This window comes from Streptomyces sp. NPDC001515 (assembly GCF_053597115.1).
On sequence record NZ_JBSFHN010000022.1, the window covers coordinates 1 to 54,728 of the forward strand.

55 protein-coding genes, 1 tRNA gene and 1 pseudogene (1 of these 57 running past the window's edge) are annotated in these 54,728 nt (G+C 72.4%); 25 read left to right on the forward strand and 32 right to left on the reverse strand.

Translation table 11 applies throughout. The features are described from left to right. Positions 1-212: 212 nt before the first annotated feature. Positions 213-719 (forward strand): flavin reductase family protein, encoded by a 507-nt coding sequence (locus ACWCXC_RS22985; RefSeq protein ID WP_383648364.1) that lies wholly within the window; start codon positions 213-215, stop codon positions 717-719. A 128-nt stretch (positions 720-847) separates the two neighbouring features. Here the strand turns inward: ACWCXC_RS22985 and arfB are convergent, their stop codons facing one another. Further along, the gene (gene arfB, locus ACWCXC_RS22990) at positions 848-1,273 is read right to left on the reverse strand and encodes an alternative ribosome rescue aminoacyl-tRNA hydrolase ArfB (RefSeq protein WP_450682189.1); all 426 of its coding nucleotides are present in this window, start codon (positions 1,271-1,273) and stop codon (positions 848-850) included. Positions 1,274-1,507: 234 nt separating this feature from the next. On the opposite strand from arfB, the gene ACWCXC_RS22995 reads away from it, so the two are divergent. Together ACWCXC_RS22995 and ACWCXC_RS23000 are read left to right on the forward strand one after the other, a co-directional pair. Beyond that, the gene (locus ACWCXC_RS22995; protein ID WP_450682188.1) at positions 1,508-2,083 is read left to right on the forward strand and encodes a TerD family protein; all 576 of its coding nucleotides are present in this window, start codon (positions 1,508-1,510) and stop codon (positions 2,081-2,083) included. 392 nt (positions 2,084-2,475) lie between these two features. Beyond that, complete coding sequence (locus tag ACWCXC_RS23000) at positions 2,476-4,062, forward strand: M4 family metallopeptidase (protein ID WP_450890402.1); 1,587 nt, start codon at positions 2,476-2,478, stop codon at positions 4,060-4,062. 38 nt (positions 4,063-4,100) lie between these two features. On the opposite strand, the gene ACWCXC_RS23005 is transcribed toward ACWCXC_RS23000, so the two are convergent. The 4 genes from ACWCXC_RS23005 to ACWCXC_RS23020 form a co-directional block, all read right to left on the reverse strand. Beyond that, entirely contained in the window at positions 4,101-5,534 is a 1,434-nt protein-coding gene (locus tag ACWCXC_RS23005) for a M1 family metallopeptidase (RefSeq protein WP_450890403.1), read from the reverse strand. A 137-nt stretch (positions 5,535-5,671) separates the two neighbouring features. Continuing rightward, the gene (locus ACWCXC_RS23010; RefSeq protein ID WP_450890404.1) at positions 5,672-6,832 is read right to left on the reverse strand and encodes a YncE family protein; all 1,161 of its coding nucleotides are present in this window, start codon (positions 6,830-6,832) and stop codon (positions 5,672-5,674) included. 50 nt (positions 6,833-6,882) lie between these two features. Continuing rightward, entirely contained in the window at positions 6,883-7,512 is a 630-nt protein-coding gene (locus ACWCXC_RS23015; RefSeq protein WP_450682183.1) for an ankyrin repeat domain-containing protein, read from the reverse strand. A 25-nt stretch (positions 7,513-7,537) separates the two neighbouring features. After that, entirely contained in the window at positions 7,538-8,095 is a 558-nt protein-coding gene (locus ACWCXC_RS23020) for a GlcG/HbpS family heme-binding protein (RefSeq protein ID WP_450682182.1), read from the reverse strand. A gap of 427 nt (positions 8,096-8,522) precedes the next feature. Here ACWCXC_RS23020 and ACWCXC_RS23025 point away from each other — a divergent pair, with 427 nt between their 5' ends. From ACWCXC_RS23025 to ACWCXC_RS23035, 3 genes are all read left to right on the forward strand, one after another. Beyond that, a complete protein-coding gene (locus tag ACWCXC_RS23025) occupies positions 8,523-9,830 on the forward strand; it encodes a sensor histidine kinase (protein WP_450890405.1) in 1,308 nt (435 codons plus the stop codon). After that, on the forward strand, positions 9,827-10,465 hold the full coding sequence (locus tag ACWCXC_RS23030) for a response regulator (RefSeq protein WP_450682180.1): 639 nt from the start codon (positions 9,827-9,829) through the stop codon (positions 10,463-10,465). Before ACWCXC_RS23025 ends, ACWCXC_RS23030 begins: the two co-directional genes overlap by 4 nt. Positions 10,466-10,543: 78 nt before the next feature. Next, a complete protein-coding gene (locus tag ACWCXC_RS23035) occupies positions 10,544-11,041 on the forward strand; it encodes a hypothetical protein (protein WP_450682179.1) in 498 nt (165 codons plus the stop codon). Between the two features lie 37 nt (positions 11,042-11,078). Here the strand turns inward: ACWCXC_RS23035 and ACWCXC_RS23040 are convergent, their stop codons facing one another. From ACWCXC_RS23040 to ACWCXC_RS23050, 3 genes are all read right to left on the reverse strand, one after another. Then, a complete protein-coding gene (locus ACWCXC_RS23040) occupies positions 11,079-11,780 on the reverse strand; it encodes a pentapeptide repeat-containing protein (RefSeq protein ID WP_450682178.1) in 702 nt (233 codons plus the stop codon). A gap of 115 nt (positions 11,781-11,895) precedes the next feature. Further along, positions 11,896-12,384, reverse strand: a complete 489-nt coding sequence (locus tag ACWCXC_RS23045; RefSeq protein ID WP_450682177.1) for an N-acetyltransferase family protein — start codon at positions 12,382-12,384, stop codon at positions 11,896-11,898. Between the two features lie 119 nt (positions 12,385-12,503). Next, a complete protein-coding gene (locus ACWCXC_RS23050) occupies positions 12,504-13,454 on the reverse strand; it encodes an aminoglycoside phosphotransferase family protein (RefSeq protein ID WP_450890474.1) in 951 nt (316 codons plus the stop codon). A gap of 24 nt (positions 13,455-13,478) precedes the next feature. On the opposite strand from ACWCXC_RS23050, the gene ACWCXC_RS23055 reads away from it, so the two are divergent. After that, positions 13,479-14,153, forward strand: a complete 675-nt coding sequence (locus ACWCXC_RS23055; protein ID WP_450890475.1) for a rhomboid-like protein — start codon at positions 13,479-13,481, stop codon at positions 14,151-14,153. 103 nt (positions 14,154-14,256) lie between these two features. Beyond that, positions 14,257-15,648: an NAD(P)/FAD-dependent oxidoreductase gene (locus ACWCXC_RS23060; protein WP_450682176.1), complete on the forward strand. Its 1,392-nt coding sequence runs from the start codon at positions 14,257-14,259 to the stop codon at positions 15,646-15,648. Positions 15,649-15,702: 54 nt separating this feature from the next. Here the strand turns inward: ACWCXC_RS23060 and ACWCXC_RS23065 are convergent. Next, positions 15,703-15,775 (reverse strand) — tRNA-Thr (locus ACWCXC_RS23065). 161 nt (positions 15,776-15,936) lie between these two features. On the opposite strand from ACWCXC_RS23065, the gene ACWCXC_RS23070 reads away from it, so the two are divergent. The 4 genes from ACWCXC_RS23070 to ACWCXC_RS23085 all read left to right on the forward strand — a co-directional run bounded on the left by ACWCXC_RS23070 (position 15,937) and on the right by ACWCXC_RS23085 (position 20,258). Further along, positions 15,937-17,346 (forward strand): RNA-guided endonuclease InsQ/TnpB family protein, encoded by a 1,410-nt coding sequence (locus ACWCXC_RS23070; RefSeq protein WP_450890406.1) that lies wholly within the window; start codon positions 15,937-15,939, stop codon positions 17,344-17,346. A gap of 382 nt (positions 17,347-17,728) precedes the next feature. Continuing rightward, the gene (locus ACWCXC_RS23075; protein ID WP_450682174.1) at positions 17,729-18,865 is read left to right on the forward strand and encodes an ABC transporter ATP-binding protein; all 1,137 of its coding nucleotides are present in this window, start codon (positions 17,729-17,731) and stop codon (positions 18,863-18,865) included. Positions 18,866-19,098: 233 nt separating this feature from the next. Then, on the forward strand, positions 19,099-19,512 hold the full coding sequence (locus ACWCXC_RS23080; RefSeq protein WP_450682173.1) for a hypothetical protein: 414 nt from the start codon (positions 19,099-19,101) through the stop codon (positions 19,510-19,512). A gap of 35 nt (positions 19,513-19,547) precedes the next feature. Beyond that, a complete protein-coding gene (locus ACWCXC_RS23085) occupies positions 19,548-20,258 on the forward strand; it encodes a nucleotidyltransferase family protein (protein ID WP_450682172.1) in 711 nt (236 codons plus the stop codon). An 87-nt stretch (positions 20,259-20,345) separates the two neighbouring features. On the opposite strand, the gene ACWCXC_RS23090 is transcribed toward ACWCXC_RS23085, so the two are convergent. From ACWCXC_RS23090 to ACWCXC_RS23135, 10 genes are all read right to left on the reverse strand, one after another. Further along, complete coding sequence (locus ACWCXC_RS23090) at positions 20,346-22,019, reverse strand: DoxX family membrane protein (protein ID WP_450890407.1); 1,674 nt, start codon at positions 22,017-22,019, stop codon at positions 20,346-20,348. Positions 22,020-22,256: 237 nt separating this feature from the next. Further along, positions 22,257-23,213, reverse strand: a complete 957-nt coding sequence (gene rlmB, locus ACWCXC_RS23095; protein WP_450682170.1) for a 23S rRNA (guanosine(2251)-2'-O)-methyltransferase RlmB — start codon at positions 23,211-23,213, stop codon at positions 22,257-22,259. An 81-nt stretch (positions 23,214-23,294) separates the two neighbouring features. Further along, positions 23,295-24,698 carry a cysteine--tRNA ligase gene (gene cysS / locus ACWCXC_RS23100; RefSeq protein ID WP_450890408.1) on the reverse strand — a complete coding sequence of 468 codons (1,404 nt, stop codon included), beginning with the start codon at positions 24,696-24,698 and terminating at the stop codon, positions 23,295-23,297. Positions 24,699-24,778: 80 nt separating this feature from the next. After that, positions 24,779-25,183, reverse strand: a complete 405-nt coding sequence (locus tag ACWCXC_RS23105; protein ID WP_450682168.1) for a PPOX class F420-dependent oxidoreductase — start codon at positions 25,181-25,183, stop codon at positions 24,779-24,781. A 283-nt stretch (positions 25,184-25,466) separates the two neighbouring features. Next, positions 25,467-27,191, reverse strand: coding sequence for an ABC transporter permease subunit (locus tag ACWCXC_RS23110; protein ID WP_450890409.1), 1,725 nt, complete (start codon positions 27,189-27,191; stop codon positions 25,467-25,469). A gap of 4 nt (positions 27,192-27,195) precedes the next feature. Then, positions 27,196-28,710 carry an ABC transporter substrate-binding protein gene (locus ACWCXC_RS23115; protein ID WP_450890410.1) on the reverse strand — a complete coding sequence of 505 codons (1,515 nt, stop codon included), beginning with the start codon at positions 28,708-28,710 and terminating at the stop codon, positions 27,196-27,198. Between the two features lie 27 nt (positions 28,711-28,737). Then, positions 28,738-29,337: a GNAT family N-acetyltransferase gene (locus ACWCXC_RS23120; protein WP_450682165.1), complete on the reverse strand. Its 600-nt coding sequence runs from the start codon at positions 29,335-29,337 to the stop codon at positions 28,738-28,740. A gap of 182 nt (positions 29,338-29,519) precedes the next feature. Continuing rightward, entirely contained in the window at positions 29,520-30,023 is a 504-nt protein-coding gene (gene ispF, locus ACWCXC_RS23125) for a 2-C-methyl-D-erythritol 2,4-cyclodiphosphate synthase (protein WP_450682164.1), read from the reverse strand. Next, positions 30,013-30,759 (reverse strand): 2-C-methyl-D-erythritol 4-phosphate cytidylyltransferase, encoded by a 747-nt coding sequence (ispD, locus tag ACWCXC_RS23130; RefSeq protein WP_450682163.1) that lies wholly within the window; start codon positions 30,757-30,759, stop codon positions 30,013-30,015. The genes ispF and ispD overlap by 11 nt, the downstream gene beginning before the upstream one ends. A gap of 377 nt (positions 30,760-31,136) precedes the next feature. Beyond that, positions 31,137-31,619 (reverse strand): CarD family transcriptional regulator, encoded by a 483-nt coding sequence (locus ACWCXC_RS23135; protein WP_006380568.1) that lies wholly within the window; start codon positions 31,617-31,619, stop codon positions 31,137-31,139. Between the two features lie 639 nt (positions 31,620-32,258). Here ACWCXC_RS23135 and ACWCXC_RS23140 point away from each other — a divergent pair. Further along, a complete protein-coding gene (locus ACWCXC_RS23140; RefSeq protein WP_450682162.1) occupies positions 32,259-32,894 on the forward strand; it encodes a DUF461 domain-containing protein in 636 nt (211 codons plus the stop codon). A gap of 86 nt (positions 32,895-32,980) precedes the next feature. Here ACWCXC_RS23140 and ACWCXC_RS23145 read toward each other — a convergent pair whose 3' ends face one another. Then, positions 32,981-33,661 carry a response regulator gene (locus tag ACWCXC_RS23145; RefSeq protein WP_383648289.1) on the reverse strand — a complete coding sequence of 227 codons (681 nt, stop codon included), beginning with the start codon at positions 33,659-33,661 and terminating at the stop codon, positions 32,981-32,983. Next, positions 33,658-34,932, reverse strand: coding sequence for a sensor histidine kinase (locus ACWCXC_RS23150; protein ID WP_450890411.1), 1,275 nt, complete (start codon positions 34,930-34,932; stop codon positions 33,658-33,660). The genes ACWCXC_RS23145 and ACWCXC_RS23150 overlap by 4 nt, the downstream gene beginning before the upstream one ends. A 210-nt stretch (positions 34,933-35,142) precedes the next feature. Here ACWCXC_RS23150 and phoU point away from each other — a divergent pair, with 210 nt between their 5' ends. Then, positions 35,143-35,820, forward strand: a complete 678-nt coding sequence (gene phoU, locus ACWCXC_RS23155) for a phosphate signaling complex protein PhoU (protein ID WP_450682160.1) — start codon at positions 35,143-35,145, stop codon at positions 35,818-35,820. Between the two features lie 193 nt (positions 35,821-36,013). Next, positions 36,014-36,163, forward strand: a complete 150-nt coding sequence (locus ACWCXC_RS23160; RefSeq protein WP_450682159.1) for a hypothetical protein — start codon at positions 36,014-36,016, stop codon at positions 36,161-36,163. An 81-nt stretch (positions 36,164-36,244) separates the two neighbouring features. On the opposite strand, the gene ACWCXC_RS23165 is transcribed toward ACWCXC_RS23160, so the two are convergent. Then, the gene (locus ACWCXC_RS23165; RefSeq protein WP_450890412.1) at positions 36,245-37,537 is read right to left on the reverse strand and encodes an MDR family MFS transporter; all 1,293 of its coding nucleotides are present in this window, start codon (positions 37,535-37,537) and stop codon (positions 36,245-36,247) included. Between the two features lie 249 nt (positions 37,538-37,786). Here ACWCXC_RS23165 and ACWCXC_RS23170 point away from each other — a divergent pair, with 249 nt between their 5' ends. Then, positions 37,787-38,545 carry a phosphoglyceromutase gene (locus ACWCXC_RS23170; RefSeq protein WP_383648276.1) on the forward strand — a complete coding sequence of 253 codons (759 nt, stop codon included), beginning with the start codon at positions 37,787-37,789 and terminating at the stop codon, positions 38,543-38,545. A gap of 95 nt (positions 38,546-38,640) precedes the next feature. Here the strand turns inward: ACWCXC_RS23170 and ACWCXC_RS23175 are convergent, their stop codons facing one another. Beyond that, entirely contained in the window at positions 38,641-39,117 is a 477-nt protein-coding gene (locus tag ACWCXC_RS23175; RefSeq protein ID WP_450683979.1) for a hypothetical protein, read from the reverse strand. Between the two features lie 223 nt (positions 39,118-39,340). Between ACWCXC_RS23175 and ACWCXC_RS23180 the strand changes: the two genes are divergently transcribed. Both ACWCXC_RS23180 and ACWCXC_RS23185 read left to right on the forward strand, forming a co-directional pair. Further along, positions 39,341-39,589: a hypothetical protein gene (locus ACWCXC_RS23180; protein WP_383648274.1), complete on the forward strand. Its 249-nt coding sequence runs from the start codon at positions 39,341-39,343 to the stop codon at positions 39,587-39,589. Next, the gene (locus tag ACWCXC_RS23185; RefSeq protein ID WP_450683980.1) at positions 39,586-39,828 is read left to right on the forward strand and encodes a hypothetical protein; all 243 of its coding nucleotides are present in this window, start codon (positions 39,586-39,588) and stop codon (positions 39,826-39,828) included. The genes ACWCXC_RS23180 and ACWCXC_RS23185 overlap by 4 nt, the downstream gene beginning before the upstream one ends. Before the next feature lie 34 nt (positions 39,829-39,862). Here ACWCXC_RS23185 and ACWCXC_RS23190 read toward each other — a convergent pair whose 3' ends face one another. The 3 genes from ACWCXC_RS23190 to mshA form a co-directional block, all read right to left on the reverse strand. Further along, a complete protein-coding gene (locus tag ACWCXC_RS23190; protein ID WP_450890413.1) occupies positions 39,863-40,657 on the reverse strand; it encodes a hypothetical protein in 795 nt (264 codons plus the stop codon). 242 nt (positions 40,658-40,899) lie between these two features. After that, positions 40,900-41,454 (reverse strand): YbjN domain-containing protein, encoded by a 555-nt coding sequence (locus ACWCXC_RS23195; protein WP_450683982.1) that lies wholly within the window; start codon positions 41,452-41,454, stop codon positions 40,900-40,902. Between the two features lie 78 nt (positions 41,455-41,532). Next, positions 41,533-42,897, reverse strand: coding sequence for a D-inositol-3-phosphate glycosyltransferase (gene mshA, locus ACWCXC_RS23200; protein WP_450683983.1), 1,365 nt, complete (start codon positions 42,895-42,897; stop codon positions 41,533-41,535). Positions 42,898-43,168: 271 nt separating this feature from the next. Between mshA and ACWCXC_RS23205 the strand changes: the two genes are divergently transcribed. The 3 genes from ACWCXC_RS23205 to ACWCXC_RS23215 all read left to right on the forward strand — a co-directional run bounded on the left by ACWCXC_RS23205 (position 43,169) and on the right by ACWCXC_RS23215 (position 47,029). After that, the gene (locus tag ACWCXC_RS23205; protein ID WP_450683984.1) at positions 43,169-43,945 is read left to right on the forward strand and encodes a class I SAM-dependent methyltransferase; all 777 of its coding nucleotides are present in this window, start codon (positions 43,169-43,171) and stop codon (positions 43,943-43,945) included. 214 nt (positions 43,946-44,159) lie between these two features. Beyond that, complete coding sequence (locus tag ACWCXC_RS23210) at positions 44,160-45,245, forward strand: NlpC/P60 family protein (RefSeq protein WP_450890414.1); 1,086 nt, start codon at positions 44,160-44,162, stop codon at positions 45,243-45,245. Positions 45,246-45,652: 407 nt separating this feature from the next. Then, positions 45,653-47,029 carry a PP2C family protein-serine/threonine phosphatase gene (locus tag ACWCXC_RS23215; protein ID WP_450890415.1) on the forward strand — a complete coding sequence of 459 codons (1,377 nt, stop codon included), beginning with the start codon at positions 45,653-45,655 and terminating at the stop codon, positions 47,027-47,029. Between the two features lie 109 nt (positions 47,030-47,138). On the opposite strand, the gene ACWCXC_RS23220 is transcribed toward ACWCXC_RS23215, so the two are convergent. From ACWCXC_RS23220 to ACWCXC_RS23230, 3 genes are all read right to left on the reverse strand, one after another. Continuing rightward, on the reverse strand, positions 47,139-47,489 hold the full coding sequence (locus ACWCXC_RS23220) for a DUF2516 family protein (protein WP_450683987.1): 351 nt from the start codon (positions 47,487-47,489) through the stop codon (positions 47,139-47,141). A gap of 133 nt (positions 47,490-47,622) precedes the next feature. Continuing rightward, positions 47,623-48,336, reverse strand: coding sequence for a hypothetical protein (locus tag ACWCXC_RS23225; protein ID WP_450890416.1), 714 nt, complete (start codon positions 48,334-48,336; stop codon positions 47,623-47,625). A 47-nt stretch (positions 48,337-48,383) separates the two neighbouring features. Further along, complete coding sequence (locus ACWCXC_RS23230) at positions 48,384-48,881, reverse strand: helix-turn-helix domain-containing protein (protein ID WP_450890417.1); 498 nt, start codon at positions 48,879-48,881, stop codon at positions 48,384-48,386. Between the two features lie 210 nt (positions 48,882-49,091). On the opposite strand from ACWCXC_RS23230, the gene ACWCXC_RS23235 reads away from it, so the two are divergent. From ACWCXC_RS23235 to ACWCXC_RS23245, 3 genes and pseudogenes are all read left to right on the forward strand, one after another. Next, positions 49,092-49,562, forward strand: a complete 471-nt coding sequence (locus ACWCXC_RS23235; protein WP_450890418.1) for a DIP1984 family protein — start codon at positions 49,092-49,094, stop codon at positions 49,560-49,562. A gap of 289 nt (positions 49,563-49,851) precedes the next feature. Further along, positions 49,852-50,142, forward strand: a pseudogene (locus ACWCXC_RS23240) (DUF5958 family protein); the annotation flags it as partial. Between the two features lie 148 nt (positions 50,143-50,290). Next, a complete protein-coding gene (locus tag ACWCXC_RS23245; RefSeq protein ID WP_450890419.1) occupies positions 50,291-51,409 on the forward strand; it encodes a MerR family transcriptional regulator in 1,119 nt (372 codons plus the stop codon). 19 nt (positions 51,410-51,428) lie between these two features. Here ACWCXC_RS23245 and ACWCXC_RS23250 read toward each other — a convergent pair whose 3' ends face one another. From ACWCXC_RS23250 to ACWCXC_RS23260, 3 genes are all read right to left on the reverse strand, one after another. Continuing rightward, positions 51,429-52,319: a hypothetical protein gene (locus ACWCXC_RS23250; RefSeq protein WP_450890420.1), complete on the reverse strand. Its 891-nt coding sequence runs from the start codon at positions 52,317-52,319 to the stop codon at positions 51,429-51,431. 30 nt (positions 52,320-52,349) lie between these two features. Next, positions 52,350-53,447, reverse strand: a complete 1,098-nt coding sequence (locus ACWCXC_RS23255; RefSeq protein ID WP_450890421.1) for a helix-turn-helix domain-containing protein — start codon at positions 53,445-53,447, stop codon at positions 52,350-52,352. 297 nt (positions 53,448-53,744) lie between these two features. Beyond that, positions 53,745-54,170, reverse strand: a complete 426-nt coding sequence (locus ACWCXC_RS23260) for an ATP-binding protein (RefSeq protein WP_450683994.1) — start codon at positions 54,168-54,170, stop codon at positions 53,745-53,747. A gap of 166 nt (positions 54,171-54,336) precedes the next feature. Here ACWCXC_RS23260 and ACWCXC_RS23265 point away from each other — a divergent pair, with 166 nt between their 5' ends. Further along, positions 54,337-54,728 carry the 5' portion of a helix-turn-helix domain-containing protein gene (locus tag ACWCXC_RS23265; protein ID WP_450890422.1) on the forward strand. It continues 487 nt past the right edge of the window, so only the first 392 of its 879 coding nucleotides appear in the window; its start codon is at positions 54,337-54,339; its stop codon lies beyond the right edge, outside the window.

Consider the following 54,728-nt stretch of genomic DNA (forward strand, 5'->3'; position numbering starts at 1 on the left):
CACCCGCTACGACAAACGAGCCGCCCACTACCAAGCCATGGTCACCCTCGCCTGCCTCCAGCTCTGGCTCCCATGACTTTTCGGACACGCCCTAGGACCTGTCTGGTCCCTTGGCCCGATGTGGGGGCCCACCGTACGCGGTTAGCGTTCCGGATGTGTTGCAGACGAAGCCCCCCGCCCCGCGTACCGAGTCCGTCCCCCATGCTGAGGGGGTGAGCAATGACGAGTTCCGCGGCGCCCTCGCCCGGCTGGCGGCCGGAGTGGTCCTGATCACCGCCCAGGAGCCGCCGCTCGACGAGCACGGCAGGGGCGAGGACGTCGGCATGACCGCGACCGCCTTCATGTCCGTGTCGCTGGACCCGCCGCTGGTCATGGTCAGCCTCCGCGACGGCTCCCGGATGGACGACCTGCTCGCCGAGCAGCCCCTCTGGGCCGTCTCCGTCCTGGCGGAGAGCCAGCGCCACATCGCGGGCCGCTTCGCCATGAAGGGCCGCATCAGCGACCGTCTCCTCTTCGAGGACATCCCCTACGTACGCGGAGAGGTCAGCGGCGCCCCGCTGGTCGGAGGCGCGCTCGCCACCCTGGAGTGCCGCACCGAGCAGCGCGTGACGGCCGGCGACCACACCCTCGTCATCGGCCGCGTCCTGGGCGCGCACCTGCCCACCGGCGACGGCGGCCCGCTGACGTACTTCCGGGGCCGGTACCGGCAGCTGGGCTGAGAGCCTTCCCGGGACGGTATCGGCAGCTGGTCCGAGAGCCTTCCCAGGCCGGTATTGGCACTGGGCCGAGAGCTTTCCGGGGCCGGTATGGCAGCTGGGCCGAGAGCCTTCCGGGGACGGAACCGGCGCTACCAGTCCCGTCCCGAGCGGCCACGCTTGGTCTCGGCGCGCTGCTTCTTCTCCCGCAGCCGGCGCTCATTGATCCCGCGCGGGATCTTCTTCTTCAGCCGGGGCCGGGGCGGCGGCGCGGTGGCCTCCGCCAGCAGGGCGGCCAGCCGTACGGCGGCCGTCTCGCGGTTGCGCCACTGGGAGCGGTGCTCCGAGGCGCGGACCGAGACCACACCGTCGACCAGGCGTCCGGCCAGGCGCTCCAGGGCGCGCTCCTTCCACACCTCGGGGAGCGCGTCGGTGGCCGCGAGGTCGAAGCGCAGTTCGACCTGGGAGTCCGTGGTGTTGACGTGTTGGCCGCCGGGCCCGGAGGACCGCGAGAAACGCCACATGAGCTCGGCCTCCGGAAGGGAGACCGCTCCGCGGATGACATAGGGACCGGACATACCCCCATGGTCCCCGGCGGACGGGGGGTTCGTCACCCCGGTTTCCGCTCGGCTCCGCCTCGGTTTCCCCTCGGCTTCCCGCTGCCGGGCGCCTCGCCCGTACGGCGTAACTTCCTCGTTCGGTAAAGAAAGTAAAGCCGGATGGAACCTGGCGGTCCCCTGCCTGCGTTAGGAGGTGTGACGGTAGCTTCGTGATGGCACGAAGCCCGACTCGACAGATGAAAGGGACTTCCCATGGCAGTAAGCCTGTCCAAGGGCGGCAACGTCTCCCTCACCAAGGAGGCCCCCGGCCTCACCGCCGTCACGGTCGGCCTCGGCTGGGACGTCCGCACCACCACCGGCACGGACTTCGACCTCGACGCCTCGGCGATCGCGGTCAACGCCGCGGGCAAGGTCTTCTCCGACGCCCACTTCGTCTTCTTCAACAACAAGTCCACGCCGGACCAGTCCATCGTCCACACCGGTGACAACGTCACGGGCGAGGGCGAGGGCGACGACGAGCAGATCAACGTCAACCTGGCGGCCCTCCCGGCCGACATCGACAAGATCGTCTTCCCGGTCTCGATCTACGACGCCGAGACCCGCAGCCAGAACTTCGGCCAGGTCCGCAACGCGTACATCCGCATCCTGAACCAGGCCGGCGGCGCCGAGATCGCCCGCTACGACCTGAGCGAGGACGCCGCCACCGAGACCGCCATGGTCTTCGGCGAGCTCTACCGCAACGGCGCCGAGTGGAAGTTCCGCGCCGTCGGCCAGGGCTACGCCTCCGGCCTCCGCGGCATCGCCCAGGACTTCGGCGTCAGCATCTGACACCCGTCCCAGCACTCCCCGAAGCCCCCGGCCGAACGTCCTGCGGCCGGGGGCTTCGACGTGCCGTGCGGGCCGACCGCCCGAGCCGGTCGGCCGTGCCACGGCGACGCGGCTCACCCTCGACTACGCGTTCCCCGTGGCGGCCCTGCGCGCGGTGCCGCTCAAGGTGCTGGCGGCAGTGACGGAGCTTCTGGAAGGCGCCGGGCGGCGCACGGGGCACGGGTCCCTGACGCCCCGGCAGGACCCCGCCGGATAGCGGACAGAGACCGCCTCCAGTCGGACAAGAACTGGTCAAAGAATTGTGAGGCAATTGTTGGTACACCGTCAAAACTGGTCATTCGGTGGCACGCTCTCGGCTCGTAACCCCCCACGGAACGAGCAACGGAGCACGTATGTCCCCCCACAGGAACACCCGCCGCGCCGCGGCCCTGGCCGCCGTCGCCGCGATGACCGTCGTCGGACTCCAGAGCGGCACGGCCAGCGCAGGACAGCAGACGCCCGGCGGCTCCCCCTCCGCCTCCTCCCCCACCGCCCCGGCCTTCCGGAGTGCCGCCACACGCGCCACCGCCCTCAAGGCGGCACAGAGCGACGCTCCCGCGACCGCCGAGGCCCTGCGGCTGGGCGGGCAGGAGAAGCTGATCGCCCGTGATGTGATCAAGGACGCCGACGGAACGGTCCACACCCGCTACGAGCGCACCTACGCCGGACTGCCGGTGCTCGGCGGCGACCTGGTCACCCACGCCACCGCCGGCGGCACCCTCAAGAGCGTCACCAAGGCCACCGACGCCCGGATATCCGTGCCGTCCACCACCCCCGCGGTGAAGACGGCCGCAGGGGCCCGCACGGTGATCTGGGCCGGCGACGGCACCCCCGTCCTCGCCCTGGAGTCCGTCCGCACCGGCGTCAAGAAGGACGGCACCCCCAGCCGCGTCCGCGTCATCACCGACGCCACCACCGGCGCGACCCTGCGCAGCACCGAGGAGATCGAGACCGCCGGCGTCGGCAACAGCCAGTACAGCGGCACCGTCGACCTCTCCACCACCGCCTCCGGCTCAGGTTCCGGCTTCGAGCTGACCGACAACGACCGCGGCGGCCACACGACGTACGACCTGAACCAGGGCGAGAGCGGCACCGGCGACCTCGTCACGGACGATGACGACACCTGGGGCGACGGCACCGGCGACGACCGCCAGACCGCCGCCGTCGACGCCCACTACGGCGCCGCCCAGACCTGGGACTTCTACAAGTCCGCCTTCGGCCGCGACGGCATCGCGGGCGACGGCAAGGCCGCCTACTCCCGGGTCCACTACGGCGACGCGTACGTCAACGCCTTCTGGGACGACAGCTGCTTCTGCATGACGTACGGCGACGGAGCCGACAACAAGAGCGCCCTCACCGCGCTCGACGTCGCCGGCCACGAGATGAGCCACGGCCTGACCTCGTCCACCGCCAACCTGGAGTACAGCGGCGAGTCCGGCGGACTCAACGAGGCCACCAGCGACATCCTCGGCACCTCCGTGGAGTTCGCCGCCGACAACACCACCGACGTCGGTGACTACCTCATCGGCGAGAAGATCGACATCAACGGCGACGGCTCCCCGCTGCGCTACATGGACGAGCCCTCCAAGGACGGCGGCTCGGCCGACTACTGGGACAGCGGCGTCGGCGACCTCGACGTCCACTACTCCTCCGGCGTCGCCAACCACTTCTTCTACCTGCTGTCCGAGGGCAGCGGCGCGAAGACCATCAACGGCGTGGACTACGACTCCCCGACCGCCGACGGCTCCACCGTCACCGGCATCGGCCGGGACAAGGCCGTCCAGATCTGGTACAAGGCCCTCTCCGTCTACATGACCTCGACCACCGACTACGCGGACGCCCGCACCGCCACCGAGAAGGCCGCCACCGACCTCTACGGCGCCGACAGCGCCGAACTGGCCGCCGTCGACGCCGCCTGGAGCGCCGTCAACGTCGGCTGACGCCCCGTCCCCGTACTCACCCCCCACCCGGGAGCCGGTCAGCCGTCCGCGGCGGGCCGGCTCCTGCCGTACAGCCAGCGCTCCCACAGCTCCGACAGATCCTGCCCGGTCTCCTCCTCCACGTACGCGGTGAAGTCCTCCGTCGAGACGTTCCCGTGCCGGTGCGCCGTCGCCCAGCCCCGCAGCAGCGCGAAGAACTCCTCGTCGTCGTCGACCGCCTCCCGGATCTTGTGGATCACCATCGCGCCCCCCCCGTACACCGGGTCCGCCGAGATCTCCGCCGCCCCCGGCGGATCGGCCGGCGGGAACGCCCAGTTGGCCTCGGACTCGTACGCCTCGTCGAACGACTCCTGCGCCGGGGTGTCCGCCTTCTCCTCCTCCCACAGCCACTCCGCGTACGTGGCCAGCCCCTCGTTGAGCCACATGTCGCGCCAGCGCTTCGGCGTCACCGAGTTCCCGAACCACTGGTGCGCCATCTCGTGCACGAGGAGCCCGATGCTTGGCGGCCCGGGGAAGAAGGGACGATTCTGCGTCTCCAGCGCGTACCCCGCGTCGTCCTCGCGCTCGACGATCGCGCCCGTGGCGGAGAACGGGTACGGGCCGAAGTGCGCGGCCTCCCACTCCACCACCTCGGGCACCCGCGCCACGGTCCGCGCACTCGCCTTCGCCACCTCCGGATCGACGGCGGTGGTGACCGTCGTGCCGCCCGCCATGGTGAAGGTCTTCAGCCGGAAACGGCCCACGGCCAGCGTCGCCAGATAGCTCGCCATCGGCTCGGCGGTGTGCCAGTGGAAGGTGGTGCGGTCCCCCTCCGTCACCGGCGGCCCGGCGAGCACCCCGTTGGAGACCGCCGTCAGCCCCTTGGGGACGGTGACCGTGAGGTCGTACGCGGCCTTGTCGCTGGGATGGTTGTTGCCGGGGAACCACGTCATCGACCCGGCCGGCTCACCGAGCGCCACCGACCCGTCGTCCGTCTCCAGCCACCCCTCCTCGGAATCGTCCGCGTCGGTGAGGGTCTTCGGGGAGCCGGAGTAGCGGACCACCGTGCGGAAGGTCTCGCCCTTGCGCAGCCGGTCCTCCACCTTGGCGTCCGTACGCAGCGTCAACTCGTTCCCCGCCCGGTTGACGGCCGCCGGGCGGCCCTCCACGGTCGCGGAGTCCACGGTGAGCCCGGCGAGGTCGAGGTTGAAGGAGCTGAGGTCCTGGGTGGCGCGGGCGGTGATCTCGGCCGTGCCGCGCAAGGTCCCCTCGTCCGGGTCGACGTCGAGCGTCAGCGCGTAGTGCGTGACGTCGTAGCCGCCGTTGCCGAGCTTCGGGAAGAGCGGATCGCGCACCCCGGACGCGCCCGGTTTCCCCTCCACCCCGCCGGTGCCGCCCGAACAGGCGGGCACGGCGAGGACGAGCAGCAGCGCGGCGGCCCCGGCCCGTACCGGTCGCGATACGACGGCACGTCCCGGGTTTCGATGATCCATCCGACGGATCCTATGCCTGGAATGTCACGTTCCGCCGCCCGGGAGACCACCCAGGAGACCGCGCGGGGGACAACGTCGGAACACCACATCGGAACACGACATCAGCGGACCGTCCGGAGAACCGCCCGGAGAACCGCTCAGAGAACCGCGATGCCCAGCGGCCGTTCGCCCGCCGCCAGCCGTACCGGGGGCTTCTCCCCGGCCAGGTCCACGAGGGTGATCCCGTTCCAGTAGCCGTCACGGGTGAACCCGCCGGTGACGTACGCGGTACGGCCGTCCCGCGACACGGCGACGTCCTCGTGCGGCCCCTCCAGGGGCACGACCCGCTCGGAGCCGTCCGGCGAGCGGACCGTCAGCGAGGGCTCCTCGTCGTCGGAGGCGATCGGCCCCGTACCGACCACGAGCAGCGTGCCGTCGGGGGCCAGGGCCGCCCCGTGCTGATGGGTGTCGGCCGTCATCGGCTCGATGTCCACCCGGCCGGTACGCGGATCGAGAACGGCCAGCCGCTCGCCCTCGAACGGCAGCAGCAGCTTCCCGTCCGACGGGCGGACCACCGCGTAGTGCGGCTTGAGCCACGAACCGAGCCCGCCCTCGGTGCCGTACGGCGCGACCTCCATGCGCCGGGTGCGCAGGGTGTCCGCCCGCACGGACGTGACGTCGAACGAGTCGTGACCGGTGGCGTACACCTCGGCGCCGTCGGGCGAGACGTCCACGTCGAACGGGCGCCGGCCCACGTCCGCCGTACCGGTGACCTCGCGCGTCGCCGTGTCGACGACCTCCAGCACCCCGTGGGCGTCGGGGACGTTCACGCCCACGTAGACGTGCCTGCCGTCCGGGGCCAGGGCGATGCCCATGCCGCCGCCCCGGTACTCCCCGCCGGTGACGGGCCCGGTCTCCGTCTCGTACGGGATCAGCGCCTGCCGGGTCCGCGTGCTCGTGTCGACGACCGCGACGCCCTCGGCCGTCGCCACCCAGGCCCGGCCGTCCTTGCCGACGACCAGACCGTACGGGGCGGTCCCGACCTCGACCCGGTCGAACGCACCGCGCTCCGGATCGACGAAGGTCACCGTGTCGCCGCCGAAGTCGGCCACCAGCAGCGTGCCCCCGGGGGTCTCTCCCCGCGACGGCGTCACCGACGGGGCGGCCGCCGCCGTCCGCTCCGACCGGCTCGGCGCGGCCGGCCGATCCGGCGTACCGGTCGACTCGGCGGCGCATCCGGCCAGCACGGCGGTGGCGGCGAGCGCGGCGAGCGCGGCGAGCGGGCGGGCCGGGCGTCGCCGAGCGGGCGAGTCTTCCACCCCATGCCCCGGCTCGGGCGCGGCGCGCGGCGGCCCCGAGCGGCGGCCGGTCACCGGGGGTCACCGCTTCCGGGGGTCTCGCCGCCCGTGGCGGCCCGCAGCAGCGCGGCGATCTCGGTGAAGCCCCGGCGCTCGGCGTGGGCCAGCGCCGTGACCCCGTCGCCGTCCGGCAGTCCCGGCGTCGCCCCGGCCGTCAGCAGCAGTTCGACGATCTCCTGGTGCGCCCGGCCGCCGTCGCCGAGGATGACCGCCTCCAGCAGGGCGGTCCAGCCCAGCCGGTTGACGTGGTCGACGTCGATGTCCGTGGCCCGGAGCAGTTCCCGTACGTACGCGACGTGGCCGCGTTCACTCGCCGGGATCAACGCGATCCCGCCGAACCGGTTGCGCAGGCCCAGATCGGGACCGGCCGGCAGCAGCACGCGCATCATCGCGACGCTGCCGGTGACCCCGGTCGCCAGCCACGGGCTCTCCTCGCGGGCGTCCTGCGCGTCGGGGTCCGCGCCCGCCGCCACCAGCACCCGGGCGGTCTCGACATGATCGCCGTGAACGGCCAGGAGCAGCGGGGTGCGCAACTCCTGATCGCGGACGTCCACCCTGGCACCGCCCTCGACCGCGGCCCGCACGGCATCGGTGTCGCCGGTGCGTGCGGCGTCGAGCAACTGCTGGTCGAGGGCGTTCATGCCGGTCTCCCGTGGGTCGGTGCGGTTACTTCGCGAGGGCGGCGACGCCGGCCTGGGCGAACTTCTCGTCGAGGTCGCCGCTCGGGGCGCCGGCCACGCCGATGCCCGCCACTGGGGCACCCTTGACCTGCACCGGGGCGCCGCCCGCGAGGAACAGCGTGCCAGGGATGTCCTTCAGCGTCGGGGCCTGGGCGAGCCGCTTGGCCAGCTCGGACGTCGGGGCGTTCCAGGACACGGCGGTGTACGCCTTCTTGACGGCCGACTCGTACGCCTGCGGGCCCGCGCCGTCGCCGCGCAGCGTCAGGATGGTGTTGCCGTTGCGGTCGACGACCGAGACGGCCACGCGCTGGTTCTCCTTCTTCGCGGCCTCCAGGGACGCCTTCGCGGCCTTGGTCGCGGCGTCCAGCGTCAGGTGCGTGGTCTGCTGGAGGTTCCGGTTCGCGGTGTCCGCCTTGACGGTGGTGGCGGGCGCGGCGGCCGGGGCGGAGGCGTTCGCGGACATCGCGCCGAAGGTGCCGGCTCCGAGCGCGGCGGCGGCGACGGCACCGGTCAGGACACGGGTGCGCATGGTCATCTTCTTCATGGGGTGCTCCTCGGGAGTGGCGCCGGGTGGTTCCTGCGTTCTGACATCAATCCTCCGGTCGCCCCCCGCCCCCGCCCGTCGTCGTACCGGCTCGACACCGCGCGCGGGACGGCCGACCTCACCATCGGCCGATCGGTTGATGCGCCCGTCGCCCGCCGGGGTGACGATGGAATGTCCACGCAGGTCAACGCGGGTCGGAGCGGGTCAGTGCGGATCGGCTCGGGTCAGCGCGGTACCGGCGGTACGGCGGGTCCGTACGGCCCGGCGGTACGGCGGGTCCGTACGGCCCGGCGGTACGGCAGGTCCGTACGGCACCACAGGGACAAGCGGCCCGTACGGCACGGCACGGCGGTCCGAACAGCACGAGCGGCGGGAAGCAAGGGGTACGAGTGACGCGGCACAACAGGCCCCGGTCCAGGGACACACGGTGACGCGGGGCAGCTCGGGGCGCACGGGCGGCGCCGCGCACGCCGGAGGCTCCGGGCGCACGGGCGGCGCGGGACGCGCGGACGACCCCCGCCGCTCCGACGACCCCGGCACCCGCGCCCTCGCCCGGCTCATGCACGCCGCGTTCTTCCTGCTGCTGGGCGCCTCGCTGACCCGCTTCCTGCTCCGCCACCCCGGCGAGACCCGCACTCCGTGGATCATCGGACTGTCCGTCGCGCTGGCCGCCCTGTACGTACTGGGCCCCGTCCTCGGCTCCCGCCCGACACCGCGCCGCCTCGTGTGGCTGGGGGCGCTCGTGGCCGTGTGGATGGTCCTGGTCGTCCTCGCGCCGAGCTTCGCCTGGTGCGCGGTCCCGCTCTTCTACACCGGGCTGCGCATCCTCCCGCCGCGCGCCGCCCTCGTCCTGGTCACCGTGCTCACGCTCTTCGTCGTCGCCGCGCAACTGCGCCTCGCGAGCGGCTTCGACCCCAATCTGATCCTCGCCCCGCCCGCCGTCGCGGCCGTCGCCACCGCCGTCTTCGTCCATATGCAGCGCCAGGCCGCCACCCAGGCCGACCTCATCGACGACCTCCTCCGCACCCGCCGCGAACTCGCCGCCACCGAACGGCGCGAGGGCACCCTCGCCGAACGGCAGCGGCTCTCCATGGAGATCCACGACACCCTGGCCCAGGGCCTGTCCAGCCAGCAGATGCTGCTCCAGGCCGCCGACCGCACCTGGGACGCCGACCCGGCCACCGCCCGCCGCCACGTCCGCACCGCCACCGGCATCGCCGAACGCAACCTCGCCGAGGCCCGCCGCTTCGTCCACGACCTCGCCCCCGCCGACCTCGCCGAGGGCGGCGGCCTCGAACAGGCCCTCCACGCCCTCGCCTCCCGCGAGACCGCCCAGGCCCAGGGCCGGCTGACCGTCCGCTGCCACGTCGAGGGCACCGCCCACGCCCCGCTGCCCGACCGCACCCAGTCCGCACTGCTGCGGATCGCCCAGGGCGCCCTGGCCAACGTCCGCGAACACGCCGGCGCGACCGAGGCCGCCCTGACCCTCACCCACCTCGACGACCGCACCGTCCTCGACATCGCGGACAACGGCCACGGCTTCACCCCCGCCGGCCCGGCCGGCGCCCCCACCGGGGTCCGCGGCCACGGACTTCCCGCGATGCGCGCCCGGCTCCAGCAGCTCGGTGGCACCCTGGCCATCGAGTCCGCACCCGGCGAAGGCACCGTCGTCACCGCCGCCGTCCCCCTCCCCGACGCCCCCACCGGCCCCCTCACCCCCCAGGACCCCGCATGACCGCCGCGCACCCGCCCGTCCGGATCCTGCTCTGCGACGACCACGCCGTCGTACGCGCCGGGCTCCTCGCCCTCCTCGGCAGCGAACCCGACATCGAGGTCGCCGGGGAGGCCGGCAGCGGCGAGGAGGCCGTCGCCCTGGCCGCCCGGCTCGCCCCCGACGTCGTCCTCATGGACCTCCAGCTCGGCGACGGCATCGACGGCGTCGAAGCCACCCGCCGCATCGTCGCCGCCTCCGCCGACGCCCACGTCCTCGTCCTCACCACGTACGACACCGACGCCGACATCACCCGCGCCATCGAGGCCGGCGCCACCGGCTACCTCCTGAAGGCCGAACGGCCCGAGGAACTCTTCGCCGCGATCCGCTCGGCCGCCCAGGGCCGCACCACGCTCTCCCCGCCCGTCGCCAGCCGCGTCATGGCCCGGATGCGCGCCCCCCTGCCCACCCTCACCGACCGCGAACGCGACATCCTCGGCCAGCTCTCCCGCGGCCTCGGCAACCGCGACATCGCCCGCGCCCTCTTCATCAGCGAGGCCACCGTCAAGACGCACCTGGGCCGCATCTACGACAAGCTCGGCGTCGACACCCGCGCCGGCGCCGTCTCCGTCGCCAAGGAACAACGCCTCCTCCCCTGAGCCACCTCCCCCGGGCCCGGCCCCCGGGGTCCCTCCCTCACCGCCGGACCCGCCCCGGCGGCATGACACCATCGGACCGTGCTCGACATCGGCTACTCCCTCTCCCGGCGCTTCCCCGACCCCCCGCAGACCGACTACCGCAGGGCGGACGTGCACGCCCTGCGCCACGACCTGTTCTCCGGGGACGTCTACCTCGCGGACACCAAGGAGGACCGCGAGGTATCCACAGCCTGGGGATGGGTCCCCGTCCTGGACTTCGCCTGGGCCCTGTGCGACATCGTCGAACAGCTCGACCGCGACCCGCGCGGCAACCGCTCCCACCGCCGCCAGTACGCCGAACTCGACTTCACCGAATCCACCGACCGCATGCTCTTCGAACGCCGCTTCGGCTGGGTCGACATCGAGGCCGACTGGATGGACGCCGAGGAACCCCCGCTCACCTTCGGCCACTCCCTGCTGCGCCGCGAGGCCCGCGACTTCCTGCACGACCTCATCGCCGACCTCGCCGACCTGCACGAGGGCCTGGCCGACAACCCCGTCGTCTGGGACCTCCAGGCCCGCTTCCCCCGCGTCTGACCCACCACCCCCGGCCCCCCGGCCCCCCGCCCCGGAGTCAGTCCTCCACCCGCACCCCGATCTGCGCCGCGAACGCCGGAGCCAGCTCCATCAGCTGAAGCGAACTGATCACCGCCCCCGCCAGCCGGTCCACCCCCCGCGCGATGTCCAGCTCGGCCACCGTCCGCAGGTCCACGTGCTCCATCCGCACCGCACTGAAATCCGCCCGGCGCAGCACACAGTCCCGGAACTCCACCCGGGTCAGCCCCGCGTCCCCGAAATCCGGCTCCGCCAGCACACAGCCCTCGAAGACCACGTCCTTGAGCCGGGCCTTCCGCAGATTCAGGTAATCGATCTTCCCGCCCCGGAACAGCACCCGCTCCAGCACCGCCCCGTGCAACTGGGTCCCGCCCAGCCGCGCGTCGACCACCTCCACATCGCGCAGCGACGCCCCCGAGAGATCGGTGCCCACCCCCCGGACCCCCGTGAGGACCGTGTCCATGAACCGCGCCCTGCCCAGCTCCGTACGGTCCAGGGAACAGCCCTCCAGCGCACAGTCCATGAACCGGGACCCCGGCCCCGACTCGTCCGCCAGATCCGCCGCCTCGAACCGCACCCCGTCGTAGTCCCCGTCCGGCTCCAGCCCGCCCCCGTCCCACGCCACCAGCGGCGGCAGCCTCACCTCCGGACGCCGCGCCCCCACGACACCGCTCCCGGCCCCCCGGCCGGACCTGCCCGAACCACCACTGCTGCGCACCATGACCCCATCGTGACGCACCCCACTGACAACGCCCCCCATCCGGCACCCGGAGCCCGGCTCACCGGGGCCCGCCGACGCCCGAGACCCGTCAGCTCCCCGGCCACCCGCCAGTCCCTCAGGCCCCCAGACCCTCCAGCGCCCCACCCGTCAGCCGGTACACCGTCCACTCGTCCTGCGGACGCGCACCCAGCGACTCGTAGAACGCGATCGACGGAGCGTTCCAGTTCAGCACCGACCACTCCAGCCGGCCGTACCCCCGCTCCACGCAGATCCGCGCCAGCTCCGTCAGCAGCGCCTTCCCGTGGCCGCCACCGCGCCGCTCGGGGCGCACGTACAGGTCCTCCAGATAGATCCCGTGCACCCCGTTCCACGTCGAGAAGTTCAGGAACCACAGGGCGAACCCGACCACCTCGCCCTCGCCGTCCCCGTCGGCCTCGTCGGACACGGCGACGTGCGCGAAAGCGGCCGGCCGCTCACCGAACAGCGCCTCGCGCAACTGCTCCTCGGTGGCCTTGACCTCGTGCAACGCCTTCTCGTACTCGGCGAGTTCACGGACCAGGGCGTGGATGACCGGCACATCGGCAGGGGTAGCGGTACGAATCATGAGGGCAGCGTAAGGCACGCCACCGCGCCCACCAGCGACGATGCCCCCACTCCGTACCCCGCAGCCATCCACCGCCACCGGCCGCGCCCGCAGCCCCCGCAGCCGTCCACCGCCACCGGCTACGCCCGCCGTCCCCCGCCCAGCAACCGCCGCGCCACCTCCGCGTGGGCCGGGACCAGTCGCCGCCCGCCCTCCGCCCGCTCCCAGCAGGCGTTCTGCAGCACCCGCGCCAGCGTCCAGGCCCGCGCCCGCTCCCGGTCCAGCCCCAGCGCCCCCGTCAGCACATCGAACCGCCACCCCACGTCCCCGGCATCGAACCGGTCCGTCAGCGCCGGAAACAGATCGAACCCCGGATCCCCGACCAAGGGCTTCGGATCGATGGCCACCCACGGCCCCCCGTCACCGCCGCCACCCTCCGCGGCCAGCACGTTCCCGAAGTGCAGATCCCAGTGCAGCAACCGGTCCCCCGGCTCCCCCGCCACCTCCCGCACCGCCGCCGCGCAGTCCGCCACCAACCGCCGCTCCCCCTCGTCGGCCAGCGCACGCACCACCTCCGGCGCCACCTCCAGCATCCGGACCACCGCCGCCCCCAGCCCCCGCAGCCCCGCCCCCTCCGGAACCCGTACGGCCGTCAGCCCCGCCAGCAGCCCCGCGACCACCCGCACCGCCTCCCGGGCCTCCGCCACCCCCGACAACGGCCGCCGCGCGTCCAACCGCTCCAGCAGCATCGTCCCCGTCGCCGCGTCCCACTCCAGCAACCGCACCGCACGCGCCGCACCACCCGCCGCGCCCGCTGTGCCCCACAACCGCAGCGCGACCGGCTCCCCCGCCGTCTCCTCATCCACCAACTGGCACTTCAACACCGCCCGGCGCCCATCCCCCACCCGCACCACCGGCACCACCAGCGCACAGACCCCCCATGCCACCGGCCCGTCCGGGCGCAGCCCCCAGCGCCCCAGAAAGCCCTCCACCAGCGCGGGCAGCCCCGCCACGAACGCGCGCCCGGCGGCCCCGTTGTACCGAACCTGAGTGGCGATCAGCTCATCCGGAATGTCAATCACGTCCCGGATCCTAGGGGCGTGCGTCAATCGGCTATGCTCCCGAGCCGCCCCGCCCCACCCACACGGCCCCGCACCGCACCCGCCACGTGGATCCGCGGCGCGGGCTCCTGGATCCGCAGCGCCCCCGGCACCTACCTCTGGCTCGCCGCCCTCTTCGTCACCACCGTCATCGTCCACCAGATGTCACCCGACTTCGAGGAGGACTTCCTCCGCCAGCGCTCCACCAACATCCACGAACTCACCCGCAACCCCGTCCGCGTCCTCATCAGCAGCGCCTTCTGGATCGACGGCGGACAGTGGCTCCCCTACGCCGTCCTCTACACCCTCTTCCACGCCCCCGCTGAACGCCGCCTCGGCACCCCGCGCTGGCTCGCCGTCGCCGCGAGCGCCCACGTCCTCGCCACCCTCGTCAGCGAAGGCGTCCTCGCCTGGGCCATCCGCCACGGCCACGCCCCGCCCTCGGCCGCCAACACCCTCGACATCGGCGCCAGTTACGCCCTCGCCGGAGTCGTCGCCGTCCTCACCTACTACATCGCCCGCCCCTGGCGACCCCTCTACCTCTTCACCGTCCTCGTCATCTACGGCATCCCCCTCGCCACCAGCCCCACCTTCACCGACATCGGCCACCTCACCGCCGTCCTCATCGGCCTCGCCTGCTACCCCCTCACCCGCGCCCACCCCGAGACGAAACCCACCCCAGCCCAGTAAATTCCCCTCGCAGCACCACCCACTCCACAGCCACACCGGACACGGACACCGGCGACCCGGCCGTCCCCACACCCGGACACGGACACGGACAAGCAGGGGCAACATGAGCACCGTCAACGGCGGCATATCCTTCTGGTACGCGGACCACGGCATCCCCGACCCCCGCGAACCCCTGCCCGGTGACAGCAACGCCGACGTCTGCGTCGTCGGCGGCGGATACACTGGACTCTGGACGGCGTACTACCTCAAGAAGGCCGCCCCCTTCCTCAACATCACCGTCCTGGAAGCCTCCTTCTGCGGATACGGCGCCTCCGGACGCAACGGCGGCTGGCTCTACAACGGCATCGCCGGACGCGACCGCTACGCCCGCCTCCACGGCCACGACGCCGCCGTCCGCCTCCAGCAGGCCATGAACGACACCGTCACCGAGGTCATCACCACCGCCGCCGCCGAGAACATCGACGCCGACATCCACCACGGCGGCGTCCTCGAAGTCGCCTACACCCCCGCCCAGCTCGCCCGCCTCAAGGACTTCCACTCCGTCGAGATCGCCTTCGGCGAGACCGACCGCACCCTGCACGGCGCCCGCGAAACCGCCGAACGCGTCCGCGTCCACGGAGCCGTCGGCTCCACCTGGACCCCCCACGGCGCCCGCATCCACCCGGTCAAACTCGTCACCGGACTCGCCGCCGCCGTAGAAGCCCTCGGCGTCACCATCCACGAGAACACCCCGGTCACCGAGATCCGCCCCAAGCACGCCGTCACCCCCTACGGCACGGTCCGCGCCCCCTACGTCCTGCGCTGCACCGAAGGCTTCACCGCCGACCTCAAGGGCCAGAAGCGCACCTGGCTCCCCATGAACTCCTCCATGATCGTCACCGAACCGCTCCCCGACTCCACCTGGGACGCCCTCGGCTGGGACAACCGCGAAACCCTCGGCGACATGGCCCACGCCTACATGTACGCCCAGCGCACCGCCGACAACCGCATCGCCCTCGGCGGCCGCGGCCGGCCCTACCGCTACGGCTCCGCCACCGACAACGACGGCCGCACCCACCCCGCCACGGTCGACTCCCTCCACGACCTCCTCGTCCGCCTCTTCCCCGCCGCCGCCGGCGCCGCCGTCGACCACGCCTGGTCCGGCGTCCTCGGCGTCCCCCGCGACTGGTGCGCCACCGTCACCCTCGACCGCTCCACCGGCCTCGGCTGGGCCGGCGGCTACGTCGGCTCCGGCGTCGCCACCGCCAACCTCGCCGCCCGCACCCTGCGCGACCTCATCCAGCAGGACTCCGGCCAGGCCGGCGCCACCGACCTCACCACCCTCCCCTGGGTCAACCATCACGTCCGCCGCTGGGAACCCGAACCCCTCCGCTGGCTCGGCGTCCACACCCTCTACGCCGCCTACCGCACCGCCGACCGCCGCGAAGCCGCCACCTCCCGCCCGGACACCGACCCGATCGCGAAGCTCGCGAACAAGCTGTCGGGACGGGGGTGAGCCGGCCCGGGCACAAAAAATCCCAGGTCAGCAACGCGCTGACCTGGGGTTTTGAGCCGCCTGTCGGAATCGAACCGACGACCTGAACGTTACAAAGGTCCTGCTCTGCCAACTGAGCTAAGGCGGCAACGCGCACACCAAAACAACCGCGCGCGCGAGCCCCCACTCTACACAGCACCCAGCGACCGATCCACGAAGTCCCGGCACCTCCGTAACCACCCGAGCACCCGTGCGTTAAGAACACTGACGTACCCATCCGGATATCGGACAGTCGGGGGGCGGCGCAGCATGGCGGATACGGCGGACAGCGCGGGCGTGCCGGTTCGGGTGACCGGTGAGGAGGCCAAACGCATCAAGCGGGAGGCTCTGGGTATCGCCGACCGCAAGAAGCATCACGGCCGCGCGTCGACCGCCATGAAGAGCCGGACGAAGGCTTCTGGTACGCAGCAGCGTGTGTACCGGTACCGCTTCTACCCGACCGCTTCGCAGGCCGAGCAGTTGAGCAAGACCTTCGGGGCGTGTCGCTGGGTCTACAACGAAGGACTGGCGCTCCGGGTGGGTGCCTGGGAGCGGCATCGGGTGTCGGTGGGGTTCGCCGAGACGTGCCGGGCGTTGACGGGTTGGCGTCGGGCGGCGGAGACGTCGTGGCTGGGTGAGGTGTCCTCGACGGTGCTTCAGCAGTCGTTGCGGCATCTGGACGGGGCGTTCACTCGGTCCTTCAAGCAGTCGGCGAAATATCCGCAGCGGAAGAAGAAGGGCCGGTCGCGGGACTCGGCGACGTATGTGCGGACCGGTTTTCGTTGGGTGGAAGATCCGGAGCGGCCGGGCACGGGGTCGCTGACGTTGGCGAAGCAGACGGTGCCGTTGGATGTGCGGTGGTCGCGGCCGCTGCCTGCCGGGGTGGTGCCCGTGAAGCTGTCGGTGACGCGGGACCGGGCGGGGCGGTTCTTCGTGGCGGTGCTGGTCGAGGAACGGATCGATCCGCTGCCCGCGGTCTTCGTGCCGGGTGAGCGGGCGCCGAAGGCGGTGGGGATCGATCTGGGGTTGGCCGCGTTGGTGACGCTCGATGACGGTACGAAGGTGGATCATCCGCGGCTGTTGAAGAAGTACGACAGGGAGCTGGCCCGGCTTCAGCGGGGGCTGCATCGCAAAAGACAAGGGTCACGCAACCGGGAGAAGGCCCGGGAACGGATCGCCCGGTTGTACGCGCTGATCGGCGATGTGCGCAGGGACATGCTGGACCAGTTGACGACCCGCCTCGTGCGCGAGAACCAAGTGCTCGTGGTGGAAGACCTGGCCATCATGAATCTCCTGCGCACGGCGGTCGGAAAGGGGCGTGGGCGCAAGGCCCGGCTCACTCGGTCGATCCTTGACGCCGGGTGGGGTGAGTTGCTTCGGCAGCTGCGTTACAAGTGCGCCTGGTACGGACGGACGCTGGTGGTCGTGGACCGCTTCTTCCCGTCGACGCGTCGGTGTTCCGACTGCCATGCCAAGAGGCCGTCGCTCGATGTGTCGGTGCGGGAGTGGGCGTGCGCGGAGTGCGGTGCGGTGCATGACCGGGATGTGAACGCGGCGCGGAATCTCCGGGAGGAGGGGATGCGGCTGTACTGGCTGGTGGCCTCCGCGCTTCCGCCAGAGCGGACGCCTCCGCCAGTGATCAAGGCGTCGGAGCTGGAGGACGTCCTGCTGGCCGCATGAGGAAGGGCAGAATTGCGGTACGGACCGACGGGCCGTCGGCCGTAAGCCTGTGGAGCCCGTGTAAGACCGGTCGGGGGTGCCCTTCAAGGGTGCGTCCGGGCGGCAAGGGTGACGAAGCAGGAAGTGCGCACAGCTGCATGAGTCAAAAACCAATGGCTCTGACGCTGCGCGCCCGGTCAAAAGTGCGTTGCTCTGCCCGCGGCCGCCCCACGCTCTTCGGTCGCCCACCACCCTCCCGATTGCGAGATATTCCTCCCCTGGGAACTACTGACAGATCCCAAAACGCCAGGTAGCGTCACTGATGGTTCACCCGAGTGGGTGAGGCCACTCCCTTACAACGGACCGTCCGGCACGTTCCTGCCGGTGAAGGAGAAGCGTCAGCATGGCCAGTGTCACGTTCGACAAGGCGTCCCGCGTCTACCCCGGCTCCACGAAGCCGGCGGTCGACCAGCTCGAGATCGACATCGCGGACGGCGAGTTCCTCGTCCTCGTCGGTCCTTCCGGTTGTGGTAAGTCGACCTCCCTGCGCATGCTCGCGGGTCTCGAGGACGTCAACGGCGGCGCGATCCGCATCGGTGACCGCGACGTCACGCACCTGCCGCCGAAGGACCGGGACATCGCGATGGTGTTCCAGAACTACGCGCTGTACCCGCACATGACGGTCGCGGACAACATGGGCTTCGCGCTCAAGATCGCCGGTGTCAACAAGACCGACATCCGGGCGAAGGTCGAAGAGGCCGCCAAGATGCTGGACCTCACCGACTACCTGGACCGCAAGCCGAAGGCGCTCTCCGGTGGTCAGCGTCAGCGTGTGGCGATGGGCCGCGCCATCGTGCGTGAGCCGCAGGTGTTCCTCATGGACGAGCCGCTGTCGAACCTCGACGCCAAGCTCCGTGTGTCGACCCGTACGCAGATCGCGTCGCTCCAGCGCCGTCTGGGCATCACGACCGTGTACGTGACGCACGACCAGGTCGAGGCCCTGACGATGGGTGACCGCGTCGCGGTCCTCAAGGACGGTCTGCTCCAGCAGGTCGACTCGCCGCGCAACATGTACGACAAGCCGGCGAACCTCTTCGTGGCCGGCTTCATCGGCTCCCCGGCGATGAACCTGGTCGAGGTCCCGATCACCGACGGTGGCGTGAAGTTCGGCAACAGCGTCGTCCCGGTCTCCCGCGAGGCGCTGAGCGCCGCCGCGAGCCGTGGCGACAAGACCGTCACGGTCGGTATCCGCCCGGAGCACTTCGACATCGTCGAGCACGGTGGCGCGGCGGCGAAGGCCCTCTCGAAGGACTCCGCGGAGGCCCCGGCCGGTCTGGCCGTCTCCGTGAACGTCGTCGAGGAGCTCGGCGCCGACGGCTTCGTCTACGGTGCGGCCGAGGTCGGTGGCGAGCACAAGGACCTGGTCGTCCGCGTCGGCGGCCGTGCGGTCCCGGAGAAGGGCACGAAGCTGCACGTCGTCCCGCGCCCGGACGAGCTGCACGTCTTCGCGACGTCGACGGGTGAGCGTCTCACCGCCTGACGTTCGCGCACCGGCTGTACGGTGGCCCCGCACGATGACCGTGCGGGGCCACCGCCGTGTCGGCAGGGTGTCGGCGGGCGCCGGGAGGTTTGGACGGGCGGGGCCCGTTTTCCCCGGCACAACGGTCATTTCGTTTCCCCGCGTCAACACGGGATTCGAAAGGCGGGATCGAACCATCGCCCGCAAGGGTGACACGGTGTCGTCGTTCCCTCACCGCCCGCTACGCTCGCTGCGTGATGCACTCCGCGCGCCGTATCGGCCGAACTCTCGCTTTCGTCCTGCCTGTCGTCATGGTCCTGTCCGGGACCCTCGCGGTGACCGCCGTGCCGTGGGCGGCGTCCAACTCCGACGCGCAGATCCTCGCCGCGTCCTCGCAGTCCGTGTCGAAGACCGCCAAGGCGCCCGCCCCGCAGGACGTCCTGCGGGACCGCCTGCTGGTCGAGCTCCAGCAGAAGGACCCGGGGGTCGCGCTGACGGAGCTCCAGCGTGCCGTCGAGGGCCGTCCCTCGCTGGCCAAGCACTGCATGTCCATCGCGCGGGCGCTGGGGAAGGCCGCGGTGCGGCAGTACGGCCCGACGCGGGCGCACCGCTTCTCGCGTCCGGTGTGCGACACCTCGTTCGCCTCGGGTGTCGCGCAGTTCAGCTGACCGGTGCATGTCCGGCACGGCATATCGTGCCTGGCATGCATACGTTTCCGACGCAGGCCGTGATCCTGGCGGGTGGCCAGGGGTCACGGCTGCGCCCGTATACCGATGACCGCCCCAAGCCGATGGTCGAGATCCCGGGTACCGGGACGCCGATCATCGGCCATCAGCTGTCCTGGCTGGCTTCCGAGGGCGTGACCGATGCCGTGGTGTCGTGCGGGCATCTCGCCGAGGTGCTTCAGGAGTGGCTGGCCGAGGCGGTGCTGCCGCTGCGGGTGACGACGGTGGTGGAGACCGAGCCGCTGGGGCGCGGTGGCGGTCTGAAGTACGCGGCGGCCCGGCTGCCCGATCCGGAGCAGCCGTGGTACGCGACGAACGGTGACATCTGGACCCGTTTCTCGTTGCGCGAGATGGCCGCGTTCCATGCGGAGCGCGATGCGACGGCGACCCTGGCGCTGGCCCGGCCGCGCATTCCGTGGGGTGCCGTCGAGACGGACGCGTTCGGGCACATCACCGACTTCATCGAGGCGCCGCCGTCGCCGTATCTGATCAATGCCGGGGTGTACGTGTTCTCGCCGGCGTTCACGGGGCTGCTGCCGGACCGAGGCGACCATGAGCGCACGACGTTTCCGCGGCTGGCGCGCGAGCGCCGTCTGGCCGGGTTCCCGTTGCCGCACGGGGCGTACTGGCGGGCGATCGACACCGCGAAGGATCTGACGGAGGCGGCGAAGGAGCTGGACGGGCGGTAGGCCGCCCCGCGCCCGGGGATGTGACAGGGGGCGGGCACCGGATGGGGATCCGGTGCCCGCCCCCTGTGTCGTGCGGTGCGGTGCCCGTCAGCCGAGGAGGCCGCCGATGGGGTTGCGTCCGCCGCCGCTGCCGCCGCCGTCGGAGGTGCCGGCGGAGGAGCCGCTGCCGGGGTCGGTGCCGCCGCTGCTGGAGCCGCCGCCGCTGCCGGTGGGCCCGGAGGAGCTGGGGCCGGAGCTGGTGGTCGGGGGCTGCTGGGGCGTGGACTGCCGGGGGGTGGTCTGGCCGGTGCCCTGGGTCTGGCTGGGCTGTCCCGCGCCCGTCCCGGTGGTGGCGCCCGCCGTCCGGCCAGGTTCGCCGGAGCCGCCGGACGCGGGGGTGGAGGCGTCCGCGGTCGGGGTCTGCGGGGCCGTGCTGCGGGAGGGGGCGGGGCGCTGGCCGGCGGGGCTCTGGGATGCCTTGCCCCGGTGGGACTTCTCGGGGAGGGGGGAGCCAGGGAGCTGGTTGGTGGGGACGCCGTTGGGGCCGGGGACGGTGACGACCTCGGTGGAGCGGACGGCGCCGCCGAGCATGGAGCCGATGAGGAGGGTGAGGCCGACGACGACGGAGGCGACGACGGCGCCCCGGCGCAGCACGCGGCGGCGCAGGTCCCAGATCTCGGAGCGGGGTCCGAGCTTGCGCCAGGCTTCTCCGGCGAGGCGTCCGTCGATGGAGTAGACGGGGGCGCCGGCGATGATCAGCGGGCTCCAGGCGGCGAGGTAGATGATGTCGGGCGCGTCGTAGGCGGCGACGGTGCGCCAGCTGACGGTGACGAGGAGGGCCGCGGAGAGCAGTGCTCCGATGGTGGCGGCGACGCGCTGCCAGAGGCCGAGGACGGTGAGGACGCCGACGACGACCTGGAGGAAGGCGATGGTGAGTCCGGCACCGACCGGGTGGGAGAGGGCGAACTCCCGCAGGGGTTCGGCGAGGGCCCAGGGGTGCAGGGAGTTGAGCCACTTGACCATGGAGCCGCGTTCGCCGCCGTCGAAGTAGACGGGGTCGCAGAGTTTGCCCATGCCGGCGTAGATGGAGATGAAGCCGAGGAAGACGCGCATCGGCAGCAGGACGACGCCGAGGTTCATGCGGCGGCCGGGGTAGTAGGCGTGCCGGACGTCGTCGGCGCGGCGGTCGCGGGTGGCGTCGGTGTCGTCGGTGAGGTCGGCGGGGTCGGTGAGATCGTCCGCGCGGTCGTCGTAGGCGTCGTGGTAGGCGGGCGGGTCGTACGGGCCGGGTTCGACGGGGTCGTAGGCACCGACGGCCTGGCGCATGGGGGGCAGCAGGGGCCCGCCGGTGCGCGGCGGGGGCGCGGTGACGACGGGGTTGGGCTGGGTCTCTTCGAGGAGCGGGTCGCGGGTGGCGAGGGGGTCGCTGTCGTACGCGTACGGGGCGTAGGGCTCGTACGGGTCGTAGGCGGTGGCGGGGTGGCCGGTGGTGGAGTTGCGTACGGCTTGGAGCAGTCCGGTGGCCCCGGGGTCGCCGGGGGCGGACTTGCCGCTCCAGACGACGGGGGCGCGTCGGCCGCGGGCTGTTCCGGCGCCGCTCATGGCGGGGATCCTGGGCGCGACGGCGGGGCCCACGCCGCGCAGCCGGGTGCGCTGGCCGGGGGCGAGCTGCACCCGGAAGCTGGCGTGGTTGACGATGACCTGCGCGGGGTCGCAGTCCACCTTGGCCATGCTCAGGGCGGGTTGTTCGTCGAACCGAGGCGTTCTGGTGTCCACACTCATCTAACCGAGTGATGTGTGTTTAGGACACTGCCTTGACGGCGCCGAAGTGTCGGGGGCCCGTCAACAAGGGGGTGGTGGGGTGAGCGGGGGCGCGCGCGGGGCCGGGTGCGCCCCCGGTGGGGGCGTGCGAGGGCGTCGGCCGGCGGGGGTGGTGCTCCGGTCGGCCGACGCCCGTGCGGGTGGTGCGAGGGGCGCGCGGATCGGGGGCGGCGCCCGACGCCCGTGCGGGGGCGCGGATCAGGCGCGGCGGCGGGCGACCTCGTAGAGGACGATGCCGGCGGCGACGCCGGCGTTCAGGGATTCGGCGCCGCCGGGCATGGAGATGCGGACCCGGTAGTCGCAGGTCTCGCCGACGAGGCGGCCGAGGCCCTTGCCCTCGCTGCCGATGACGATGCAGACCGGGCCGTCGAGGGCTTCGAGGTCCTCGACGGTGTGTTCGCCGTCCGCGGCGAGGCCGACGACGGCGATGCCCTCCTTCTTGTACGCCTCCAGGGCGCGGGTCAGGTTGGTGACCCGGGAGACGGGGGTGCGGGCTGCGGTGCCGGCGGAGGACTTCCAGGCTCCGGCGGTCATGCCGGCGGCGCGGCGCTCGGGGACGACGACGCCGTGGCCGCCGAAGGCGGAGACGGAGCGGACGATGGCGCCGAGGTTGCGGGGGTCGGTGACGCCGTCGAGGGCGACGACGAGGGGTTCCTCGCCGTTGTCGTAGGCGCCTTCGAGGAGGTCCTGGGGGTCGGCGTACTCGTAGGGCGGGACCTGGAGGACGAGGCCCTGGTGGTTGAGTCCGCCGGTCATGCGGTCGAGCTCGGGGCGCGGGGCTTCCATCAGGTTGATGTTGCCGCGCTCGCCGGCGAGCTGGAGGGCTTCGCGGACGCGCTCGTCGTTGTCGATGTACTGCTGGACGTACAGGGTGGTGGCGGGCACGCCGTCGCGCAGGGCCTCGTAGACCGGGTTGCGGCCGACGACCATTTCGGAGGTGCCCTTGACGCCGCCGCGGCGGGGGGCGGGGCGGCGGTTGGCGGCCTGCTTGGCCTTGGCGGTGGCGATGCGGTTCTTCTTGTGCTTCTTGCGGGCTTCGGCGGGCGGGGTGGGGCCCTTGCCTTCGAGGCCCCGGCGTCGCTGGCCACCGCTGCCGACCGTCGCGCCCTTCTTGTTGGACGTGCGGCGGTTCCTGCGCTGGCTGTTCCCGGCCATGACCTACCTGTTTCGTTGCTTCGTCGTGCGTGCGTATAAGTGAAAGTGTGCCGCCCGGCGAGCCGGGCGGCACGTGGGGCGCTACGGGCGCGGGCCCAGGGTCCACCGTGGTCCGGAGGGGCTGTCCTCGATGACCAGTCCGGACTGGTTGAGTTCGTCGCGGATGGCGTCGGCGGCCGGCCAGTCCTTGCGGGCGCGGGCGGCCTGGCGCTGGTCGAGGACGAGGCGGACGAGGGTGTCGACGACGCCGTGGAGGTCGTCGCCGCGGTCGTTCTCGCCGGCCCAGTGCTCGTCGAGCGGGTCGAGGCCGAGGACGCCGAGCATGGCGCGGACCTCGGCGAGGCGGGCGACGGCGGCTTCCTTGTCGTCGGCGGCGAGGGCGGAGTTGCCCTGGCGGACGGTGGTGTGGACGATCGCGAGGGCCTGCGGGACGCCCATGTCGTCGTCCATGGCCTCGGCGAAGGCGGGCGGCACCTCGGCGGCGGGGGCGACGGTCTCGCCGGCCTTCTCGGTGACGCGCTGGACGAAGCCCTCGATGCGGGCGAAGGCGGATTCGGCCTCGCGCAGGGCCTCCTCGCTGTACTCGATCATGGACCGGTAGTGCGGGGTGCCGAGGTAGTAGCGCAGCACGATGGGGCGCCAGGTCTTGACCATGTCGCTGACGAGGACGGAGTTGTCGAGGGACTTCGACATCTTCTCGCCGGACATGGTGACCCAGGCGTTGTGCACCCAGTACCGCGCGAAGTCGTCGCCGTACGCCTTGGCCTGGGCGATCTCGTTCTCGTGGTGCGGGAAGATCAGGTCGATGCCGCCGCCGTGGATGTCGAAGGCGGTGCCGAGGTACTTGTGCGCCATGGCGGAGCATTCGAGGTGCCAGCCGGGGCGGCCGCGGCCCCAGGGGGTCTCCCAGCTGGGCTCGCCGGGCTTGGACGCCTTCCACATGGCGAAGTCGCGCGGGTCGCGCTTGCCGGTCTCGTTGTCGCCGGAGGGCTGGCGCAGGTCGTCCAGGTCCTGGTTGGAGAGTTCGAGGTAGCCGGGGAAGGAGCGCACGTCGAAGTAGACGTTGCCGTCGGCGGCGTAGGCGTGGCCCCGTTCGATGAGGCCGCGCATCATCTCGATCATCTCGGGGACGTGGCCGGTGGCGCGGGGCTCGTAGGTGGGCGGCAGGCAGCCGAGCGCGGCGTAGCCGTCGTTGAAGGCGCGCTCGTTCTCGTAGCCGATGGCCCACCAGGGGCGTCCCTGTTCGGCGGACTTCGTGATGATCTTGTCGTCGATGTCGGTGACGTTCCGGACGAACGTCACGTCGTAGCCCCGGTGGGCGAACCAGCGGCGCATGATGTCGAAGTTCAGTCCGGACCTGATGTGCCCGATGTGCGGGGCGGCCTGGACAGTGGCGCCACAGAGGTAGATCGAGACACAGCCCGCTGTGAGCGGGACGAAGTCACGGATCTGCCGGGCGCTGGTGTCGTACAGGCGAATAGTCACGCCTCAAGGGTAGTGGGCGCGCACCAGTGCCCCGCGACCCGTTGGGGGAATGCGGGGCCAGTTGGTGCGAGGTGCGCGGTTCAGACGCGTCCGACGACCTTGCGCGGGGTGATCCGGACGACGACGCGGGGGGCGTCGTCGTCGGCGGAGGGGTTGAACTCGGCGTAGGGCTTGCCGGTGTACTTCAGGGAGAGCTCGTCGATGAGCGCCTGGCCGCCCTCGGTGGTGAGGGTGGCGGTGCCGCGGATCTCGGCGTACGTGTACGGCGCGTCGAAGGGCTGGACGACGACGGAGACGCGGGGGTCGCGGGCGAGGTTGCGTTCCTTGCGGCGGCCGGTGGTGGTGGAGATGAGGACGTCCTCGCCGTCGCGCTTGACCCAGACCGGGGAGACCTGCGGGCTGCCGTCGGGCTGGATGGTCGCCACGGTGACGAAGACCGGGGAGTCGAGCAGGGCCTTGAGTTCCTCGGAGAGTGCGGCGGTCATGGCGTGCGTCCTTCCGGTCGGGTCGTCGTTCCCTCTACGTCTATCCCACCCCGGCTCTCCCGTCCTCGCGTTCCGTCCGGGCCCGCCGGAAGAGTCGCCGCGACGGCGGCACCGGCGAGCGGGACCGCGGCGAGGACGGTCCACCGCACGGCGGCGGTGGCGTCGAGCAGGGCGCCGGTGGCGGCGCTGCCGCCGAGCACGGCGAGTCCGGAGACGGAGGAGAGCGCGCCGGTGGCAGGGCCCAGACGCCCTGGGGACCCGCGTCGAAGAGGAGCGGCAGCGGTCACGCGGGACGTGTCCGGGCGTGTCGGGCGCGGGCCGCCGCCGTGGTGAGGACGGCCAGGGCGCCGAGGGCGGCGAGGGCCGCGGCGGGGGCGAGGACGGACCAGGGGGCGCGTTCGGCGTAGGGGAGGTTCTCGGCGAGCATGCGCCCCCATTCGGGTGCGGGGGGTTCGGTGCCGAGGCCGAGGAAGCCGAGGGAGGCGAGGGCCAGGGCGATGGCGGGGACGCGCAGGACGGCGTGGCGGGCGACGGGGGGCAGTACGCCGGGCAGGAGGTGGCGGCGCAGCAGGTGGAGGCGGCCGGCGCCCAGGGCGCGGGCGGCGGTGAGGTGCGGGGCGGCGCGTTCCTGGGCGTGGAGGGCGGCGGTGTGGGCGGCCAGGGGGGTCCAGGCGACGGCGGTGACGGCGGCGGCGGCGCTCCAGGGGCCGGGGCCCGCGATGCCGGCGACGAGGAGGCCGGTGAGGATCGCGGGCAGGGCGTTGGCGGTCTCGGTGAGCGCGCCGGCCCGGACGGCGCCGAGGACGAGGCCGAGCAGCAGGGTGGCGGCGGAGACGGCGACGGCGGTCAGGACGGTGCGGCCGGCTCCGTGCCCGAGGCGGGCGAGCACGTCGCGGCCGAGGGAGTCCGTGCCGAAGGGGTGGGCGGCGGAGGGGCCGGCGAGGCGGGCGGCGGCGTCGATGTGGAGCGGGTCGCGGAGGAGTCCGGCGACGGTCACGGCGGCGAACAGCGCGGCGAGGAGGAGGGCGCCCGCGGTGAGGGAGGCGCGGGGGCGGACGGGCGGCGGGACGAGGGCGGGCAGGGCGCCGTCGTGGAGGGCGGGGCCGAGCAGGGCGCGGGCCGTGAGGCGGGCGGCGAGTCCGGCGGCCGTGCCGAGGAGGAGCAGGAGCAGCACGCAGGACTGGAGGACGGGGAGGTCCTGGGCGAGGGCGGCGGCCAGCGCGGTGCCGCCGAGGCCGGGTATCGCGTAGAGGGTTTCGACGGCGACGGCTCCGCCGGTGAGGCCGACGACGGTCAGGCCGAGCTGGGGCAGCAGGCCGGGCAGGGTGCGGCGCAGGGCGTGGCGGGCGGTGCGGTGTCCGGGGAGCCCGGCCGCCGTGGCGGCGCGGGCCCAGGGTTCGGCGAACGCGGCGGGCAGCGCGTCGTCCAGGAGCCGGCCGAGCAGGGCGCCGGCGGGGATGCCCATGGCGAGGGCGGGCAGCACGGTGTGCTCGGGGGCGCCCCAGCCGAGGGCCGGCAGCCAGTCGAGCCGTACGGCGAGGACGGCGGCGAGGACCGTGGCGAGCAGGAACTCGGGGAGGGCGGCGAGGACGGCGGCGCCGGTGCCCGCGCCCGGGGCGGCGGTCCGGTTCCGCGCTCCGCGCCGCAGGGTGCGGGCGGTGAGGGCGGCGGCCACCGCGAGGGCGACGGCGAAGGAGGCGCCCATGAGGGTCAGGGAGACGCCCAGGGCGGACAGGGCGTCGGGGGCGACGGGCTGTCCGGAGACCCACGAGGTGCCGAGGTCGCCGTGGAGCAGCCCGCCGAGCCAGCCGCCCAGGAGGCGGAGGGGGCCGCCGTCGAGACCGGTCTCGGCGCGGATGGCGTCGAGGGTCTCGGCGGTGGGCGGCCGGTCGGGGTAGCGGGCGTGCAGGATCGTGCGGGCGGGGTCGGTCCGGGTCAGGCGGGGCAGCAGTCCGACGACGGCGACGACCGCGAGGAGGGCGGCGATCCGGCCGGTGAGGTGTTTCACCCGGTCACCCGACGCGGGTGTCCGCGGTGACGAGGGTGCGCTCCAGGGGGTCGAGGGCGACGCCGTGGACGCGGCTGTCGTCGTAGCCCTGCATGAAGCGTTCGTGGAGCAGCGGGACGAGTGCGTCGGTGCCGAGGACGGCGGCCTCGGCGGTGGCCGCGGCGGCGTGGCGGGCGTCGGTGTCCGTGGCGGCGGCGGCGCGGTCCACGGCGGCGTCCACGCGCCGGTCGCAGAGCTGGGAGATGTTGAAGCTGCCGTCGCAGGTGAAGTCGGAGGCGAGGTAGGAGGCCGGGTCGGCGGTGTCCAGGAGGGTGTTGCGGGCCTGGATGAAGGCGTCGTACGTCCCGGCGAGGGCGTCGGCCTCCAACTGGGCGTAGTCGCGGACGACCTGCTTGACGGTGAAGCCGCGCGCGGTGAGCTGCTGCTGGACGACGGTGGCGGCCTCGGGGAGTTCGGGCCGGTTGGTGTAGGTGGCGAGGACGATCCGCGGGGTGCGCGCCACGCGTGCCCGGTCGGCTGCCTTGGTCCTGACGGGGGCGGTGCGTGCTTCGGCGGCCCAGCTCACCCCGGGGCCGAGGAGTCCCCGCGCGGTGTCGGCACGGCCTTCGTAGACGGCCTTGACCAGGGCCTTGGAGTCGATGGCCTCGCGGGCGGCGGCGCGCATCGCGGGGTCGGCGAAGACGCCGCGCCGGGTGTTGAGGGAGAGGCCGTTGGTGCGGGCCGAGGGGAAGCCGTGGACGAGGTCGTCGCCGAGGAGGGACGCCTGGGAGACGGGTACGTACTCGGCGATGTCGACGGCCCCGGTGCGCAGGGCGTTGGCGCGGGCGGTGCCGTCGGCGGCGAAGGTGACGTCGACGCCGGGGGCCTTCGCCCGGCCGCCCCAGTAGGCGTCGTGGCGCTTCAGGGTGGCGCTGACGGCGCCCTTGACGCCGGTGAGGACGAAGGGGCCGGTGGCGTGTCCGGCGGGGTCGACGGTGCGGCCGGTGTAGGCGGCGGCGGACAGGATCGTCAGGGAGGGGTTGGCGAGGCGCTGGGGCAGCAGCGGGTCGGGCGCGTCGGTGACGATCCGTACGGTGTCGGTGCCCTGGGCGGTGGCGGTGATGCGGGTGTCGGACAGGACGCGGGGCTTGGGCGACGCCTTCTCGGCGGCGGTCAGCGACCGGACGACGGCGGCGGGGTCGACCTTCGTGCCGTCGTGGAAGGCCGCCTCGCGCAGGGTGAACGTCCACGCCTTCGCGCCGTCGCGCTTCCAGGAGGAGGCGAGGGCGGGTTCGGCGGTGCCGTCGCGGCCGAGGGTGGTGAGGCCCTCGACGACCGCGAGGCGGCTGAGGGTGACGGCGTCGTCGCCGTAGGGGGACATCGCCTGGGCGGGCGGGAAGGCCATGACGACCCGGAGGCGTTGCCCGCCGTCCGCGCCCTTGCCGTCGGACGCGCCGCCGGAGCAGGCGGTGGCGAGGGGGACGAGGAGGGCGGTCGCGGAGAGGATCAGGGGCAGCGCGGAGCGTCGGGACGTGGGCATGGCGACGACCTTATATGAAAATGATTGTCATGTGACAGGGAGGGCCGCAGCGGTCCCGTCCGGCCCCGGCAGCGGCAGTTCGAAGTGGACGATGCCTTGGCCGCCGCCCGGCAGCGTGCGCTCGTCGCACACCTCGTGCGCCAGCGACCGCCAGAACGGTTCGGCACCGGGCACGGCCGGGTCGGTGTGCAGGTAGACCGCCTCGTAGCCGCCGGTCCGGGCCGCGAAGCCGAGCAGCTCGCGCACCATCCGGCGGGCGAGCCCGCGCCTGCGGTGCTCGGGCGCGACATAGATCCGGCAGAGCTGGGCGGTGGTGCCGGACGGGAAGCGGTCCGCGACCCACCGCGGGTTGGGCGGCGCCTGCGGCCCCCGGTCGCGCACGGCCCCCGTCGCCACGATCTCGCCCGCCCGCTCGGCCACCAGCAGCGTGCACCGCGCGGGGCGCAGATAGGCGGCCTCGGGGTCGATGATGTCGGCGTGCCAGCGGGGCACGTATCCCGAGCGCAGATCGCGGTAGACGGTGTCGAGCATCACGGCGCGCGCCCCGTCGAGATCGGCCGGCCCGGCCGTCCGCAGGACGTACCCGCCCGCATCGGCCCGTACCGGCGCCGCCGTCGTCGCCCTCATCCCGGAGTTCCACCACCCTCGCGCACCACGTCATTGCCGCACCAGCGTACGTGCAAGTGATGTGCAACAAGGCGGGGGGTGTGCGCGAGAGCGCCGGTGCGCACGGCCCGGCGCGCCCGCGCGGGGCCGGCCTGCGAACGCCGTGGCGGCGGGGTCCGGGACCCCCGCCCCCACGCGGGAGGTCAGCCGGTGCGGTAGACGAGGGCGGTGGCGATCCCGGCGATGCCCTCGCCCCGGCCGGTGAAGCCGAGGCCGTCGGAGGTGGCGGCGGAGAGCGAGACGGGCGCGCCCACGGCGGCCGAGAGGACCTTCTGCGCCTCCTCGCGCCGCTTGCCGATCTTCGGCCGTACGCCGACGACCTGGACGGCGACGTTGCCGATCTCGAAGCCCTCGGCGCGGACGATCCGGGCGGCCTCGGTGAGCAGGGTGACGCCGGCGGCGCCGGACCACTCGGGGCGCCCGGTGCCGAAGTGCTGCCCGAGGTCGCCGAGGCCGGCGGCGGAGAACAGCGCGTTGCAGGCGGCGTGCGCGACGACGTCCGCGTCCGAGTGCCCGGCCAGTCCGGGGCCCTCGCCGTCCCAGCGCAGCCCGGCGCACCAGAGCTCCCGGCCCTCCTCGAAGGCGTGGATGTCGGTGCCGATGCCGACGCGCGGGATCACGGGGCCGGGGGGAACGTCAGAAGCCATCGTGGGCCCTCCTGCGTGCGAGTACGGCTTCGGCGAGGACGAGGTCGAGGGGGCGGGTCACCTTGAACGCCTCCTCGTGCCCGGGGACGACGACGACGGGCGCGCCGAGCTGCTCGACCATGCCTGCGTCGTCGGTGGCGCCCTCGCCGCTGAGCGCGACCTGCGCGTGGGCGCGCGCCAGCGTGGTGCGGTCGAAGCCCTGCGGGGTCTGTACGGCCCGGAGGCGGGCCCGGACCGGGGTGGCGAGCACGGGCTCGGGCGCGCCTGGGGCGCCGGGTTCGACCTCCTTGACCGTGTCGGCGAGCGGCAGGGCCGGGACGACGGCGGGCGCGCCGTCGCGGACGGCCTCGACCACCGCGTCCACGGTGTCGACGGGGACGAGGGGCCGGGCGGCGTCATGGACGAGGACGGTGGCGACGTCCTCGGGCAGCGCGTCCAGGCCCAGGCGTACGGATTCCTGGCGCGTGGCGCCGCCGGGGACCACCAGGAATTCGGTGCGCTCGGGCAGCGCGTGCTCGTCGAGCAGCGCGCGGACCTCGGGGGCGCCGTCCGGCGGGGCGACGACCACGACGACGGAGACATGGCGGGAGGCGGCCATGGCGCGTACGGCGTGGACCAGCATGGGTGTCCCGCCGAGCGCGCGGAGCGCCTTGGGGGCCCCGGGGCCGAGCCGTACGCCGCGGCCGGCCGCGGGGATCACGGCGGCGGTGCGGGAGGGACGCGGTTGTTCAGACATCGGTTGCACTCCGAGGCTTCGGCATGTTTGTCCTCACGGCCGACGTGGGTATGGCCACAAGCGAGCCGGGGCACCGCGCCCCGACCCGACCGGGACCCTTTCCGTGACCCCGGGCGGGACGGACACCGCACCGGCCGCTCGCGATCGGACGGACCGTCGGCTTCGGGATCGTCGGCTTCACAAGATCGCGAGCAAAGTACCGGGGGATCGTCGGCGAGGCCAACGCGCCGACACTTCCGGAGTCGTCGCCTCCGGATCTTTTCCTTCCGGGGCCGGATGATGTGCTTCCGGACATGCCGCAGCGCCCGACGACAGGCCGTACAGACGGCTGGTCAGCGGGCACCGCGGCACATTATTTACGACCGGCGCGATCCGGCTCAGGACGCGAGGACCTCGTCGAGTAGAGCCTCGGCCTTGTCCTCGTTCGTGTTCTCCGCGAGGGCGAGCTCACTCACCAGAATCTGCCGAGCCTTGGCGAGCATCCGCTTCTCACCTGCGGAGAGTCCGCGCTCGCGCTCACGACGCCAGAGGTCGCGAACCACTTCCGCGACCTTGATGACATCGCCGGACGCGAGCTTCTCGAGATTTGCCTTGTAGCGTCGGGACCAGTTCGTCGGCTCCTCCGCGTACGGCGCGCGGAGCACCTCGAAGACCCGGTCCAGCCCTTCCTGCCCGACCACGTCGCGCACGCCTACGAACTCGGCATTGTCCGCCGGCACACGCACCGTCAAGTCGCCCTGGGCGACCTTGAGCACCAAGTAGGTCTTGTCCACGCCTTTGATCTGGCGAGTTTCGATAGCCTCGATCAGCGCGGCCCCGTGATGGGGATAGACCACGGTGTCGCCAACCTTGAACGTCATGTGACAGGTACCCCTTCCGTGGCTATCAAGAGTAACACGAGAACTGCTTCTCCTGAATGGCGTTTTCGCAGGTCAGGGCATATCTCGGGGCTTGACAACTGCGACACGGACGTGCTGCGGAAGGGGTGCGCGGAACGGTATTCGCAGGTCGGAGCGGCTGTGCGGGCGCAGAGAAACGCGCACGTTACACGCCCCGGAAGCCGCTCGGAAGTGACCGAACGTCCCGTTTTGCCGGGTTCCAGGAGCGGAGGATTCCGTAGGCCGTTCGGAGATCGATCACCCGTACGGCGGTAAGTGCCGAGGGCCAATGAAATTGATCAACGCCCGCCGCGGACGCCCACCGGATTTGCGGGCCGCGCTTATCCGCGAGGAATGCGCCACACCGCGTTGAACAGCGGCGCGAGCGCCGGGCCCGGCGCCGGGGCGAATTGATCACGCGGGTTTTGTGAACGGCGTGCGAATGATCTCGGGCGCGGCGGCGGCCGTAAGGGCGCCGGTGATCTCGGAACGCACAGGGGCGGGTCGGGTGCGGAGCGCTCACAGCGGCTCGGTAACCTGGCCGCTGACACACCCTTAGGGCGGCTTTACACCGCTCGCCCCCCGTCCGTACGTCCGCTCGTTCAAGGAGTTGCCGCCGCCGTGAGCCGCAGCCTTCGACACGGCGTCCTCGCCGCCACCGCCCTCGCGTTCTCGATCGCCGGCCTCTCCGCCTGCGGAGCCGGCAACAACGCGCAGACGCTGGAGGTCCGGCCGGACAACGCCGCCACCTCGTCCGGCGACATCAAGATCCAGAACGCCAATGTCATCACGCAGCCCGTGCGCGGCGCCAACGGCCCGGCCGTGGTCGCCGCCACGCTGTTCAACAGCGGCACGCAGGACGAGACGCTGAACGCCATCGCCCTCAAGGGCAGCAGCGGCACGGTGCAGCTGCACGCCGCCAAGGGCTCGGGCCCGATCGTGGTGCCGGCCGGCGGCCGGGTGGTCATCGGCGGCAAGGGCAACGCCTCCGCCGTGATCGAGAACGGCAACCAGGCCACGAAGAACGGCGATGTGCAGCCGCTCGTCTTCTCGTTCAGCAAGACCGGCGAGGTCGCGCTGGGCGTCACCGTCGTCCCGGCGGAGAGCTACTTCACCGGCTTCGGTCCCAGCTCGCTGCCGAAGCTCCCGGAGAAGTCCCCGGCGGCCTCCGCGTCCGCCGACGCCTCCCCGTCCGGCAGCGCCAGTGGCGCGGCCACCCCGGGCGCCGGCGAGGCCACCACGCAGCAGCCCGGCTGACCGGACCCCGTACGCGCGCATACGGCCGAGGCGCCTCCCCCACCGGGAGGCGCCTCGGCCGTATCCGCTTCGCTCGTCCCGCCGGTCTACGGCTCGAACTTGTACCCCAGCCCGCGCACGGTGACGAGGAACCTCGGGGCGCCCGGGTCCGGCTCGATCTTGGCGCGCAGCCGCTTCACATGGACGTCGAGCGTCTTGGTGTCGCCCACGTAGTCGGCGCCCCAGACCCGGTCGATCAGCTGCATCCGGGTCAGCACCCGGCCCGCGTTGCGCAGCAGCATCTCCAGCAGGTCGAACTCCTTCAGCGGCAGGTCGACCTTGCCGCCGCCGACCGTCACCACGTGCCGGTCCACGTCCATCCGGACCGGGCCCGCCTCCAGGGCGGCCGGGGTGACCTCCTCCGGCTCCCCCCGGCGGCGCAGCACCGCGCGGATGCGGGCGACCAGCTCGCGCGAGGAGAAGGGCTTGGTCACGTAGTCGTCGGCTCCTATCTCCAGGCCGACGACCTTGTCGATCTCGCTGTCCTTGGCGGTGACCATGATCACCGGCACGTTGGAGCGGCTGCGCAGCTGCCGGCAGACCTCCGTGCCGGGCAGGCCGGGGAGCATCAGGTCGAGGAGCACGAGGTCGGCGCCGTTGCGCTCGAACTCGTCCAGGCCATCGGGCCCGGTGGCCGCGATCGCGACCTCGAAGCCTTCCTTGCGGAGCATGTAGGACAGGACGTCGCTGAACGATTCCTCGTCCTCGACGACAAGCACTCGGGTCACGGAAGGGCCTCCGGGGCAGGGAACGAATCAAAAGAGTCGGGTGCGGCGTCCAGGGAGGACGCCTCGTCGCCGTTGACGATCAGCGGGCCGCCGGACGCGCGGTCCCGGTCCCGTACGGAGCCCGCCTCGGGCAGCCGCAGGGTGAAGGTGGAGCCCTGTCCCTCCGAGCTCCAGACGGTGACCTCCCCGCCGTGGGAGGCGGCCACGTGCTTGACGATGGCGAGGCCGAGGCCGGTGCCACCGGTGGCGCGGGAGCGGGCGGGGTCGACGCGGTAGAACCGTTCGAAGACCCGCTCGCGGTCCTTCTCCGAGATGCCGATGCCCTGGTCGGTCACGGCGATCTCGATCTCGTCCCCGCCCGGTACGACCACGCGGCGGGCGGCGATGCCGACGCGGGTGCGGGCGGGGCTGTAGTTGACGGCGTTCTCGACGAGATTGCCGAGGGCGGCGGCGAGCTGGCCGCGGTTGCCCCATATCCGGAGCTCGGCGGTGCCGCCCGCGGCCATGGTGATCTGCTTGGAGCCGGCCTGCTGCCGGCAGCGGTCGATGGCCTCGGCGACCAGCTCGTCCACCCGCACCGGCTCGGCGTCCTCAAGCGGGTCGTCGTTCTGCACCCGGGAGAGGTCGATCAGCTCCTGGACGAGGTTGGTGAGCCGGGTGGCCTCGATCTGCATGCGGCGGGCGAAGTGCTCCACCGCCTCCTGGTCGTCGGAGGCGTCGAGGACGGCCTCCGAGAGCAGGGACAGGGCGCCGGTCGGCGTCTTGAGCTCATGGCTGACGTTGGCGACGAAGTCGCGGCGGACGGCCTCGATGCGGCGGGCCTCGGTGAGGTCCTCGACGAGCAGCAGGACCAGCCGGGAGCCCAGCGGGGCGACCCGGGCGGAGACCGCGAGGGCCTCGCCCCGGCCGGTGCCGCGCCGGGGCAGGTCCAGCTCGACCTGGCGTATCTCCCCGTCCCTGCGGGTGTCCCTGGCCATGTTGAGCATCGGCTCGACGGCCAGGCGCCCGCCCCTGACCAGTCCCAGCGCGTACGCGGCGGAGCTGGCCTTGACGACGCTGTCGCTCTCGTCGAGCACGACGGCGGAGGAGCTGAGCACGGACAGGACCGTGTCGACCCCGGGGGGCAGGGGGGCGTTGCTGTCGGGCCGCAGGGACGTACGCGTGGGCCGTTTCTGGTCGCGCTCGCTCCAGCGGAACGCCAGCATGGCGATCACGCCGGTGCACACCCCGGCGATCGCTGCAGCTGCGGCGACCGCCGCGTTCACGTCCATGGCTCCAGGTTATGCGGCACCGCGGACACTCTCCCAGCCGTCCGAGTGCCTGTCCGAACACTCGTCGCCCAGAGTTCACCGAGGGGCAAGGGGCGGTTCACTTCACCGGCCGGAAGCCGACGCGTACGGCCGTCACGGTGGCACCGTGGGGTTCAGAGCTGGCCCCGGCTGTGCCGTACGACAGCTTCCGAGGACTGGAGAGGGACATCCATGCGTGACGCGTACCACGAGGAACTCGACTCGATCGGCGAGGGCCTGGTCGAGATGGCCCGGCTCGTCGGGTCGGCGATCGGCCGGGCGACGACGGCGATGCTCGACGCCGATCTGAAGCTCGCGGAGTCGGTGATCGCGGCCGACCAGAAGGTCGACGACCTCCAGCACGACCTGGAGGCCAGGGCGATCGCGCTGCTGGCCCGGCAGCAGCCGGTGGCCACGGATCTGCGGATCGTCGTCACCTCGCTGCGGATGAGCGCCGACCTGGAGCGCTCGGGCGACCTGGCCCAGCACGTCGCCAAGCTGGCCCGGCTGCGCTTCCCGCAGTCCGCGGTCCCGCACGACCTGCACGCCACCCTGCTGGAGATGGGGCAGCTCGCGCAGCGGCTGATGGCGAAGGCCGCCGAGGTGATCATCACCAAGGACGTCGACCTGGCCCTCCAGTTGGAGCAGGACGACGACGAGATGGACCTGCTGCACCGGGCGCTCTTCCAGCACCTGATGGACGACCGCTGGAAGCACGGCATCGAGACGGCCGTCGACGTGACGCTGCTCGGCCGGTACTACGAGCGGTTCGCGGACCACGCCGTCTCGGTGGCCAAGCGCGTCGTCTACCTGGTGACGGGCGAGCACGCGGACGAGATCCAGCAGGCCGCACCGGTGGAGGGCGCGTAGGGCGTACGCGAGCGGGCGTGGACGGCGCACGCGCGGCGTATGGAACCGCACATGTGTTCCTGCGCGTGTGCGCCGTTGATGCGCCCGTCCGGGTGGGCATGCAATGGGGTGGGGACGCACGGGCTGTCCGAGCGGCCCCGGTCGTGGGCCCCGCTCGGGCGTACGGCCCTTTCGTACGCCTTGAGGAGGAACCATGGCCGATTCCCCCACGACCGGAACCCCGCAGGAGGCCCCCGCGGAGGCGGTGCACCTCACCGTGCTCGGCGCCTGCGGCTGCGGCTCGGGCTGCGGCTGCGGCTGCCAGTCCGGCGCGCCCTGCCAGTGCGGGGGCTGCTCCGGCTGACGCACGGCCGGACGAGTGGACGGCCGGGGCGTCCCGCGCGACCTCCGCGCGGGACGCCCCCCGCCCCCCGAGGCGACGGCCTCAGGCGGCGGGCTCCACCGCGGGCTTCCGGTCCGGGACCGGAGCGGGGACCACGGTCTCGGGCTCCCCGGCGTCCTGCCCCGGCAGTCCGCGTATCAGCAGCCAGTAGCCGAGCGCGGCCACCGTGCCGAGCAGGGCGCAGGTCCCCCACAGCCACTGAGCGCCGAAGCGGTCGATGACCACGCCGGACATCAGCGGGGCGACGAGCGCGGCGGCCGACCAGGACAGGGTGTACATGCCCTGGTAGCGGCCCCGCCCGTGGGCCGGGGAAAGCTGGACGACCAGACCGTTCTGCACGGGAGCGTTCACGATCTCGGCGACGGTCCAGACGCAGATGGTCAGCGCGTAGATCCCGACGGAGCCCGCGAAGGCGGTCAGCCCGAACCCGTATCCGGCGAGCAGGGACGAGACGACGAGGAGCCGGCGGGGGTCGCGGCTCTGGATGAACCGGGTGACGGGGATCTGGAGGACCACGATCAGCACCCCGTTGACGGCGACGGCCGTGCCGAAGTCCGAGCTGCTGAAGCCGTCCGCCCCCATGGCCACCGGCAGCCCCACGTACCCCTGCTGGAAGATCAGCGCGATGACGAACGACAGCCCGACCACGGCCATGAACCGCCCGTCGCGCAGCACGTCGCCCAGCCGGACACCGTCGTCGGCCGGCGCCCCGGCGGCGCCGGACGCCGTCGCCGCCCGCTCGGGCCGGGACTCGGGCACCTTCAGGAAGACGACGACGGCGCAGACCAGGGTCATGGCCGCCTCGCCGACGAAGCCCGCGAGATAGCTGTACTCGGCGACGAACCCGGCGCCGGCGGAGGAGACCGCGAAGCCGAGGTTGATCGCCCAGTAGTTGAGCGAGAAGGCCCGCACCCGGTCCTTCGCGGGGACGATGTCGGCGATCATCGCCTGCACCGCGGGGCGGGAGGCGTTGCTCGCCATGCCGACGAGGAACGCGACGGCGGCGATGGCGACCGGGTGGGTCATGAAGCCGAGCACGGCCACGGCGACGGCGGTCGCCGTCTGCGCGCCGAGCATCGTGGGCCGCCGGCCGAGCCGGTCGGTCATGACGCCGGCCCCGAGCGAGGAGACGACCCCGCCGAGCCCGTGCAGGGCGACGACCAGACCCGCGTACGACGCGGAGTAGCCCCGGTCCAGGGTCAGGTAGAGGGCCATGAAGGTGGCGACGAATGCCCCGAGGCGGTTGACCAGCGTGCTGGTCCACAGCCACCAGAACTCCCGTGGGAGGCCGGAGACGGTTTCACGGGCCGCCCGGCCGAGACCGGTGACAGACATACGGGTTCCCCCCAGGGACGTACGGAGTGAAGGAGCGGCGGCACGTCGTAAGTGGCCCACCGACGTGCCGAACATTACGAAGCCCCGGTCGGCGCGGGCCACTCAATTGACGCCCCCCGTCAATCCGTCGCCGCGCCCCGTGCCCGCCGCTCGCCTGCCGCTCCCACTTCCCCCGCTCCCCCGGTGTCCGCCTGTCCGCCCTGTGACCGGTCGCGCGCGGCTCGTACGGGTTCGATTACGCTCGGAACCATGGCCGACGCACCGTACAAGCTGATCCTCCTCCGCCACGGCGAGAGCGAGTGGAACGCGAAGAACCTGTTCACCGGATGGGTGGACGTCAACCTCACCGAGAAGGGCGAGAAGGAGGCGGTCCGCGGCGGTGAGCTGCTGAAGGACGCCGGCCTGCTCCCCGACGTGCTGCACACCTCCCTCCAGAAGCGCGCCATCCGCACCGCCCAGCTCGCGCTGGAGTCCGCGGACCGCCACTGGATCCCCGTCCACCGCTCCTGGCGGCTCAACGAGCGCCACTACGGCGCCCTCCAGGGCAAGGACAAGGCCCAGACGCTCGCCGAGTTCGGCGAGGAGCAGTTCATGCTCTGGCGCCGCTCGTACGACACCCCGCCGCCCGCTCTTGAGGACGGCACCGAGTTCTCCCAGAGCGACGACCCGCGCTACGCGACGATCCCGCCGGAGCTGCGCCCGCGCACGGAGTGCCTGAAGGACGTCGTCACGCGCATGCTGCCGTACTGGTACGACGGCATCGTCCCCGACCTCCTCGACGGCAAGACCGTCCTCGTCGCCGCCCACGGCAACAGCCTCCGGGCCCTGGTCAAGCACCTCGACGGCATCTCCGACGCCGACATCGCGGGCCTGAACATCCCCACGGGCATCCCGCTCGCCTACGAGCTGGACGAGAACTTCCGCCCCCTGAAGCCCGGCGGCACCTACCTCGACCCGGACGCGGCGAAGGCCGCCATCGAGGCCGTGAAGAACCAGGGCAAGAAGTAGTCCCACCCACGATCACGCCCCCGAACCACACACACCGTGCGGATCGGGGGCGTTTTCGCGCGCCGGGCCAGCCTTGGTCCGTGGCCTTCGGTGGGTCAGTACGGGGCCAGGGCGCCGTCGTCCGTCTGGTAGAAGTGGAGTCCGCGGCCGATGTCCTCGCGGGTGTACGGCATCGGTTCGAAGTGACCGATGATCAGTCGGTAGTTCTCGGCCGCACCGGGTATCCGGAACGAGAAGCCGACCGAGCACATCTTGACGGTGGCGTTGCCTTTCGTGTGGCCGCGCGTGATCTTCCCGGTGCCGAGGACGGAGCCCTGGTCGTCCGTGACGCGGACCTCCTGCCCGATCTTCACCTTCGCGCGCGCCGGCGGCGTGCAGGGCTGGGATACCTGGGCGGAAGGGTCGTCGCCCACCATGACGTCGATGCTGCCGTTGATCGTGAGCACCACTGACGAGGGCGAAACGGCCGGCGAGGCGTCCGGCGACGCGCCCCCGGACGCCTCCGACGTGCTGGTGCAGCCGACCAGAACGGCCAGCCCCAGAACCGCACCACAGACCCACAGCGTTCTCATACGTTCCCACCCCTGGAATCCTGCGGACAGACCGTCCACCGCAGATCGCGTGCACCTTACCCAGGCCGGTCCGCAGCAGGACGGCCGGGAGGAGGTCGACAAGGCCCGCCCCCCGCACCCCGCCCCCGTCGCGAGCAACTCGTGGCGGGGGTCGCGGCGTTGTGGGGGTGGGGCGGATACCGTGGGGTAAGGAGAGAGCGGGGCAGAAGCGGGGAGAGCAGTGATGGGTGAACCCCTCAAGACCTTTGTCGGTGGTGCCGAGGTCGAGGTGCCGAACAGCATTCCGGCCATCCGCGACGCCCTGCCGGAGGCGAGACGCGAGGAGTTCGACCGCGCCATCAACGAGGCGGGGGTGCACGAGATCCAGGCCGTGATGCGGCACTGGATGCTGGAGGCGGTGCCGGATCCGGAGGCCGAGCGGATCCTGGACCGGCTGGCGCAGGACGAGGCCGAGAGGCGGAGCGTCGCTTGAGCTTCCGGATCTCCTACGCACCGCCCGCCGACGACACCCTGGCCAAGATGGGGGACGGCGACGCCTTCCGGGACGAGATGGCGCGCACGCTCGGACGCGACCCGTACGGGCACGGCTCGTCCGCCGTCAAGGGGGAGCACGATCGCCGGGAGGCGACGGTCGCCGGGGCGATCGTGCTCTACTACGTCTCCGGTTCGGTCCTGACCGTCACCGTGGTGCGGCTGGTGCCGTTGCCGTGACGGAGGGGCCGGGCCCCCTGCGTCCGACGCGGGGTCAGGCCAGCTTCCCCGCCTGGGCGTCGATGACGGCGGTCGGCAGGTCGAAGTCGCCGCCCGCGCCGGACGCGCCCAGGTTCATGGAGGTCAGCGAAGCCACCGTGCCGCCCTGACGCAGCTCGATGAGCTTCATCGCGCTGGTCTCGCCCTCGGCCTCGACCGTGACCGTCCAGGCGACGGCCTCCTCGGCGCCCTTGACCGGCACCTCGGCGATCTTGAGGACCTTCTGCTTCGAGCCGGCCGCGGTGAGCGAGAAGCCCGAGGCGCAGGAGGTGGCGGCGGTCCGCAGTCCGGCGACGGTGTCGGCGGCGCCCGTGCCGTCGTACGAGGCGAGCGTGGCCAGCGTCGTCGTGATGTCGAACGCCGCCTTGAACGCCTCCGCCGGGTCCTCGCTCTCCTTGCCCGCGGGCTTCTTGGGCTCGCTGATCACCTTGCGCTGCGTGGACGCGGCCGGCGTACCGGCCTTGACGCCCATCAGGGCGTCCGCGAACACGTCGCACTCCGCCTTGTCGGCGGTGACCTTGTCGCCGGTGATGGCGTCGGCCGGTCCGGCCTTGGTGATCTTGTGGCCCTTGACGTCGCCCTGGGCCAGCGACGCCTGCTCCAGCTCGGCCGCGGTGAGCGCCTTGGCCGCCGGCTTCTCGGCGGGCGCGGCGGAGGCGGAGGAGCCCGCCTTGCCGGCGTCCTTCTCCTTGTCCTTGTCGCCGCCGTCCGAGCCGCAGGACGCGGTGAGGAGGGCCAGCGACAGCACGGAGGCGGCAACGGCGGTACGGCGTAGGGCAGTGGGTCGCATGGCCCGTCCTTCTGGTCTCGGGATGTTCCGCCCAGCACAAAGGCGGCCGGCGCCGGTATCGGCGCGGCCTCGCGCTTCGTGGGGGTGGGCCAACTCTATGAGCAGGCTGTGGTTTGGCAATCCCTTGACCTGGGCATTACGCGTGATCGTGACGACGTCGTGATCACCGGGACGGCCCCGGACGGCCCCGGACCGCCCCGGATTGGAACGATGGGGTCAGGATCGGAACGCCGGGGCCCGGTTCAGGCCGACGGACGCCGGATGAGATGCGCGAACGCGTCGAGGTTCCGCGTGGACTCGCCGCGCGACACCCGCCACGCGTACTCCTTGCGGATCGCGCTCGCGAAACCGATCTCCAGAAGGGAGTTGAAGGCCCCGTCCGCCGCCTCCAGCACCGAGCCCAGCAGCCGGTCCAGCTCCTCGGGCGTGACGACGGAGAGCGGCAGCTTGCCGGCGAGGTAGATGTCCCCGAGCGCGTCGATCGCGTAACTCACGCCGAAGAGGCGCAGGTTGTGCTCCAGCAGCCAGCGGTGAACGGCCGCCTCGTTCTCGTCGGGGTGGCGGATGACGAAGGCGTTGAGGGAAAGCGAGTGCCGTCCCACGCGCAGCGAGCAGGTGGTGGCCAGTTTGCGGGTGCCGGGCAGTTGGACGACGTAGCTGCCGGGCTCGGGGCTCTCCCAGTCGAGTCCGGCGTCCGCGAGCGTCGTCTCGATGACCCGGGCGACCCGGTCCGCGTGGACGGCCTGTGTCGCGGGGGCGACCTGCGGTGTTGCCGCTTCCTCGGGTGCGTCAGCCATGGATCGAGCGTACGTCAGCCGGCCCGCGCCCGTCCGCCGGGAGCGGGGTGCACGGGCCGGGGCGCACGGGGAGGAGGCTCAGCCGTGGTGGGTGCGGACCCGGCGGCGGTGGTCGTGGATCGCCGCCGTGTAGACGTCCGCCGTCGCCCCGGCGGCGGTGTCCCAGCCGAAGCGCTGGGCGTGCGCGGCGGCCTCGGCGCCCATCCGGTCGACGAGCTCCGGCGCGGCGGCGAACCGCTGGATCGCGCGGGCGTACGCCTCGGGGTCGTGCCCGGGGATCAGGAAGCCGCTGACTCCGTCGCGGACCGCGACCGGGAGACCGCCCACGGCCGCCGCGACGACGGGGGTGCCGGCCGCCTGGGCCTCGATGGCGACCAGGCCGAAGGATTCGCTGTACGAGGGCATGACCAGCACGGACGCGGCCCGGAACCAGTCGGCGAGCTGGTCCTGTCCGACCGGCGGATGGAACCGTACGACATCGGCGATGCCCAGGCGGGCGGCCAGCTTCTGAAGCCCCTCCGGCTTGGCGAGGCCGCTGCCGCTGGGCCCGCCGACGACCGGCACGACCATGCGGGAGCGCAGCGAGGGGTCCCGGTCCAGGAGTACGGCGACGGCCCGCAGCAGCACGTCCGGGGCCTTCAGCGGCTGGATGCGCCCCGCGAAGAGCGGGATCAGCGCGTCCTGCGGCAGCCCCAGCCGGGCCCGCGCGGCGGCGCGCCCGTCGGCCGGGCGGAAGCGGTCCAGGTTGACGCCGGGGTGGACGACGGCGACGGAGGCGGGCGCGGCGTCGTAGAAGCGGACCAGTTCGTCCGCCTCCTCGGCCGTGTTGGCGATCAGCCGGTCGGCGGCGCTGACGATCTGGGTCTCGCCGATGACCCGGGCGGCCGGTTCGGGGGTGTCGCCCTCGGCGAGCGAGGCGTTCTTGACCTTGGCCATGGTGTGCATGGCGTGGACGAGCGGGACGCCCCAGCGCTGCGCGGCGAGCCAGCCGACGTGCCCGGAGAGCCAGTAGTGGGAGTGGACCAGGTCGTAGTAGCCGGGGCGCTGGCCGGCCCACGCCTGCATCACACCGTGCGTGAAGGCGCAGAGCTGGGCGGGCAGCTCCTCCTTGGCCAGCCCCTCGTACGGCCCCGCGTCCACGTGCCGGACGAGCACGCCGGGGGCCAGCTCGACGGCCGGCGGCAGGGCGCCGGTGGTGGAGCGGGTGAAGATCTCGACCTCGATGTTGATCGCGGCCAGCCGCCGGGCCAGCTCCACGATGTAGACGTTCATGCCGCCCGCGTCGCCCGTCCCCGGCTGGTGGAGCGGGGAGGTGTGCACGGAGAGCATCGCTATCCGGCGCGGTCTGCGGTGGCCGCCCGTGAACGTACCGGTGAGACCGGCGGGGAACCTGAGACGCGGTGCGACCCGGCCGCCGCCGAGTCGGGAGACGTACTGGCTCACGTCGTCCGGTCCTCCTCGCTCGCTCGGGGCACCGGCACGGGCACCGGCTCCGGCTCCGCCGACGTACGTTTCTGCTTGCGTCGCACGGCATGCCGCCTCAGGGGCACAGCCGCCCTTCGAAGGTGTCGAACAGCGGAGTGCGTCCTTTCATTTCCGCTTTGCCAAATCATTACCCTAGACTTCCGGCGCGTCGCACCGGAGCCCGCACCGCCCCCTGTACGACCGGCCGCCGCAGGGCCGGCCGTCCGGCGGGATCGTTACGCTCTGTGTCATGCGCCCGATCGGCACCGCGACGCGCGGGACCACCAACCCGAACCGGCTGCGCCGCATGGACCGCTGGATCGCCGCCGTGCACGGCCCCGCCCTGCGCCGCGCCGAGGACCCCGTCGCGGTCGACCTCGGCTACGGGGCCGCGCCCTGGACCGCCGTCGAACTGCTCGCCCGGCTGCGGACGGCCGAACCGCGCACCCGGGTCGTCGGCATCGAGATCTCCCCTGAGCGGGTCGAGGCGGCCCGCCCGTACGAGCGCGAGGGGCTGACCTTCCTCCACGGCGGCTTCGAGGTCCCGCTGCCGCGACGACCCGACCTGATCCGGGCGGCGAACGTGCTGCGCCAGTACGACGAGGACGAGGTGGCCGCCGTCTGGCGGCGGCTGTGCGAGCGGCTGGCGCCCGGCGGGCTGCTCGTGGAGGGGACCTGCGACGAGATCGGCCGCCGCCACGTCTGGGTGGCGCTGGGCCCGGAGGGACCCCGTACGGTCACGTTCGCCACCCGGCTCGGCTCGCTCGGCCGCCCCTCGGACCTCGCGGAACGGCTGCCGAAGGCGCTGATCCACCGCAATGTGCCGGGCGAACCCGTCCACGCCTTCCTGCGGGACTTCGACCGGGCGTGGGCGGCGGCCGCCCCGTACGCCTCGCTCGGCGCCCGGCAGCGCTGGATCGCGGCCGTCCGCGCGTTGGCGGCCGACTGGCCGCTGAGGGACGGGGAGCGGCGGTGGCGCCAGGGCGAGGTGACGGTGGCCTGGGGGGCGCTGCGGCCCGGCGGCTGACACCGGCCCCGGCCCACCTGCGCGCCAACGCCGGGAGAACAGCGGGAAACTCCCCGGCGCGGGAACGGCCGGGCACTCCCGCTCGTCCCTGTGAACTGGGGGCTGGATGTGTCTTCCTCTGTTGCTTTTCGGTAGGGCATGGCACGATCTCGTCGGGAACCACAAGTTACTGACGGTAAATCAGATTCTGTTTTCCGCTCGGAGGGGGAGCTTCGTGTACCGACGCCACTGTGCCGCTGCCGCGATCACTCTGGTCTGCGCGCTGGCCGTACTGGCCGCGCCGGTCCAGGCGTTCGCCGCTCCCGCACCCCCCGGAACCCCCTACCCCGGGCCCACGTCATCCGGTCCGTCCGCTCCGCCCGTGAAGAAGAGCCTCGAAGAGGTGCGCCAGGAGATCGACGGGCTCTACCGGGCCGCCGGAGCCGCGACGGACGCGTACAACCTCGCCGAGGAGCGGGCCAAGAAGCAGTCGGGCGAGATCGTCAAACTGGCCCAGGCGATCGTCGCCGGCCAGGCGAGGATCGCCGAGCTGAAGCAGCGGGCCGGTGCCCAGGCCCGCGAGGAGTACCGCAACGCGGGCCTGCCGCCGGGCGCCCGGCTGATGCTCAGCGGCGACCCCCAGCTCTTCCTGGACGGCATGAGCCGGGCCCGTCAGGGCCAGAAGGCCACCAAGGGGCTGCTCGGCGAACTGAACAGGACCCAGGAGGACCTGAAGACCTACACCCAGGACGCCAGCATCAACTGGACCAAGCTGGAGGCCAACCGCGTCAAGCAGGCCAAGGCCAAGAAGAGGATCAACGAGCAGATCGCGGCGGCCAAGAAGCTGGAGGACCAGCTGGAGAAGAAGGAGCGCGACCGCCTGCTCCAGCTGGAGCAGGAGCAGGAGTACCAGGCGCAGACCGCCTGGCTGGGCTCCGGCATCCTGAAGGAGATCAGCCAGGAGGCCAGTCCGGCCGGCAAGAAGGCCGTCGCCTTCGCGACCGCGCAGATCGGCAAGCCGTACGTCTGGGGCGCCGAGGGCCCCAAGTCGTACGACTGCTCCGGGCTGACCTCCCAGGCGTGGGCGGCGGCCGGCCGCCCCATCCCGCGCACCTCGCAGGAGCAGTGGCGGCTGCTGCCCCACATCGCGATCCGGGACATGCGCCCCGGCGACCTGATCATCTACCACCGCGACGCCACCCACGTCGGCATGTACATCGGCGACGGCGCGATCGTGCATGCCCCGCGTCCGGGCCGCAACGTCACGGTCGCGGGGGCGGGCTCGATGGAGATCCTGGGAGTCGTCCGCCCGGACAAGTGAGCCGGGGCGCTTCCCGCGATCTATTGGACCGATGAGCGGGGTCGGACCGGTGAGCGGGAGTGTCCGGACCGGTGAGCGGGGGCGTCCGGACCGGTGAGCGGGGCCGGTCTCCCGCGCGCTTACCGGACGCACGGGCGGAAGGCCCGCCTTCCGCCCGCTTCCCACGTGAGCGGCGCCACTGCGGTTCATCCGCCCGGCGTGACCTTTGTCATGCCCTCCCGGACAGCCCGGGGCGGGCCCATCGCGCCGGATCCGTGACCTGACGCGGCTTATGGCTCGGCATATGCCAACGGCCGAGTGCGGTACGCCATTCCGTTCCCGCATCCGGTACCGCTATCGTCCCCGTCGGCGGGTCGTCGATCGTCGACCCGCCGCGCCCTCGGGGGGAGGGAAGGAAACCTTTACCGATGCCCGTACCCGTACCGCAGCAACGTTCCGCGTCCGCTGCGGAGCCCGGCAATGGCACCGACCTCACCCTCCTGGTGATCGAGGACGACCCGTCGGGCACCATCACCGTCCCCGAACTGTCGGCGGCGGCCGGCGTCCGCGTCCGCATCCGGGCCGCCCGCAATCTGACCGAGGCCGGCCGGCTGCTCACCGACGACGTGGACTGCATCCTGCTGGACCTGGCCCTGCCGGCCGGCAGCGAGACCCGTGCGACCGCCGCACCCGCCGGCACCGAGGACGAGACGGACCGGCTCGCGACGCTCAAGCACGTCCTGCGGATCGCGCCCCGGCACGCCGTGCTCGCGCTCACCGCCGAGGACGACGCCGAACTGGCCGCCGAGGCGGTCCGGGTCGGCGCGCAGGACTACCTCTTCCGGGGCGAACTCGACGGCCGGCTGCTCAGCCGCGCCATCCGCTACGCCGTGGAGCGCAAACGCGCCGACGTGGCCCACCACCAGCTCACCGAGTCCCGGCTGCGCGCGCAGGAGAACGCCCGCCTGGAACGCGGACTGCTGCCCACCCCGCTGCTGGACGGCTCGGACCTGCGCTTCGCGGCCCGCTACCGCCCCGGCCGCTCCCGGGCCCTGCTGGGCGGCGACTTCTACGACACGGTCCGCACCCCGGACGGCACCGTGCACGCGATGATCGGCGACGTGTGCGGCCACGGCCCCGACGAAGCGGCGCTCGGCGTCGAACTGCGGATCGCCTGGCGCACCCTGATCCTGGCGGGGCTGTGCGGCGACGAACTGCTCTCCACGCTCCAGCAGGTCCTGGAGCACGAGCGGGAGAGCGAGGAGATCTTCGCGACGCTCTGCACGGTGGACATCGCCCCGGACGGCCGGCGGGCGGGCCTGTGCCTGGCGGGCCATCCCGCCCCGCTGATCGCCCGCCGGGGACGGGCGGCGCGGCTGCTCCCGTACGAGGACGGCGGCCCGGCGCTCGGACTGCTGCCGAGGGCGCGGTGGCCGCGCCGGCAGGTGGAGCTGGGCGGTGCGTGGAGCCTGATGATGTACACCGACGGGCTGATCGAGGGCCGCGTCGGCGGCGGGACGCAGCGGCTGGGCCAGGACGGCATGGTCGCGATGATCAACCGCCAGCTGGCCGAGGGGCTGACCGGCGAGGACCTGCTGGACGCGGCGGTCACCCACGTACGGGAACTGAACGGCGGCGAGCTGACCGACGACGTCGCCGTCCTGCTCCTCGACCGGGGCGGGGAGACCGCCCGCCACCGGGATTCCGCCCGCCAGCGCCCGCCGGGGCCCGGACCGGGCCGGAGCATTCCGCGCCCGCGCCCCGGGGAGGCGTCAACGGCAGCCGCTCAGCGACCGCCGTCGTAGCGGCCGTACGGCTCCAGATCCGTCATCGGCGATTCGGCATCCACCGTCGGCGACCGCCGCTGCAGGGCCCGTACGGTCCGGGTCCGTCGCCGGCGGTCGGCATCAGCGTTCAGCGACCGCCGTTGTACGGGCCGTACGGTCCGTCGCTGCTGGAACCGCCGCGACGGCCGCCGCGGCCACCGCCCGAGACGGCCTTGAGCGCGGGCCGTACGTCGACGAAGAAGACGATGGTCGCGACCAGGCCGGCGATCTGGAGCATCAGCTGGAGGCTGCCCAGCGGCACCAGGTTCACCACGACGACGATGCCGAGGATGATCAGCCAGAAGGACTTCTTCTGCTTGTCCGCGGCGCGGTAGGCGTCCTCGCGGGCGATCGCGGCCATGATCAGCGCGACAGCGGCGAGAAGCAGCATGGCCAGGGAGAGCAGCCCGAGGAATGTCGTGAAGCCTTCGAGCAACATGATGTGCACCGCCTAGTCAGTGGATGAGCCCTCGCGGCCAAGGTACCGGGACAACGGCCGGGCACCCCTGAAAAGTGCCCGCCCGCCGCCCCGGCACACCTGCGCCGGGCACGGCACGGCGCCTCGGCACCGGCTACTTGGCGGGCGGGGTGGTCTTCTTCGCGGCGGGCTTGCGCGCCGGAGCCTTCTTCGCGGACGCCGGCTTGTCCTCCGCCTTGGCCGTCTTCGCCGCGGGGGCGGGCTTGGCGGGCGCGGGCTTGGCGGCCGGGGCGGGCCTGGCGGCAACCGGCTTTGCGGGAGCGGCGGTCTTCGCGGGAGCGGTCGTCTTCGCGGGGGCGGACTTGGCCGGCCGGGCCTCCGTGGCCGTCGCCGAACCGGCGCGCGGACGGGCCTCCTTGCGCGGCTCGACGACCGCGATCTCGACGACCTCGTCGGCGGGCTCGCCGCGCCAGGTGCGGACGGTCTGCTCGCCGTGTTCGGCGACCTTCTCGTACGTCTCACGGGCGCGGACCGCGTACTCCGCGGCCACGCCGACCCCGCGCAGGGCCAGGTCCTGGGCGCTCTCGCCGAGCTTCTTCAGATCCGTGTCGAAGGCACCGATCAGATCCGTGACCCTGGCCTGGAGGGTGGCCTGCGCCTCCTTGGCCTGCCCGGCCACCTTCTCCTGCACGGTCTTGGGGTCGGTGTTGCGTACGGCCTCGATCCGCTCGGGCGCCTCGGCCCGCAGCTGCTCCAGCAGGGCCGGGACCTTCCGGGCCTGCCGCACGGCGAGATCGGCCGTACCGGCGGCGAAGTAGAGGGGGGTCGGGTCGGTGAGGGTCTTGCGCAGGTCATCGGTGATGGCCATGACTGTGGTCCTCCCGGATCATCAGCTCGGTCTGAGGGTGGTGGGCGCTACGAGGCGCGGTGCGGAGGTTCCGCCGACGGCCCGTCGGGGTCCGTCGCTTCTCGGGCCGCGTCACCTGTATCGGCAGCACGGCCGTCGACACTGAGGGGCCCGTCCGCACGCCCCTCCTTGCCCGGGGCCCCGTCGACGGGCTCGTCCTCGAACCCGTTCTCCTTGCGGAAGGAGGCGTAGATCTGGAGCAGCACGCTCTTCTGCCGCTCGTTGATCGACGGATCGGCCAGAATCACCGCCCGCGTCTCCAACTCCTCCCGCTCCCGCTCGTCCAGGATCCCGGCCCGTACGTACAGCGTCTCGGCCGAGATCCGCAGCGCCTTCGCGACCTGCTGGAGCACCTCGGCACTGGGCTTGCGCAGTCCGCGCTCGATCTGGCTGAGGTAGGGATTCGACACCCCGGCGGCATCCGCGAGCTGCCGCAGCGACAACTGCGCACTGCGGCGCTGCTCGCGCAGGTAGTCGCCGAGATTGCCGACGTTGAGTGAGGCCATGCCCCGATACTGGACCCATCCCGCTAACTTTTGCAAGCACTCGCTTGCAAAAGTGCGCCGAACCACTCGGACGGGCCCGGGCCCCTTCGCCGCCCGCCGCCCCACACCCCCCTGGCTGCTCTGCCCCTCCCCCCTGCTCCCCGGCGTTCCCGTGTCAGCCCAGCCCTCACTCCTATACTCGGGCGCATTGGCGAAGGGGGAGGTCGCACGGTGAAGCTTGCCGAGGCATTGGCCGAGCGGGCGGCGGCGACGCGTCGCGTGGAGCAGTTGCGCGCCCGCATCGCCGGCAGCGCGCGGTATCAGGAGGGGGAGACGCCCGCCGAGGATGCCGCCCAGTTGCTGGCCGAGGCGGGTGAGGTGCTCAGCACACTGGAGACGCTGATCCGGCGGATCAACCGGACCAACGCCACCGTGGAGCTGGAATCCGGCGGCACGCTCACCGACGCCCTCGCCCGCCGGGACGTCCTGCGGCTGCGCCACTCCGTGGTCACGGCGGCGGCGGACGCGGCGGCCGGCAGCGGGGGGCGGGGACACGGGCGGCAGCTCCGGTCCGAGCTGCTGATGCTGGCCGCGCTTCCGGTCGCGGAGCTGCGGGGTCGGGCCGACGTCCTCGCGCGGGAGATCCGCGAGGTCGACGTGCTGATCCAGCGGACGAACTGGGAGGTGGACCTGCTGGACTGACGGCCCGGCAGGCGCACACGATGTGGAGCGGGTAGTCGCTTCGGAGGCGTGCACAAGCCGAGGGCCGGCGGTCATTCCGGTCCACTCCTGGTGCGTGACGAGCAGCGCGGGGTTCGACTCCCCATTAACAGTGCAGTTCAGCACGGCGTACAGGTAAAGGTGCACATCGCACGGCACATCACCATGTGCAGATCCGAAGCGGTGAGGGCGGGTTCGGGGCTTTCCACATCACGAGGTTGCGCGGTACGCCGGGGCACGCCGCACTCCGGGCGGCGGCGACGAGCGCCTCAAGGCATTCCGGCTGCTCATCGCGGCGCCGGCCATCGCGGACGAACGCCGGCGGGAACGCTTCCGCGCCGACGGCTGCGGCCACGTATGGCATCGCCTCGCGGCACCCCCGCAGGAACCTCCACACGCACCTCCGCTGGAACGTCCGCAGGAGGCAGTGCCCCGACGAGGTCGCCCGGCACGGCCAGCTGACCGATCCGGAGCTGCGCTCGGCCCTGGCGGAGTGGTCCTTCACCTCCGACAACCTGAAGTCATCGGCCGGTACCTCGCGTTCGGCGACGAGCAGTCCTGAGGGGTGGATCGGCGTCCCGGCCGGCCGGGGGAACGGCCGAACAGTGGAACGGCCGAATGGCGGATCCCCGGCGGGTTGACCTTCCCCTTGGGGCAGCCCACAGCATCGGTGGTGCCGGGCGGCGTGCCCGGTACGAGGAAGGAGAGGCATGGAGCTGCTGACGATCGGGGCGTTCGCGAAGGCGTCCCGGCTCTCGCAGAAGGCCTTGCGGCTCTATGACGAACTCGGCCTGCTGCCCCCGGCCCGCGTCCACCCGGTGACGGGGTACCGGCTCTACGCCCCGGAACAACTGGAGGCGGCCCGGCTGGTTGCCTGGCTCCGGCGGCTGGGCATGCCCCTGGCCCTGATCCGGCACGTACGGGCCCTGGACACCGCCGAGGCGGCCCGGGAAGTCCGCGCGTACTGGGCCCGGGTCGAGGCCGACACCGCCGCGCGGCGGGATCTGGCCGCCTTCCTCGTCGACCACCTGTCCGGGAAGGAACCCGCCATGTCCTCGACCACGGCACCCCTGGAGATCCGCTGCGCCGCCCTGTCCGACAGGGGCCTGATCCGCGAGAGCAACCAGGACACCGCCTACGCCGGGAACCGGCTGCTCGCCGTCGCCGACGGCTGGGGCGACCGGGGAGCCCCCGCCGGGGCGGCCGCCGTCGACGCGCTCAAACACCTCGAAGCCGACGGCATCCCCGCCGGGGGCCTCCTCAACGCCCTGGAGGACGTCGTCGAGGAGGCCCGCCGGGCCGTCCGCGACGCCGCCGTCCCGGATACATCTCCCACCGGAGCCGGAGCCGGAACCGGAACCGGTACGTCCGCCACCGCATCCGGAACCACCCTCACGGCGATGCTCTGGACCGGCTCGCAACTGGGCCTCGTCCACATCGGTGACTCACGCGTCTACCGTCTGCGAGACGGTGACCTCGCCCAGATCACCCATGACCACACCATGGTCCAGTCGATGGTCGACGAGGGCCGGATCACCCCCGAGGAGGCCGCCTCCCACCCCCAGCGCTCCCTCCTGGTCCGAGCCCTGGGCGCGGAAGCCGACTCCGCCCCCGACCTGCGTCTCCACGACGCCCGGAGCGGCGACCGCTACCTCCTCTGCTCCGACGGCCTCTCCACCGTCGTCCCCACCCCCGAACTGCACCGCGTCCTCACCACGGCCACCACCCCCGACCAGGCCGTCCAGGCCCTTATCGCCCTCGCCAACGGCTCGGGCGGCCCCGACAACGTCAGTTGCGTGGTGGCCGATGTCGTGGAGACCGATCGGTAGCGCTCGGGGCGGGCCGTGATCAGGTGGCCGGGGCGAAGACGTCGTCGGAGGTGGTGGCGGTCGCGGCGCGCTTCAGCCACTGGCTCAGCCGCTGCGGGTCGGTGCAGGTGGTGATCCTCTGCCGGTCTTCCTCGCTGAGCGGGACCCCCCGGGCTTCGAGGATGAGGAGGAGACTGACGGCCTGCCCCTCGGCGCGCCCCTCGGCCCGGCCCTCGTCGCGGATTTCCTCGGACATGAAGGACTTGTAGAAAGAAGTGTCCACGGCCACCAGGTTCCTCCACTGTTGTGCGGCCGGGCGGGTCCCCAGGCCTTGTGCGGTGAGTTCGACGATGGGGTCGGTGAGGGTTTCGGGTGTGTCCCGCAGCGCGGCGGAGAGCGTTTTCAGTATGGCACCGACGTCCGGATGATCGGCGTGGGTGATGGCGGCGAGCGTGGCGAGGGCGAGGTCCTTGCGGGCCTCGGCCACGTCCTTGATCACCGGCATGTTGTGGGGACCGGCGACGAGGGGGTTGAGGATCAGCGTCGGCCACTGGCTGAGGCCGATGGTGATGGGGCGGGCGGCCCACATCGCGGTGGTGTGGTCCTGGCAGACGACCAGGAGGAGGACCGGCAGGGCCCCGTACCGGTTGTGGAGATAGCTGACGTAGTACGGCCAGCTGGTGGTCTTGCGCGGATCCTTCTTGCCCTGCGCCTCGACGGCGAGGAGGAACGGGCCGTCGTGCTCGGTCTCGATGCGCAGAAGGGTGTCGACGCGCCGTTCGACCGGGCTGTTCTCGGTGAGGTCGTTCGGCAGGACCGTGGCTGACGTGGGCGGTGGGATGTCGATGCCGAGGACTTCGGAGACACGGGAGAAGAGCCCCGGGTGCTCCTGGAAGATCCGGTGCATCGCTTCGTGGGGTGAGCTGACCATGGGGGTCCGTTCCGGGAGGGGATGTCGCTGTCAGGCGGCGGTCGCGTGCGGGTCCGGGGACGAGCGGGTACGGCATTCACGGCAGTGACCCGGCTCCCTCGCCCGGAACGCGCGGTCGCAGCCATCGCAGTGCTGGAGGGGAATGACGAGCACCCTGCGGCGCGGTGGCGGCGCGAGATCCGCGCTGCCGGGGAGAGGCGGTGGGAGCAGCGCGGCGATGCGGCTGCGGACGAACTTCGACGGGTACGCGACCGGCACCGGGAGATCGCTCGTCAGCGCCCGGCGGATCGTCTCGGGATGCCCGTCCCGTTCCAGCCATGCGGCGACGCCCGGTGCCAGCTCCTCGATCTCTCGCTCCGTCAGGCTGAGTTGCGGCGCGTGACGCCGCAGATCCGCCAGCACCGCCGTTGCGGTCCGGTACAGCTCTGGCGTCGGCGTCAGGGGCTGGGGAAGCGGGCGGGGCTGCCGCCTGGGGGCCGTCGGGGCGGGTACGTGGACGGCGGGCGGGGCGCCCGTCGGAGCGGGTACGTGGACGGCGGGCGGGGCGGCGGGGCGGGGCTGCGGGTCCGGCTGGGGCTCGGGTTCCGGCTGGGGCTGGGGCTCGGGCTGCGGCTCCGGATGCAGTTCCGGCTCCGACGAGGGCACCAGCGGCCGTTCCGGCTCCGGATGCGGCCCCTGCTGGGCTTCCGGCCGAGGGCACGGAAGCGAACGCGGTCGGGGCCGGAGTGCCGTGGCCATGGGGCCCGTCGTACGCGGCCGGTTGTACGAGACCGTCCGGGTGACCACGCGCCCATCGGGCAGACGTACGCGGCTCCGGTGCAGATACCCCTTGCCCTCCAACTCGCGCAGCGCCTCCGCGATCCGTGCCTCGCCCTCCGGGAAACGGGCGGCCAGCGACTTGATGCCGACCTGGGCCCCGGCGGGCAGCGACTGGATGTGGGCGGCGAGACCGATGGCCAGCAGGGAGAGTTCGCGGTGCTGGGCGAGGTGGTTGCCGATGACCGTGAAGCCGCTGGTGTGGCGGTCGTTGACGTGGATGACGCCGGAGGTCGGCGTGACGTGCGGGGCCTGGGGGCCGGGAGGGCCCTGCCGGGCGCGCGGAGGCGCGATAACCTGCTGGGAATCCATGGGGAAGCGGTTTTCTTCCTTGTGGTCAGGCCCTGGCCGGGATTGTCATTCCCGTCCGGGGCCGCTCACGTTCTGGGGTTGTCGCGGCGAGCATATGCCAGCCAACCGGTACGAAATCCAGCCCAGTTGGCAGGGTTCACCCGCGCGAGTGATGCAGGTCAGGACGGGGTGGGGTCGGGTTTGGTGAGGTTATTTCCCAAGTTCTTTAAAAGCCTTCAGACGTCGTGGCCAACCACGTCGCGGTACGCCGGAACACGGCGCACCGAGTCGTGGCCGCCCACGACCCGGTGAAGCCGGTCAGCGTACGAGGTCGAGTTCCGCCCAGATCGTCTTGCGCGGCACCGGCCCCCGGACCACACCCCACCGGTCGGCCAGCGCCTCGACGATGAGCAGCCCCCGCCCACGCTCCGCGAGCGGATCGGGAACGGCCATGGCGGGCAGGCTGTCGCCCCGCGTATCGGTCACCTCGATCCGCAACCGGGTCTCCGTGACCAGGACCAGGCGCAGTTGGAAGTCCCTCCCCGACACCCGGCCGTGAAGCGCCGCGTTGGCGGCCAGCTCCGCGACCACCTGCGCGGCCGTCGCGGAGGGCTGCCCCCAGAGATCGAGATGGGCCACGGCCAGGAGCCGGGCGAGGCGGGCCCCGCGCCGGGTCGGGGAGAGCAGCACGGTGAACGTGCGCTCAGCGGTGGACTGGTGAAGGGTGGCGGTTTGTTGGTTCACATCACTCAGCGTGGCCGCCTCCGCATACCGTGCCCAGTGACACAGCCCTTGCGTACGGTGATTGTCCCGGGCTTGTCCAGCGCTGTCCCGGCTGTCCGGAGTGACCTGCGGGGAACAGACGCGGTTGAGGAACACCAGCACACGCGCGGTCGGGAATGGGGCACGGATGAGTGTGGACGGGGCCGGTACGGAGCAGGTCAACGGCAGTGCGGACGAGCCCGGCTGGGACGTCGACCCCGACGACGAGTCGGGCGTCGCGGTCGTCGCCGCTGTCGGCCGCCAGATCAAGGCGTGGCGCGAAGCGGCCGGCCTCCGCGCCGGTGAGTTCGGAGCGCTGATCGGGTACGGGGAGGACCTGGTCTACAAGGTTGAAGGGGGACGGCGCATCCCCCGCCCGGAGTTCCTGGACAAGGTGGACGAGATCTGCGGTGCGGGCGGGAAGATTGCGGCGATGAAGGCGGATGTGGCGGCAGTTCGGTACCCGAAGAAGGTGCGGGATCTGGCAAGTGTGGAGGCCAAGGCTGTTGAGATCGCGGCCTATGTGGCGCACGGACTGCA

What these genes read in the sequence shown, in the direction of transcription:
- ACWCXC_RS23205 (WP_450683984.1), top strand. Translation starts at nt 43,169, where the DNA reads ATGCGCCCGATCGGCACCGCGACGCGCGGGACCACCAACCCGAACCGG.
- ACWCXC_RS23085 (WP_450682172.1), top strand. Translation starts at nt 19,548, where the DNA reads ATGCATACGTTTCCGACGCAGGCCGTGATCCTGGCGGGTGGCCAGGGG.
- ACWCXC_RS23070 (WP_450890406.1), top strand. Translation starts at nt 15,937, where the DNA reads ATGGCGGATACGGCGGACAGCGCGGGCGTGCCGGTTCGGGTGACCGGT.
- ispF (WP_450682164.1), bottom strand. Translation starts at nt 30,023, where the DNA reads ATGGCTTCTGACGTTCCCCCCGGCCCCGTGATCCCGCGCGTCGGCATC.
- ACWCXC_RS23020 (WP_450682182.1), bottom strand. Translation starts at nt 8,095, where the DNA reads ATGAAGAAGATGACCATGCGCACCCGTGTCCTGACCGGTGCCGTCGCC.
- ACWCXC_RS23150 (WP_450890411.1), bottom strand. Translation starts at nt 34,932, where the DNA reads ATGGACGTGAACGCGGCGGTCGCCGCAGCTGCAGCGATCGCCGGGGTG.
- ACWCXC_RS22995 (WP_450682188.1), top strand. Translation starts at nt 1,508, where the DNA reads ATGGCAGTAAGCCTGTCCAAGGGCGGCAACGTCTCCCTCACCAAGGAG.
- ACWCXC_RS23180 (WP_383648274.1), top strand. Translation starts at nt 39,341, where the DNA reads ATGGGTGAACCCCTCAAGACCTTTGTCGGTGGTGCCGAGGTCGAGGTG.
- ACWCXC_RS23030 (WP_450682180.1), top strand. Translation starts at nt 9,827, where the DNA reads ATGACCGCCGCGCACCCGCCCGTCCGGATCCTGCTCTGCGACGACCAC.
- ACWCXC_RS23250 (WP_450890420.1), bottom strand. Translation starts at nt 52,319, where the DNA reads ATGGTCAGCTCACCCCACGAAGCGATGCACCGGATCTTCCAGGAGCAC.
- ACWCXC_RS23055 (WP_450890475.1), top strand. Translation starts at nt 13,479, where the DNA reads ATGCTCCCGAGCCGCCCCGCCCCACCCACACGGCCCCGCACCGCACCC.
- ACWCXC_RS23105 (WP_450682168.1), bottom strand. Translation starts at nt 25,183, where the DNA reads ATGACCGCCGCACTCTCCGAGGAACTCAAGGCCCTGCTCGACTCCCCG.
- ACWCXC_RS23090 (WP_450890407.1), bottom strand. Translation starts at nt 22,019, where the DNA reads ATGAGTGTGGACACCAGAACGCCTCGGTTCGACGAACAACCCGCCCTG.
- ACWCXC_RS23040 (WP_450682178.1), bottom strand. Translation starts at nt 11,780, where the DNA reads ATGGTGCGCAGCAGTGGTGGTTCGGGCAGGTCCGGCCGGGGGGCCGGG.
- ACWCXC_RS23160 (WP_450682159.1), top strand. Translation starts at nt 36,014, where the DNA reads ATGGCCGATTCCCCCACGACCGGAACCCCGCAGGAGGCCCCCGCGGAG.
- ACWCXC_RS23225 (WP_450890416.1), bottom strand. Translation starts at nt 48,336, where the DNA reads ATGGCCATCACCGATGACCTGCGCAAGACCCTCACCGACCCGACCCCC.
- ACWCXC_RS23045 (WP_450682177.1), bottom strand. Translation starts at nt 12,384, where the DNA reads ATGATTCGTACCGCTACCCCTGCCGATGTGCCGGTCATCCACGCCCTG.
- ACWCXC_RS23215 (WP_450890415.1), top strand. Translation starts at nt 45,653, where the DNA reads ATGCCCGTACCCGTACCGCAGCAACGTTCCGCGTCCGCTGCGGAGCCC.
- ACWCXC_RS23000 (WP_450890402.1), top strand. Translation starts at nt 2,476, where the DNA reads ATGTCCCCCCACAGGAACACCCGCCGCGCCGCGGCCCTGGCCGCCGTC.
- ACWCXC_RS23195 (WP_450683982.1), bottom strand. Translation starts at nt 41,454, where the DNA reads ATGGCTGACGCACCCGAGGAAGCGGCAACACCGCAGGTCGCCCCCGCG.
- ACWCXC_RS23175 (WP_450683979.1), bottom strand. Translation starts at nt 39,117, where the DNA reads ATGAGAACGCTGTGGGTCTGTGGTGCGGTTCTGGGGCTGGCCGTTCTG.
- rlmB (WP_450682170.1), bottom strand. Translation starts at nt 23,213, where the DNA reads ATGGCCGGGAACAGCCAGCGCAGGAACCGCCGCACGTCCAACAAGAAG.
- ACWCXC_RS23220 (WP_450683987.1), bottom strand. Translation starts at nt 47,489, where the DNA reads ATGTTGCTCGAAGGCTTCACGACATTCCTCGGGCTGCTCTCCCTGGCC.
- ACWCXC_RS23190 (WP_450890413.1), bottom strand. Translation starts at nt 40,657, where the DNA reads ATGCGACCCACTGCCCTACGCCGTACCGCCGTTGCCGCCTCCGTGCTG.
- ACWCXC_RS23005 (WP_450890403.1), bottom strand. Translation starts at nt 5,534, where the DNA reads ATGGATCATCGAAACCCGGGACGTGCCGTCGTATCGCGACCGGTACGG.
- ACWCXC_RS23015 (WP_450682183.1), bottom strand. Translation starts at nt 7,512, where the DNA reads ATGAACGCCCTCGACCAGCAGTTGCTCGACGCCGCACGCACCGGCGAC.
- ACWCXC_RS23120 (WP_450682165.1), bottom strand. Translation starts at nt 29,337, where the DNA reads ATGAGGGCGACGACGGCGGCGCCGGTACGGGCCGATGCGGGCGGGTAC.
- arfB (WP_450682189.1), bottom strand. Translation starts at nt 1,273, where the DNA reads ATGTCCGGTCCCTATGTCATCCGCGGAGCGGTCTCCCTTCCGGAGGCC.
- ACWCXC_RS23245 (WP_450890419.1), top strand. Translation starts at nt 50,291, where the DNA reads ATGGAGCTGCTGACGATCGGGGCGTTCGCGAAGGCGTCCCGGCTCTCG.
- ACWCXC_RS23170 (WP_383648276.1), top strand. Translation starts at nt 37,787, where the DNA reads ATGGCCGACGCACCGTACAAGCTGATCCTCCTCCGCCACGGCGAGAGC.
- ACWCXC_RS23060 (WP_450682176.1), top strand. Translation starts at nt 14,257, where the DNA reads ATGAGCACCGTCAACGGCGGCATATCCTTCTGGTACGCGGACCACGGC.
- ACWCXC_RS23075 (WP_450682174.1), top strand. Translation starts at nt 17,729, where the DNA reads ATGGCCAGTGTCACGTTCGACAAGGCGTCCCGCGTCTACCCCGGCTCC.
- ACWCXC_RS23230 (WP_450890417.1), bottom strand. Translation starts at nt 48,881, where the DNA reads ATGGCCTCACTCAACGTCGGCAATCTCGGCGACTACCTGCGCGAGCAG.
- ACWCXC_RS23135 (WP_006380568.1), bottom strand. Translation starts at nt 31,619, where the DNA reads ATGACGTTCAAGGTTGGCGACACCGTGGTCTATCCCCATCACGGGGCC.
- ACWCXC_RS23255 (WP_450890421.1), bottom strand. Translation starts at nt 53,447, where the DNA reads ATGGATTCCCAGCAGGTTATCGCGCCTCCGCGCGCCCGGCAGGGCCCT.
- ispD (WP_450682163.1), bottom strand. Translation starts at nt 30,759, where the DNA reads ATGTCTGAACAACCGCGTCCCTCCCGCACCGCCGCCGTGATCCCCGCG.
- ACWCXC_RS23165 (WP_450890412.1), bottom strand. Translation starts at nt 37,537, where the DNA reads ATGTCTGTCACCGGTCTCGGCCGGGCGGCCCGTGAAACCGTCTCCGGC.
- ACWCXC_RS23115 (WP_450890410.1), bottom strand. Translation starts at nt 28,710, where the DNA reads ATGCCCACGTCCCGACGCTCCGCGCTGCCCCTGATCCTCTCCGCGACC.
- phoU (WP_450682160.1), top strand. Translation starts at nt 35,143, where the DNA reads ATGCGTGACGCGTACCACGAGGAACTCGACTCGATCGGCGAGGGCCTG.